A 57,274-nucleotide genomic window follows, 5' to 3' on the forward strand; every position below is an offset into this window, starting at 1 on the left:
ATGCCCGCGGCGAGCGCCGCGTTGCGCGCGTCGTTCCAGGCGACACGCGTGAGCGGATTGGCCGATTCCGCGATGTCGATCAGTTCGGGCAACGTGTACGCGTGGTTCGCGTCGAGCGCGGCGGCGGGTTCGATGCTCGACAGCGCAGCACTGCGGGGCAAGGTGTAGCCATCTTGCTTTGCCCTGGCATCGGTGATGTGCAGCGCCGGGCCGGGCACGATATTGCCCGTCGTGTCGGTCTGCGGCTGCCACGGACGGTCGGCGGCGGGGGGCGCGAGATCCAGCGAGGACGTCGCGCATCCGGCAAGTCCGGTCATCGAGAATGCAAGGGCCGATCCAGCGGCCAGTGCGATCGAACGCGGCGTCGGTTTAGGGGCGCGCATGGGTCGGCGTTTCACTGGGCGTGGCGATAGCGGGGATGCGTTCATAGCGTTGCGCGATGAGGTTGAGCAGCGCGTTGACGCCGGGATCTGTGATGGCTTCGGCAGGAGGGGGAGAAGGGCTCTCATGAGCGTCGGTGCCGGGCGCGAGTTGCCGCGCGAGCGCGTCGAGGCGCGCCTCGCCTGTGGCGCCCGCTTGGCCCGCGGCGAGAAAGAGCGGCGCTTCCAGCGCGCCCAGTTCGGCGAGCGCGCGTCGCCGGCTGGCGATCCATGCGGGCGCAGGGCGAACCCACGACGGCTCGTAATGAATCAGCCCCAGGTCCTGGCGCAGGCCGCCGTAGTCGGCCAGTGCGCCGGCGACGAGCGCGCGGCGCGTGGCGGCGTCGGTGGCGTGCGCGATGCGGGTCCATTGCGCGATCAGCTTCGTGAACGCTGCATCGATATGACCGGCGATGCTGACGGGCCAGACGCGCGTGAAGACCAGATAGACCGCGACATTGCCGATCAGAATGCCGATTGCGCGGTCGCGCGCGATTGTCAGGTCGAACGCGGGCGCCGCGCCCTGGATCACGCACAGAAAGAACGCGAACGCGATCTGCATACCCGCATAGGCGATGCGCGGCGACCCCATCGCGACCCATCCGGCCAGCCACGCACCCACGAAAACGAGCGCCATCAACTCGAAGCCGGTGGTCAGGATGGGCGTGACGAACACGATCGCCGCCGTGCCGAGCAACGCGCCAATCAGGCAACCCGTGATGCGCAGTGTGAGTTTTTCGACGGTTTCGGCGGTCGTGCTGAGCGACACCATGTAGCAGGTGATGAAGCAGGTATGGATGCCCTGCCAGTCGAGCTGCTGATAGAGCAGATAGCAGAACATCGCTGCCGCCGTGGTTTTGAGCGCATAGCGGATGTGATCGGGATTGGTGAACGCGTCCTCGTCGAAAAAGCCGCGACGGGCGGGGGCTTCTTGCGCAGGGGCAGGCGCTTGCGGTGGCGTCGCGAAATGCTCCAGCGCCGCGCGCAGGTCCGCGAGTACGACGGCGGCGAGCGGCGTGAGCTTCCTGTCATCGCAAACGGGCGTGGCGATGTCCACCGGATAGCCGCCCGCGTCGAGTATCGCGGCCATCTGCGTCAGCGTGTCGGCGAATTGTGCGGCGCTTTCGGCGGGCAGCCGGGCGGCAGGCTCGCTCGCGGCAAGGTCCGTCGCGACCAGGATCGCCGTCGTGGATGCAGCCGCCTGGCGCAGTGCGGTTGCGTCGGCGGGTTTCAGGCTGCCTTCGAGTGTCGCGAGCTTCAGCCACGTCATGATCTGATGATCGCCTTCGCGCAGGCAGGCCGCGAACGCGGCGCGCCCGGCGGCGTTCGCGGGGTCGGTCAAACACAGGGCCGCGAGTTTTAGGCGCTGCGCAAGCTTCACGCTCGCCAGCCGTCGCGGCGAAGGTCCGATCAGCAGATTGACGACAATCGCCAGGCCAATCGGAATCGCGACGAACAACCATGCGTACAACAGCCCGCGCGTGGCCGCTTCGCCGACGGGGGCAAGACCCAGTTCATCGAGCCCGAAGCCGACGATCATCGCCACGATCGCGCCGACCGGGCGCAACTTGCTCGCCGAGGTAACGAATAGTAATCCGAACGAAAGCAGCGCCATGCAGCCGACCCGCAGCGCGGGCACGTCGATGGAAAAGATCGCGAAGACCATTACGGTGCCGATGATCGCGGTGACGAGCAGCAGCAACGCGCAGGACATGAGGACGCTCGTGACGCGGTCCGGCCGGTTCAGGAAGAACACGATATAAGCCGATGTCGCGGCCTCGGGCGTGCCGTATGCGCTGGCCACGAGCACCGTGAGCGCGCAGATCAGCGCGATGCGCGTGACGATCGACGCGCGCCCCGGAAACGGTGCGAGCAGTTTCATGATCTCGCGCGGACGCGGCGCGCTGACGTCGCCAGCAAGGTCGCCGGCAACGTCGATTCGAGCGTCAGCGGCAGGACTGGCCATGGCGGACCTCGACGATCGCGCTTGCGCCGATACGCACCAGCTTCGCGGGCGGCGTCTCTATGCGCACACGTACAGGAAAGCGCTGCGAGACCCGCACCCAGTTCACCGACTGCTGCACATAGGGCAGGCTGTGCGGAATATTGACGCGGTCGGTGTCAGCGATGCCCGCGCCGATGCCGATGACCTTGCCGCTCATCGCCTGTTTTCGGTCGATCATCGAATACACGGTGGCGCAGTCGCCCACATCGATCGCGCCCAGCGCCGTCTCGCGGAAATTCGCCACGGCGAACCATTCGCCCGTGTGGATCAAGGTGAAGATGGACTGATTCGGCGCGACGGTTTCGCCCGCGAGAATCGACAGCCCCGTGACATAGCCTTCGAACGGCGCGCGCACGATCGTATCGTCCAGCGCGTGCTGGGCGAGCGCCAGCGCTGCTTCACGCGCGTGCAGGGAGGCGATCGCGTCGGCATCGTCGCCGATGGTCTGCGCCGAAGACCGCTGCTGCACTTTGGCCTGCTCGACCGATACGCTTGCGTCGCGCTGCGCGACGACCGCCTGATCGAACTGCTGGGCCGACACGTAGCCCTGCGCCGCGAGCGGGCGCAGCCGCTCGACGCTGCGTGTCGCGAGATCGTAGTTGTGCGTGGCGCGGCGGGTCTGGTCGGCAGCGAGCGTCGCGTTCGATGTTTCGCCGATCACCGAGCGCCGGCGCGTGGCCAGCGCCGCGCGCGCCACCTCGACTTCGGCCTGCGCCTGCTGGACCGCGAGCCGGTAAGGCACGGGATCGATTTCGAACAGCACGTCGCCCTTCGCGACATGCGCGTTCTCTTCGACCGGCACCCGCACGATGCGGCCGCCAACGGGCGAGGCGACATGCACGACATCGGCGTCGATGCTGGCATCGTCAGTCGAGGGATAGCGCGTCGAGCGATCATAGGCATACCAGAGCGCCGCCGCGCCAAGCAAGACAATCACGGCCGCGATCGCGCGGCCCTTCCAGGCGGGGGAGGTGGGTGAAGAGGGAGCGCCGGCCATTTTCATCTCAGAGCGCCCCCGTTCCCAACAGCCAGACGAGCACCCCGACGACGACGCCGATCGCCGTGCAGACGGACAACTGATAGGGCACCTCGCGGGCCCAGCCGGTCTTGACGAAGACGCGATGCGCCACCACCGCGCCCACGACGCCGGCCACGCCGCTGGTCAGCCAGAAGGGAAAGTACGCGCCGAATAGCGCAAAGGACGGCGCGCCGCGCGCAGCGCAGCCCGCAAGCGGCGCGGATGCCAGCAGTGAACAGGCGGTAGCGGTTCTGGGCCATGTACGTTGTTTCATCGCTTTCGTGACTGGAACAAGAACTGGATTCCCACTCGTCTGCCTTTGCCTGCAATTGGCCGGCAAGCCCAATGCGCGGGCTGGCGGCTTACAGGTCGCTTCGGCATGCTGTCTTGAGCGGCGAGGCGCTTCATCATAGCGCGGATTGCCGTGTGGCCTGGCTGGGGTGGTGCGCTTAAGGGGTAGCGGGTTGGGTTTGGCGCAGACCTGACTAGTTATTGAGCCGACAACGAATTCTGCGCCATCCAGCGCCGATATTCGCGCGTGCGCGCCGCCTCGCCAAGCTGTTGCAGAATCAGCGCACGCAACGGCGAAACTTTCGGATCGGTTGTTTTCCCGAGGCTCAATCTGCGCAACTGGAACTTCACGGCGGCCATATTGGCGAGAGACGCCAGCGGCTTGTTCTTCCATGTGATCGGCGACAGCGCCGGCGCGTTGTCCTTGCCGGCACGCCAGTCGCGCGGCAGATACGGATCGATGGCGAGCGCCGTGCCAATACCGACCATGTCCACCCCGCTCGCAACAACCTGATCGGCGACGGCCTGGCGGCGGATGCCGCCGGTGACCATCACAGGCATCGCTGCAATCGTACGGATATCGCGCGCGAATTCCGCAAAATAAGCTTCGCGGGCGAGGGTGCGGCCATCGCGGGCGTCGCCTTGCATCGCCGGGGCTTCGTAGCTTCCGCCGGACAATTCGACCAGATCGACAGCCAGTTCGTTGAGCAGTTTGACGACCTGACGGGCGTCATCCGCACTGAAGCCGCCACGCTGGAAATCGGCGGAATTCAGCTTGACCGCAACGGCAAATGTGGGAGAGACCACGGCACGCACCGCCTTGACGATTTCCAGCAGCAGGCGTGAGCGATTCTCAAGCGAGCCGCCCCATTCGTCCGTTCGCTGATTGGTGAGCGGCGAGAGAAACTGGCTGAGCAGATAGCCATGAGCCGCGTGAATCTCGACGCCCGTAAAGCCAGCCATTTCGCCCAGCCGCGCCGTTCGCGCGAAGCGTTGGATCACGTCTTCGATGACTTCGCGCGTCATCGCCTGGGGTGTGTTGAAATGCTTCGACATCTTGCCGAGCGCCAACGGAACCGCCGAAGGCGCCCATGTCGGCTGCCCGAGATTCGCGCGCATCTGGCGGCCCGGATGATTGATCTGCAGCCAGAATTGCGCGCCTTTCGCGCGGCCGATGCGCGCCCACTTCCTGAATGATTCGATATGCTGATCATTTTCTAGCACCACGCCGCCCGGTCCCGTCATGGCGCGGCTGTCGACCATCACGTTGCCGGTAATGAGCAGGCCGGAACCGCCTTCCGCCCACGCCTGATAAAGACGCATCAGTTGCGCCGAAGGGGCGTGGTTGGCGTCGGCCATGTTTTCTTCCATGGCGGCTTTGGCAATGCGGTTCTGAATGATCGAACCGTTGGGTAACGCGAGCTTGTCGAACACGTTCATGAGTTCACCTCGTTTGATCGTGTTCCGACTTTAAGGTTAAAGGTAACTTTAATGTCAATACCTTTTGTTTGTTCCTCGCCGGTCTTCATTTGAGCGCTTGACCTTAAAGTTGACTTTAAGCTTAGAGTGGCGTTCACATAGAGACAGGGGGGCAGCGAACATGGACAGGCTGTTTACGCAGGTCGAATTTGGGCCACACAAAGTCGAAGTGCCAGCAGGCGGTTACTACGATCGTTTCCGGATGAACCCAAACCTGGACGAGGTGGCGCGCGACCCGGCGGCGGGAAATATCGACTGGTTCCGCAGGATTCCGAAGCAGATGCTGGCGTCGAGAATCGGGCCGACCTGGGCGCCGAACTTTTACTATCGCACGAGCCAGGTTCAGCTACTTTTTCTTGCGCCGATGTCGCGACTGCGGGCAATGTTGCCGATGCCGCTCGAACCGCTGCGCGCGTTTCCCGGCTATGGACTGGTGGCGCTAACGTTCTTTTCATACGCCGTATGCGATAACGATCCCTATGACGAAGTCTCCATTGCTGTAGTGATCCGTCGGCCTGGCGCGCGCGGGTCACATACGCTGGAATTGCGCAATGCCATGCGCCGTCGGCATTTCTACGCGCATGTGCTAGCGCTGCCGGTCAGCACGGAAATCGCGCGCGTGCGCGGCGTGTATGGCTATCAGTTGCCCAAGTGGCTTGCGGCCATCGACGTAAGCATCGGAGCCGATGTGAACGCGCGTATTGCGGGTCCGAACGGCGTACCGGATTTAACCTTGAGCGCGCCGCTGCCGTCGCTGCGCGAAGTCTTGCCTCAATCGCAGATGGGCACGACCACGATGATCAATAGGGTCGATGGACAATGGCATCAGGCGGCGGTGCAGACCAATACGTTATCGTTCGCTCAACGCCTTTTTCCGCGTAACGTGACGCTGCTGCGTAACGGTGGTCCACTGAGCCAGTTACTCGACGGGCTGGGCGCGAAGACGGTTGTCCGTCTGGACGTGGTCAAGGACGCGCAGGTGGTGCTGAATTTGCCCACGCCGCTTCGGGGCTTTATTTAAGCATTGGATATGCCATCATCATCGTCTGACGATCGGCTTGTGGCAGGAGGTATCCGGAACATGAAAATTGGGGAATTGGCGCAGCGCACGGGTCTGGCTGCCTCGCGGATTCGCTTCTACGAAGATATCGGCTTGCTGAAAGCCGAACGCGAGCCGAACGGATATCGCAGCTATTCACCCGAGGCGGTGCTGGTGCTCGAGCTGATTGCCGCGGCACAGCAGGCCGGTTTCAGCCTCGACGAGATTCGCATACTGATGCCGCTCGATATGGAGCAATGGCAACACGGCACGTTGATCGAAACGCTGCGCGCCAAGGTGCAGGAAATCGAGGCGATGCAAACGCGGCTTGCGCAAAGCAAGGCTCATCTCGTCGCATTGCTGGCGGAGATCGACGCGAAACCCGCCGACATGGACTGCAGCGCCAATGCGAAGCGCGTGATGTCGCGCATACGGGCGGGGCAAGTGAAGGCGCCGACGCTCGTGCCAGCCGATGTCACGACACTGCGCAAAGCGAAGCGTCGTGCGGTCAAGCACGGCTAGTCGAAAGCGTTCGCTAAAACCAGGCTGCACATCGCGGCCCGGTTTGCGAACATCGACGGATTCGACGCGCTACAGCCAACCGTCCAGCGGGACGACGCAGGGCTTAGTGCCCGTGCGCCTCACGCAGCCCGGCATCGTGTTCGGGGCGTTGATCGCGCGTGCGGACGTGAAATGCCGCCGATACGATGTACAGGACGCCAGCGAATGGCCAGGAATAAGTCGCGAGGACGAAGGAGAGGAGGAAGGCGTTCTGGGCTGAGTATGCGTTGAGCGCCCAACAGAGGCACGCAACCGGTAACAGCAGCAGACACAACGCCGACCGATTCAGGAAAACGGCGACCTTTGCATTCTTGAGCTTTTCTGATTGCATGCCTGTCTCCATAGGGAATGGCACTGAGACATAGAGTCGCACACCCGGAATGGCGCGAATACTCAGTGAATTCCCTGACGGATGCCTAACTAAATGTGCGGCGATGCAGCAAGTCGAGGGTGAATGACGCGGTGCAAAATCAAATTGCCAGGTCCGTCCCTTCTTTGCTGATGATAAGGTTTCCGAATTAATAATTTGCTGCTTAATGCAGGGTTAATTGCTACCGCGCCGTGCCTAATGGTCATGTGTACCGGTATGGCATCAAGTTTGCCGAAATCTGATTATTCGGATTGCGAAGTATTTATCGGAGGTTTGCTTTCGCGTGCGACTTCGCGCTGCACCGCGATGCAGGAAACTTGACCGATACGACGACACTGAATATTTGTACGGGAGCAGACACTTCGCCTGGCGAATACATTATTTACACCCGGCAGTTTACTTTTCCATGGAATAAACTACACTCATCAGTCTACTTTTCCGCTGGAAGGCGCTTATGTCATCGATCCCTGATTTGCTCGGCCGCACTTTCGGTTTTACCGCCGCGCGTCGCTCGCGCGCCCTGTCGGGCGCCTCGCCGCAACACGACGGCGAGCGCTTTCGCAACGTGCAGCCGCGGCCGCAGGAAGGTCTGGTGAAGAGCCTCGGCATCATCTGGAGCGTGTTGTTCCGCAAGCCGCGGGGCACCGTGCCCGCCAGCGCGCTGCCCATTGCCGCGCTGAGCCGCGCGGACCTGGATGCCGCGCCCGATCGCAGCCTTTACCGTCTCGGCCACTCCACGCTGCTGTTCAAGCTGCGCGGCGAATACTGGCTTACCGATCCGGTGTTCGCCGAGCGCGCCTCGCCGTTCAAGCTGCTCGGCCCCAAGCGCTTTCACGCGCCGCCGATCGCCCTCGCGGACCTGCCGTCGCTGCGCGGCGTGATCCTTTCGCACGATCACTACGACCATCTGGATCGCGAAACGGTGCTCGCGCTTGCGGCGACGACGGGCGTATTTCTCACGCCGCTTGGCGTGGGCGACCGCTTGATCGAATGGGGTATCGACGCGAGCAAGGTGCGCCAGCTTGACTGGTGGCAGAGCGCCCAGATCGACGGCATCACGTTGACGGCGGCCCCTGCGCAGCACTTTTCGGGGCGCAGCCTGTTCGACGGTAACAGCACGCTTTGGGCATCGTGGGCGATCGCCGATGACGATCTGCGCATCTTCTTCAGCGGCGATACCGGTTATTCGGAACATTTCCGCATGATTGGCGAGCGCCTTGGGCCGTTCGATGTGACGTTGATGGAGACGGGCGCCTATGACCCGCAGTGGCCCTACGTGCACATGCAGCCCGAAGAGACGGTGCAGGCGCATCTCGATGTGCGTGGCCGCTGGATGGTGCCGATCCATAACGGTACCTTCGATCTCGCGTTGCATCGCTGGCAGGAGCCGTTCGAGCGCGTGATGGGGCTGGCGGCGGCGCACGGCGTGGCACTGGCGACGCCGCGCATGGGCGAACGATTCGATCTGGCCGCGCCACAGCGCGGCGAGCGCTGGTGGCGCGAAGCCGGGGAGACGCAGGTGACGCAAGTGGAAAAAGGGGGCCGTCGGCGGGGAGGATGGTGCCGGCAAGCAGACAGCGCGAGGTCCTGAAACCGCGTGTCGCGCGCGGGCGATGCGCGAGGATCGCCCAAAATCAAAGGGACACTCCCGCGCGCGCGACCACTCCACACCCGATCTGCGCATGGCAACCCAGGCGCGGTGCAAGGGACACGCATGCGCCGGTCGGAACGACTCGTCGAAACGCGCTGTAAGCGCAGAATCGCGAGCCTGCCGCCGGCTATGGCCCTCGGTGGAATTGTAGTGATGCGTATCCGCTACACCGGCGCAGGTTTTCGCGGCAGCCCGCCGGTGCGTGCCGCGCGGCCCCCCTGTGAGCCTGCGCAGCCTGCCGCACCTGGCGGGCCGCTCGCGCGTGGCTGACCGCGCGCGCCGGAGCGTCCCTCGTCTTTCCGCCCGGTATCGTTCGAATGCCGGGCGCCCGCCAACATAGCGGGTTTTTCCGCTGACGATTGACCGTGCGTCTCAAAACTCGTCGGGCCAGCCAGAAATATCCGCGCTCCGTCCGCGTCCAGACACGCATCACGGCGTATGCGTGTCATCCATGCAACACCCTGACAGCAGGCAACATAAAGCTTTCAAAAGCCAGATGGCTTTGCTACCATGCCGGCCTTATGTAATGAGAATACTTCTCATTAATATTCTGGAGCTGGAGACGCTCCATCCCTGGCCGAAATGAATCCTTCACAATCCGTACGCCGCACCGAGCGCTCGCGCCCCCGTCCCTTGCAGATTGCCGCCTGGCTCGCGTTCGCGGCTGCTGCGCAATCCGCTTTCGCCCAGTCCGCAACGACCGGCACCGCTGCCGCTTCGTCCTCCGCGAGCGGTACGGAGCAGTCGCTGCCCGCCGTCAAAGTCAGCGCGACGTCCTCCGACGATACGCCGCTGCATCTGACCACGCCGGTTTCGAGCGGCGCGCTCGGCACGCGTTCGCAGCTCGAAACGCCATTCTCGACGACCGTGGTGACGGGCGAGGATCTCGCCAATCGTCAGGCCAACAAGCTCGGCGACGTGTTCGCGGGCGACGCCTCGGTGACGGACAACAGCAATGCGTACAGCGCCTGGGCGACCTACATCACGATCCGCGGCCTGCCGATCGACTGGCAGAACGGCTTCAAGATCGACGGTAATCCGTTCATTTCATATGGCATCACGATGCCTTATGAAAACCTCGAACGTGTGGAACTGCTCAAGGGCGCGGGCGGCTTCATGTACGGCTTCGCGCAGCCCGGCGGCGTGGTCAACTACGTGACGAAGAAGCCGGGCAAGGACCCGGTGACGAGTTTCGATATCGGCTATCGCATGGATGGCGTGCTCAGCCAGCACGCCGATCTGAGCCGCCGCTTCGGCCCGGACGGCATGTTCGGCGCGCGCATCAACTACTCGCACGAAGCGGGCAAGACCTATAACGCGGGCGATATCAACCGCAATTCGGTGGCGCTCGCGCTCGACGGTCAACTCACGCGCGATCTCGACGTCTATTTCAACGCGATCTATCAGACCAGCCGTTCGAGCGGTCAGACGCCTGCCATCTATGTGTCCCCGACGTATGTCGGCACGAGCCTGCCCGCGACGATCAGCGGCGGTTCGAACCTGCTGAACAGCGCCGGGCAGCATCTGAACACCAATCTGCAGTTGTACACGGCGGGCGTGAAATACCAGATCGCGCCGGACTGGACGTTCAATACGTCGGCGAGTTATAGCAAGTCCGCGCGCGACCGCAACGAAAGCACGCTGACGCTGGCCAACCAGGCCGGCGACTACACCGATTCGCGCTGGAACGGCGACGAAGGCCATCAGGACATCTACTGGCAGGGCACCTTCGAAGGCAAGGTCAAGACCGGGCCGTTCACGCATCAACTCGTGTTCGGCGCATCGGTCCAGCATCAGACCAACGACTACAGCACGGCAGCGGGCACTGCGGGCGGCACGCTCGGCGCGGGCAATCTCTACGTGCAGAATCCGTACTTCTTCTACTCGGGCAGCGGCCTCGACAAGTACCGCGCGAGCGAGATCAACCAGAAGGCGCTGTTCCTGAGCGACACGATGCAGATCACGAGCCGCTGGTCGCTGCTGGCGGGCCTGCGTTACACGAACTACGATCAGGAAAGCTTCGCGGAGTCGGGCGCGACCACGGCGGCATACGGCAAGAACGGCGTCGTCACGCCGACCTTCGCGCTCATGTACAAGCTCGATCCGCTCACCACGGTCTACGCGAGCTATGTGGAATCGCTGGAGGCAGGGCAGGTCGTTTCGGATATCTACGCGAACGGCGGATCGGTACTGAACCCGCTGCGCTCGCGCCAGTACGAAGTGGGCATCAAGAGCGAGCACGAGCGCTGGAGCGCGAACGCCGCGCTGTTCCGTATCGAGCGCGGTGCGTCGTATGCGAACAGCCAGAACGTGCTGTTGCAGGATGGCGATTCGATCTACGAAGGCGTCGAGGCGGGCGGCAGCGTGCGTCTGGGCCGTAGCTGGCAGGTCGGGGGCGACATCATGCTGCTCGATACGTGGTACGCGAAGGGTCAGACCTATAACGGCAAGCGCGTGGCCGGTGCGCCGCAGTTCACGGCCGCCGCGCGCGTGAGCTACGACGTGCCGTTCGTGCCGGGCCTGCAGTTGGGCGCCGATGCGAAGTACACGGGCAACACGGCAGTGCGTCCGGCAGGGGATCTGGAGGCGGGCGGCTACATGCTCGTGAACCTGGGCGCGAACTATATGACGCGCATCGGCGGCCACGACGTCACGCTGCGCGCGGCCATCGACAACCTCACGAATCGTCGCTACTGGATGTTCCAGTACGACAGCTATATCGCGCCGGGCGATCCGCGCACGGTCAGCCTGAACGCGAAGATCGACTTCTGATCCGCACGGTGAGGCAGGAATAAACGGGCCGCCAGTGGTGCGCCCCGACCAATACACGGGGATGCGCGGCTGGCGGTCCGTCGCTATCGGTTGTCAGTTTTGCGCTATATGACTGGAATCCGCCGAACCCATACTACGGCGGTCAGAAAATAATATCGGCGAGACGGGCGATGAGAAAGCATGTAGACGGCGCGGCGGTCGCCATCATGGTGACGCTGTGTTTGATGTGGGCCACGCAGCAGGTGGCGATCAAGGCCGTGGCCGGCGACGTCACGCCGATGCTGCAGGTCGCGCTGCGCTCGGGCGGCGCGGCGGCGCTGGTCTGGCTGGTCAACCGCTTTGTGTTGCGCGAGCGCTGGCTGCCCGGCATCGCGTTGCGTTCAGGACTCGTGGTGGGCGCGCTGTTCGCGCTGGAATTCCTGTTCGTCGCCGAAGGGCTGCGCTGGACCAGCGCTTCGCATATCGCCGTGCTGCTCTATACGGCGCCGATGTTCGCCGCCATCGGCCTGCATCTGAAACTGCCCGATGAACGTCTGGGCGGCATCCAGTGGGGCGGCATCGGCCTGGCGTTCGTGGGCATCGCGATCGCGTTTCTCGGCCCGGCGCTCATGGGCGGCAGCGCGGTGCCCGGCCCGGACTGGATGCTCGGCGATTTCATGGGCCTGTGCGGCGGCGCCGCGTGGGGCATGACCACCGTGGCCGTGCGGACCACGCGGCTGAGCGATGCGCCTGCCACGCAGACGCTCTTCTGCCAGCTTGCGTGTGCTTTTGTGCTGCTGTTGCCGGTGGCTTTCCTCACCGGGCAGACGACTTTTCGCCTCACATCGTTTGCGCTTGCGAGTCTGGGTTTTCAGACGGTCGTGGTCACGTTCGCGAGTTATCTGGTCTGGTTCTGGATGCTGCGCCGCTACTATGCCGCGCGTCTGGGCGTGCTGTCGTTCATGACGCCGCTGTTCGGCGTGGCGCTGGGTGTGGCGCTGCTGCATGAGCATGTCGACGCGGCGTTCCTGGCCGGCTCGGCGCTCGTGCTGGCGGGCTTGTTGATCGTCAACGGCCAGGCCGTGATGCGGCAGGTTTTCATGCGCGGTGGACGCGCGCAAGGCGGCGCGCGCGTCTGAGCGCCGTGCACCCCAGCATTCGCAGCGCAGCGAGCGCAATGGCGTGAAGATTCACGGTGCGCTTTATCGCGAAGTTATGAAACTGCTCGATTTGTCTGAACTATATTCGGATGCCGAAGTATACGAAATGTAATCGGGTGGTTGCGCGTCGAGGTTACGTTCTATCGCATCAAAAAACGTAACGTCCGTTGCGTAACGCGCATTGGCTGGACGCGCCGACTCGGCACTTCGGTTCTTTGCATTCCGTTCGAATCGCCATAGCCAGCAAGGCGCATAGCGCTTTCTTTCATAGCTTTCCATGAGACTAAAAAGCGCGAATCGAATTTCGATTCGCGCTTTTTTACTGGCGCAGAACTTGCAAATCTGGTCCGACCGATCCAGCCATATACGGGCACGGCGCTACCGCGTCCCGCCCGGAAAAAAGACCAAGGCGACGCGAGACCACGCGGTATCGGCTATCCAGCAACCGTATAAAGCAAGGCCAATCAGCGGTTTCCCGGGGGCACTGATTACACCTTTGACCAATCAGGTCGCGATTTCATCGCGAAAGGACTAATCATGGCTCCCTTCAAACACACTCTTGTTGCATCGGCGAGCGCTCTTCTTTGGTGGTTGCTTGCTGCTTCGGCGCAAGCCGGAGACGCTACATCGACGGCACCGACGAGTTCCACGATTCAGAGCGGCGGCTGGCCGATCGCGGGCGGCTCCGGGCCGGGCTATGCCTGGGCGGAAGGCACGATCCCAGGCAGTACCAACGGATGGGGATACGCGGGTGGATCGGGCGCGAGTTCGGGGTCGCCGGGTTCGGGCGGCTTCGGGGATGGTGGTTATGGCGGTTATGGAGGTGGCTCCGGCGGTTGGGGGAATGGCGCAGGCGATGGCGGGCAGGGAGGATCGGGCGGCAGCGGAGGCTCGGGCGATGGTGGCCACGGTGGCTGGAGCGGTGGAGGCTCAGGTGACGGTGGCCATGGTGGTTCGGGTGGCACAGGCGGCTCGGGTGGCTCAGGCGGCTCGGGTGGTTCTGGCGATGGTGGCCACGGTGGCTGGAGCGATGGTGGCTCAGGTGACGGCGGCCATGGTGGTTCGGGCGGCGCAGGCGGTTCGGGCGGCACAGGCGGTTCGGGCGGCACAGGTGGCTCGGGTGGTTCAGGCGGTAGCGGAGGCTCGGGCGATGGTGGTCACGGCGGCTGGAGCGGTGGAGGCTCCGGTGACGGTGGCCATGGTGGTTCGGGCGGGTCGGGCGGCTCGGGTGGTTCAGGCGGTAGCGGAGGCTCGGGTGATGGTGGTCACGGCGGCTGGAGCGGTGGCGGCTCCGGTGACGGTGGCCATGGTGGCTCCGGTGGTTCAGGCGGCAGCGGCGGGTCGGGCGATGGTGGCCACGGCGGTTGGTCCGGCGGTGGCACAGGCGAAGGTGGTCATGGCGGAACCGGAAGCTCGGGCGGCACCGGCGGCCACCCAGGCGGCAGCGCGGGCAACCCCGGCAGCACAACAGGCGTCGGCGGCTCCGGCAATGGCAATCAGAGCAGCAGCGGCCTGCTGAGTCCGATCGCGAACCTCATCGTCAATGTCGGCGCCGTGAGCGTACCGATCGTGCCGATTACGATCGGCAACAACAGCGGCAGCGGCAATGGCAACGGTGTCGCGAATGGCTCGTCGGCGGGATCGAAAACCGGTTCGGGCGGCGCCAGCGGTTCGGGCGGCCACACCCCGGGCGGCTTGCTCGCGCCGGTGACGGCCTTGCTCGGCGGCGCGTCGGTGGTGCCGGTGAGCAGCGGTGGCTCGTCGGGTGGCGGCAGCGCCAGCCCGTCGCCGACCAACCTGCTCAGCGGCTTGACTGGCGCGTCGGGCGGCGGATCGTCCGGCGGATCAACCGGGAAGGGCGGCGGCAACAAGAGCGGCGGCTCCTCGACCTCGACGTCCAGCCCGGCCGCGCCGCTGACGAACATCGTCAGCACCTTGACAGGCGCCCTGGGCGGCGCAACGAGTGGAGGCAGCGGCGGTAACAGCAACAGCAGCAGCGGCGCCGCCTCACTGCTCTCGCCGGTGACGAACCTGCTCGGCGGCCTGACAGGCGGGCTGGGCGGCGGCACATCCTCGTCCACGCCCGGCTCGCACAAGCACTAACTCGCCTCCGGGCATCTTCTGGCGGTGAATGACGCCAAGCCGGACCCGAAGCGCATACGCCTTCTGGTCCGGCGTTTCCATTCGCGTCGCCAATCCCCACAACCTTGATCTAGATCATGTAATCCCCGCCGTCCGCCTGCTAAGTTCACCGCATCTCAAAAAGACAACACAAGCGGTACGGGGCGCACCATGCAACACCACACGCTGGACGTCGAAATCGGGCGCCTTCTATCCGGGCCACTGCTCGCCTGCGGTCCCGACGTGACGATCCGCGAAGCCGCACGACTGATGGCCGAGCATCGCTACAGCGCGATCGTCGTCACCGAGGCCGCACGGCCCGTCGGCATCTGGACCGAGCGCGACGCGCTCGCACTGGGCACTGAAGCCGCAGCCGCCACCCGGCCGATCGCCACAGCGATGAGCCAGCCGGTGCGCGCGCTGCCTGCGCACACGCCCGCACGCGAAGCCGCCGCGCTGTTCGCGCGCGAAGGCATCCGGCATTGCCTCGCCGTCGATGACGCGGGCCGTCCGCTCGGCCTCGTCACGCAGACCGATCTCGTCATGAGCCAGGGACCCGAGTGCTTCCTGCGCCTGCGCACGCTCGCCTGCGCGAAGCCGCCGCGTCCCCACTGCGTCGATGCCGATACGCCATTCGCCGCAGCGCTCGCCCAAATGCGCGAGCGCCGCCTGAGCGCGATCGTCGTGCGCGATGCGGACGGCGGCCTCGGCATCCTGACCGAACGCGACGTGGTACGAGCGGTCGCGCAGGGCGCGCTCGACCGGGTCAGCGCGGAAGTGGGCCGCTATGCGAGCCGCCCGCTGCGCTCGCTTGCGCACTCGCGCAGCCTTTACTCGGCGCGCCAGTATCTGATCGAGCATCGCATGCGCCACGTCGGCGTCCTGAGCGAGACGGGCGAACTTACCGGCCTGCTGGGTTTCGCCGATATCCTGCGCGATCTCGAACACGAATACGTACGCGAGCTGCAGGACGCGCTTCGCGAGCGCGACGATGCATTGCTTGCTTCCCGCGCGAGTCTGCGCCTCGCGGATCAGGTCGTGGAATCGACGCTCGACGGCGTGATGATCACCGATCTGTGCGGCAACATCGAGCGCATCAATCCGGCCTTCACACGCCTCACGGGCTATGCGGAGCATGAAGCGGTGGGACGCAATGCGAGCCTGCTGAACTCGGGCCGGCAGGGGGCGGCTTTCTACGCCATGCTGTGGCAAAGCATCGAAGCCACGGGCCATTGGAAAGGCGAGATCTGGAACCGCCGCAAGGACGGCACGATTTTCCTGGAATTCCTCACGATTTCCAGTATCCGCGACGCGCACGGCCGCTGCACGCACTACGCCGCGATCTTCTCGGACATCACGCAGCGCCGCGAAACCGAGGAGCGCCTGAGCTATCTCGCCACCCACGATGCGCTCACGGGCCTCGCCAATCGCACCTTGTTTACCGAGCGCATCGCACTGTCGCTCGCGCGCGCCCGCCGCTCCGGCAAGCGCGTGGCCGTGATGTTTCTCGACCTCGACCGCTTCAAGCTGATCAACGACACGATGGGCCACAGCGTCGGCGACGAGGCGCTCACGGTGATCGCGCGTCGCTTGCGCGATGCGGTGCGAGAGACCGATACGGTCGCACGCCTCGGTGGCGACGAATTCACGCTGCTGATCGAGGATATCGACGACATCCGCCATGTCGGCCGCACTGCGGAGATGCTGTTGGCGACCGTGGCCGCGCCGATCCGCGCCGCCGAGCAGACGCTCTTCGTCACGCCGAGCATCGGCATCAGCATGTTCCCTGATGACGCACAAAGCGCGAAGCAGCTGCTGATGCAGGCCGATCGTGCGATGTACGAGGCCAAGGACGCGGGCAAGAACAACTTCCAGTTTTTCGCCGCACCGATGACTTCGTGCGCGATGGAGCGTATCCAGCTCGAAACGCAATTGCATCGCGCGATCGCCGCGAATGAATTACTGCTGCATTACCAGCCCGAATTCGACGTGAAAACAGGCCGGTTTTCGAACGTGGAGGCGCTGGTGCGCTGGCAGCATCCCCAGCGCGGACTCGTGCCGCCCGATCAATTCATTCCGATTGCGGAGGAGTCCGCATTGATTGTGCCGATCGGCGCCTGGGTGCTGCGCGAGGCGTGCCGCCAGGCGCGTGTGTGGCTTGACGAGGGTTTCGATTTCGGGCGCATCTGCGTGAACCTGTCCGCACGTCAGTGCCTGCACGACGGCTTTTTGCCGCAACTGGCCACCATTCTTGCCGAAACCGGCCTGCCCGCAAGCCGCTTGCAACTCGAACTGGTCGAGAGCATGGCGATGACGTCGACCAACGGCGGCATCGAGGCGCTGTTGCTTGAACTGGCGGCGCGCGGCATCAGCCTCGCGATCGACGATTTCGGCACCGGCTATTCGTCGTTCCGCTATTTGCAGAAGCTGCCGGTGGATACGCTCAAGGTCGATCGCTCTTTTCTTGCGCAGATCGGCGACCCCGCGAGCGGCGATGGCTCCATCGTGCGCGCGATCGTGGCGATGGCGAAGTCGCTGGGCGTGTCGGTGGTGGCGGAAGGCGTGGAAACGCCGCGGCAATTCCAGTTTCTGCGCGAGATCGGCTGCGACCGCGCGCAAGGGTTTTTGCTCGCGCGGCCCGCGCCTTCCGCGAAAATGCCGCGCACGCTGCCCGTGTTCGAGAACGCCTGCGATTCGCATGCAATGACGAATGTTTCGTAATCCTGTTTATCTGGAGAGTGACGTGAACACTCACGATGAGATGCTGCTGCGATCGATGACGGCGCTCGTCAGTTCGCACGGCAAGGCCATTTCGCGTTTCGGCGCGAGCGTGGTCGTGATGAGCAAATTCGCCGAGGCCGTACTGCCGCAACTGTCGGCCGCGCAGATCGAATGCACCATCGAGGCGTTTCGCGTGCTGATGGACGATGCGCTCGACGTTGCGGACGACACCGACAAGACCGTGCTGCCGGGCGACTACCGCGCCACGCTGGTCGAACAGAGCAATATGTTGCTGAACCGGCTCGGCGGCAATGCTGCTGCGCCGCGTTGAAAGTGGAGACGTGATGCGCAATCTGACGATTCGAAACGGGCTGCTGGCGGTGCTTTGCACCTTCGCGGCAATGCTCGTGGTGGGCGCCGCGGTGGGCGTGCTGATGATCGGACGCGCCGACGACGCGGCCCATCGTGTGCACGAAGCCGCGCGCGCGTCCGCGCTCGCCGACGCCTTGGGTCGCGACGCGGCACAGGCGCAAGCGGCGCTCGCGCGTGCCTACGCCGCGCTCAAGGAGCAAGGCGATACGGCGGCGCGCGACGGCGCGCTGACCGAGGCGCGCAATCTGATCGCGCAGGCCTCGCATGAAGGCGACGCACTGCGCGCAGCCAGCAAGGCGCAGACCCACGCGCACAATGCGGCCGTGATCGAAACGCAGTCGACCCTCGCCGCGAGCCTGCAAAGCGCCGCCGAAGCGCTCGAACGGGGCGACACGGCAGCCTATGCGACGCTCGCGGGCGGCGACATCGCGCGTGCGGGCACACAACTGAACGCCGATATCGCCGCATTCCATACCGATGCGGACGCAACGGTTGACGCCACGCTCGCGCAAGGCGCGCGCGAGCACGATTGGGTCATGGCGATGGTGGCGATCGGCCTCGCCGGTGCGCTTGCGCTCGTCGTCGTGACGCATCTCGCGCTGCGCCGCCTCGTGACCGCGCCGCTCGCCGTCGCGGTCGAAGCGCTCAACCAGATCGCCGCCAACGATCTCGCGGTGCCCATCGCGCCGGGCGGGCGCAACGAAATCGGCCAGTTGCTCGACGCCATGCGCCGCATGCAGGACGGTCTGACGCAGACGGTGCGCAACGTGCGCACGTGCTGCGATGCGATCAACACGGGCGCGCGCGAAATCGCGGCGGGCAATCTCGATCTGTCGAGCCGCACCGAGCAGCAGTCCGCCTCGCTCGAACAGACGGCGGCGAGCACCGAGCAACTGACCGCCACGGTGCGCCAGAACGCCGACCACGCCAATCAGGCGAGCGCGCTGGCAGCGGGCGCCGCCGACGTCGCGCAGCGCGGCGGGCGCGTGGTGGAAGAGGCGGTGGAGACGATGGAGGCCATCACGCGCAGCTCGGACAAGATCGCCGATATCACCGGCATCATCGACGGCATCGCATTTCAGACCAATATCCTTGCGCTCAATGCCTCGGTCGAGGCGGCGCGCGCGGGCGAGCAGGGGCGCGGCTTCGCGGTCGTGGCGGGCGAGGTGCGGATGCTCGCGCAACGCAGCGCGGCGGCGGCGCGCGAGATCAAGTCGCTGATCGACGCATCGGTGAAGGATGTGCACGGCGGCCGGGCGCGCGTGAGCGAAGCGGGCGAGACGATGGCCGAAATCGTTCAGTCGATCGAGAAGGTCTCGGGCTTGATGAAAGAGATTGCGTCCGCAACGGTCGAGCAGAGCGCCGGCATCGAACAGGTCGAGCAGGCGGTGAGCCAGATGGATCAGGTCACGCAGCAGAATGCGGCGCTCGTGGAACAGGCCGCTGCTGCGGCTGGCTCGCTCGAACAGCAGGCGAGCCTGATGGCGGAGGCCGTTGCGACTTTCCGGCTGCGGCCGCCGGGCACGGTCGAGAAGATTCGCGAGACCTTGGGCGGCGAGGGCGCTGCGCTTAATGGATTTGTGCCCGGCGCGGCGGCTTTATAGCGCGATATCGACATAGCGCGGCGGTCGCTCCAGCGCCAGCCAGCGCTGTACCGTGGGGCGCTGCCACTGATGACGCGCGTAGTCGGCGAGCAGGGGCGGCACCGCATCGCCGTTTAGCACGAGGCGGTTGAGCATCAACGCGAGATCGACATCGGCGATACACCACGCGCCGAACAGATTCGGCTGGCCGTGGGACAAAAGCGCCTCGGATGCCGCAAAGAGTTTGCGCGCGGCGTCCTGCGCGGCGGGGGAAAGCGGCGCATCGACGGGGCCGTAGAACACCACCTCGGTCGAGCGCTCAACGCGGATCGGCACCAGATCGCTGCGCAGCCATGCCTGCACCTGGCGCGAACGCGCGCGCTTGCGCCGGTCTTCCGGGTAGAGCGCGGGCTCGGGAAAGGCCTCGTCGAGATACTCCGTGATCGCCGACGATTCGGACAGCGCGAAGCCGTCGTGAATCAGCGTGGGCACGCGTTGCGTGAGCGACGTCGCCGCGAAATCCGGCGCTCGGTTGGCCTGTTTGTCCAGATCGACGGTGTGCAGGGTGAAGGGCAGCGACTTCTCGTGCAGCGCGACGAACACGGACATCGCGTAAGGGCTGGCGTATTGCGCGTCGGCGTAGAGTTCGAGTTTCGGCTGGGACAAAACGGTCTCCGTTGGGCGTGGCGCGATCGGCCACGGCCGTTCATATTACGCCACGCTCTTCGACGGCGAGGAATCGTCTGCTGCCTGCACTTCCTGTGCACACTCTTCCATCACTTGCGCAAAAACGCGCTTGGCCGGGGTATCGAGATCGCGCCACGCGAGCCCGATGCCGGTGCGATGATCGCGCAGATCCAGCGGTCGCGCGACCACCTTGGGCGGCAGCGCCATGGCCGCATGTTGCGGAATCACGCCGATGCCAAGACCCGCCGAAATCAGCGCGAGCATGGTCGTGTACTCGCCCAGTTCCGCCGCGATTTCCAGCGAGACGCGTTGCTGGCGAAACGCCACCAGCATCTCGTCATACAGGCCCGGCGCGTAGCGGCGCGCCAGCACAAAGGCCGGATGGCCGCGCAGATCGGCGGGGCGGATCTGGGCCTTGCGCGCGAGCGTGTGATGCTCAGGCACGGCCACCACGAAGCGCTCTTCCATGACGACACGAATCTCCACGCCCGCGCCACTCACCGGCAGACGGATCAGGCCGAAATCGAGCTTGCCGTCGTGCAGCGCCGCGATCTGCACGGGTGTGGGCATGTCCTTGAGTTCGAGCGCGATCATCGGGTAGCGAGCGTGCATGCGCCGCATCAATTCGGGCAGCAGACGCGGCAACACCGACGAGACGAAGGCCACGCGCAGCGTGCCGATCTCACCGCGCGCCGAAAGACGCGCCGTCTGCTCTGCGCGCGCGGCCTGATGGAGCGTCGCGCGCGCCTCGGGCAGAAAGACCGCGCCGGTGTCGCTCAACGCCACGCGATGACGGTCGCGCTCGAACAGGCGCACGCCCAGGTCTGCTTCGAGCGCCTTGATCTGCATGCTCAGGGCGGGCTGCACGATGCACAGACGCTCGGCGGCGCGCCCGAAATGCAGTTCTTCCGCTAGCGCCACGAAGGCGCGCAAGTGTTTGAGTTCCATGGTGACGGTCGTGAATTTCGGCTCGGTTATCACGCTTCATGATAACAAGGTCACGAAAGACTATTGGCGCAAGCGCCCAGAATACGGTCAACTGCCGAGGAATACACCGAAGCCACGCGCAACGCGAGGCTGGCGGTAACGGGCTGTAGTCTGAAGCCGCCCGCCCGGCAGCCGCGCGACGCACACGACAATGACGAACGAGACACTCCGCCTGTTCGGCCTGCACGGCCGCCGCGCTCTGGTAACAGGCTCCGGGCGAGGCATTGGCCTTGCACTCGCCGGCGGCCTCGCGCGTGCCGGCGCCGCCCTGGTTATCAACGGACGCAATGAAGCGCAGGCCGCCGAAGTGGCCGCTCGTTTGCGCGACGAAGGTTTCGACGCCGATATCGCCGTGTTTGACGTTGCCGACGCCGACGCAGTCACGCGCTCCATTGATGCCGTCGAGGCGAACCTCGGCCCCATCGACATTCTTGTGAACAACGCCGGCATCCAGCGCCGCGCGCCACTCGACCAGTTCGCCGCGAGTGACTGGAACGCATTGATGCGCGTGAATCTGGATGGCGTTTTCCATGTTTCGCAGGCCGTCGCGCGCCATATGCTTGCGCGCAAACGCGGCAAGATCGTCAATATCAGTTCGGTGCAGAGCGCGCTGGCGCGGCCCACCATCGCGCCTTACGCCGCCTCGAAGGGCGCGCTGCGGATGCTCACACAAGGCATGTGCGCCGATTGGGCGCGCCACGGCATTCAGATCAATGCGCTGGCGCCGGGTTACTTCGCGACCGACCTCAACCGCGCGCTAGTGGACGATCCCGAGTTCAGCGAGTGGCTATGCAAGCGCACGCCCGCAGGCCGCTGGGGCCGCGTCGAAGAGTTGTGCGGGGCGGCCGTGTTTCTGGCTTCCGACGCGTCGAACTTCGTGAACGGGCAGACGCTTTTCGTGGACGGTGGACTCACGAGCGTGGTGTGACGCGACCCCGTAAATCAAGGATCAAATAATGAAGTCAACCTCAGGCACTCCTTCTACATCGCTGCGCGTGCTCGCGGGCCTCACGCTTGCGACGGCGTTCGGCGCGGCGGTCCATGCCGCGCAAGCGGCCGACTGGATCGTCTCCGGCAATGACGGCAAATATCAGCGCGTGGAAGGACGCGACACGTACCTGACGAATCCGCCGCCCGACACGCTCACGCTGCTCGACGCGAGCTATTTCCCGCCGCAGGTCAAGGCGACGGTGGAAGTCGAAAACGGCATTCAAGGGCCGCCGCAGGCCGTGGCCGTGACGCCGGACGGCGCGCTCGCTTTGGTGGCCGCGCCCACGCGTTACGACGAAGCGGCGAAGAAACTCGTCATGGACCCTTTCCTGCAAGTGGTCGATCTGCACGCCACGCCGCCTGCTGTCACGCGTGTCGATCTGGGTATGCATCCTCAAGGCATCGCGATCGATCGCAGCGGGCATCTGGCGCTCGTGACCGGCGTGGATGGCCGCGTGGCGGTGGTGCAGATCGATGGTAATAGCGCCAGGATCGTCGACTGGCTCAAGCTCGGCGAAAAGCGTCTTGCGGGCGTGAGCTTCACGCACGATGGCCGGCATGCGCTGGTGTCGCTGCGCGACGAGCAGGGCGTGGCCGTGCTGGACGTGAACGATGGTCACGTGAGCGACACGGGCGTGCGCCTTTCGTCGGGCGTGGCGCCGTACACCATCGACGTATCGAGCGACGGCAAATGGGCCGTGGTGAGCGACGTGGGCCTGGCGGGCCTGCCCAACTATGCCGGCAAACTGGCGGGCGACGCGGACGCCATCACGCTTATCGACGTCTCGCACGAGCCGTTCCGCGCGGTGCAGCATCTCACGGTGCCGTCGCTGCCCGAGGGCGTGGCCATTTCACCCGATGGCCGCTGGATCGGCGTGCAGGCGATGGACGGTTCGAACCTCACCCCGGACAACCCGGGCCGCCATGCGCGCGGCAAGGTCGTGCTGTTCGAGATCCGCAACGGCGTGGCGCATCAGGTTTCTGAAGCGCCGGGAGGCGAGGCCGCGCAAGGCATCGTCTTCACGGCGGACAGCAAATATCTGATCGTGCAGTTCAACGTCGAGCATCAGTTGGCGCTCTACGCGGTCAACGGCGGTCACTTGCGCGACACCGGCAGGCGTATCGAGATCAAGGGCGGCCCGTCCTCGTTGCGCACGACGCCGCGATAAATAAGCAAAAAAATAACAATCAAGATAACTAACTTCTAGCCATTCCGATTCTCATACTGTCGATCATGCCTCATTCGATACCTACGCTTTGCGGCTCGCTCGCGGGCCAGCCGTTCACCTTCAACGTCAAGGTGCACAACGCCGCCTATCGCGAACTGGGCCTCGACTACACCTTCGTGAGCTTTGGCGTCGAGGACGCGCCGCTGGCGGTCCAGGCCATCCGCACGCTCGGCATTCGCGGCATGAACGTGACGATGCCGCACAAGCAGGCCGTGATTCCCTATCTGGACGCGCTTGACGAGACGGCACGCGAGATCGGTGCGGTGAATACCATCGATAATCGATCGGGACAACTGACTGGTTACAACACCGATTGCGTGGGCGCGGTGCGCGCGCTCGAAGAAGTCACCACCTTGCCCGGCAAACGTATCGCCCTGCTGGGCGCGGGCGGCGCGGCACGCGCGATCGCGTGGGGCGCACGCCGGGCCGGTGCGAGCGTGACCGTGTTCAATCGCACGGCCGAACGCGGCCGCGCGTTGGCCGAGGATTTCGGGCTGCGCTTTGGCGGGGCGCTGGCGGACTTCGATCCGCACGCGTTCGACGGGGTGGTCAACGCAACGGCCGCGGGTTTTCGCGCGCCCGATGCGAGCCCGTTGACGCCGCATCAGCTCGCATCGCATCTCTTCGTGATGGACGCGGCGTTTTTGCCGGTGCGCACGCGCCTGATTCGCGACGCCGACGAAGCGGGCTGCGCGAGCGTCGACGGCACGCGCATGCTGCTGCATCAATTCTGCGGGCAGATCGAGCTTTATACCGATCAACCCGCACCGTTCGAAGCCATGCGTACGGCGCTGCTCGACGAGATCGAGCGCGTGACACGCAACGCCGCGTAGCCGGTTCACGTGTCCGGTAGCCCGCGTCAGACGGGCGCTGGAGGGGCAAGCCAATAACGGCGCCGCCTGCATGCACAGGAGTTGAAATGGAAGGAGACGACATGAAGCAGCAATCGATTGCCATTAGCGCCGCCGCGCCGCGTGCAGATGAACGCACCCGCGAACATACCGGCGCCGATGCCGCGCAGGCGAAGGTGACCTCGGCGGACCTCTACCGCGCAGCCTGGGCCGCCTCGATCGGCAGCGCGCTGGAGTACTACGACTTCGCGCTCTACAACCTGGCTTCCGCGCTGATCTTCGGCCCGTTGTTCTTTCCGTCGAGTGATCCCGCGCTGGGGCTGATCGCGAGCTTCGGCGCGTATTTCATCGGCTTCGCGATCCGGCCCGTGGGCGGCATCCTGTTCGGCGCGCTGGGCGATCGCTATGGGCGCAAGTTCGTGCTGATGGCCACCATCCTGCTGATGGGCGTGGCGAGCACGCTGATCGGCGTGCTGCCGACCTACGCGAGCGTGGGCATCTGGGCGCCGATCCTGCTGGTCGGCTGCCGCCTGCTGCAAGGCCTGGGCGCCGGCGCGGAGCAGGCTGGCGCCGCCGTGCTGATGGCCGAATTCGCGCCGCCCCGACGGCGCGGTTATTTCGCGGCGCTGCCGTTCATGGGCGTGCTGCTGGGCACCGTAATGGCTGCGGCCATCTACTTCGCCCTCGTGCGCGTCGAGGATCTCTCGCAGACGCAGCTCTGGCGCGTGCCTTTCCTGCTGAGCGCCGTCATCATCGCGGTGGCCGTATGGATCCGGCTGCGTCTGCGCGAATCGCCGTCATTCGCGCGGCTTGAGGCGCGCAAACAGATCAAGGAAAGCCCGCTGCGTCATCTGCTGCGCAGCTCGAAACCGACCGTGCTGAAGGTGATCGGCCTGCGTATGGCCGAGAACGGCGGATCGTCGATCTATCAGTCGCTTGCGATCAGCTATATCGCCACGGCGACGGGGCTAAAAGGGCAGATCGGGCCGCTCGCGCTGCTGTTCGCGGGGGCCTCCGGTGCGATCGTGATTCCACTGGCAGGACTGCTTAGCGATCGTATCGGGCGGGTGCATACGTACCGTATTTTCGCGGTCTATCAGCTGCTTCTGGCGTTTCCTACGTGGTGGGTGCTCAGTCTCGGCAACGCCACGGCCAGCATCGTCATGCTGTGCGTGACGCTCGCCGGTGTCTGGGGCATGTTCGCTACGCAAGGCGCGCTGCTGCCGGAACTGTTCGGCGCGCAGCATCGCTATGCAGGCGTGGCGGTGGGGCGGGAGTTGTCGGCGGTGGTGGCGGGCGGCATCGCTCCGCTCGTGGGGGCGTCGATCATCGCCTGGGCGACGACGCACTGGGGTGCGGGGCACGGCACCGTTCTCGCGTGGATTCCGCTCGCAAGTTATGTGGCAGTGCTAAGTCTGGTCGGCGTGGTGACGACATTCCATATCCCCGAAACACGCGGACGCAATCTCGACGATCTTAACGACGCCTGAAATTCGCGCTGGCGTTCCCATTACGTCGTACGACGGCGGCCATCGAGGCCGCCGTTTTTCATTTCTCACGTGCGCTCGCGCGTGTTCGATTCCCTTTCCATTCCGTCGAATCTGTCCCCTTAAAATTCTTCACGTGGAGATTTATTGCAAATTCTGCAATTCTGCTGTGCTTGACGATTCAATGGAACCGGTTCCATAATTCGCGCCACGTCGGGTCGTCGCACGTCCTCGGCCGTGAACGGCCCGGTCGGAGCGGATTCGCGCTCGATCGGGGTCTTGCTGGAGTAGCGCCACATGGCGTCGGGCCATGCGCGCAGAGCCGCGTAATCATTCAGAAAAATGCAAAAGATCAACCCGCAACACGCTGGCGATGCTGCCCGCGGCGCGCAGGAAGCACCTTCCAGCGTCAGGCGTCGCACCGTGCTCAAAACGCTAGTGGCAGCCCTCACGCACGCCGGCTTTCTCGCTGTGGCGCCACGCGCCTTCGCGGGCGCGCCGTTCACCGCCCAGGATTTCGTCGCGGTTTCTCAGGCACTCACCGGGCACCGGAATCTGGACGCGGGCATCGGCGCGCGGCTCTTCAGCGCGCTCAGCGGCGCCGACCGTGGCTTCGCGGCACGCGGCGCCGAACTGGCGAAGCGCATCCGGCCAGGCCAGACGCCGCAGCAACTGCTCGCGGCCGCCGACGAAGCGAATCTGCGCGACACCGCGCTCGCCATCGTCACGGCCTGGTACACGGGCACCGTGGGCCACGGCACGAAAGCCGTGATGGTGACCTACGCGAACGCGCTTATGTACGGCACGGTCGGCGACGGCATGAGTCCGCCCACCTACTGCGCGAACGGACCACTCTGGTGGATTGCGGAACCGCCGCCCGCCGACGTCACCTCGCCCGCCGTTGCCGCAGCCGCACGCCGCGCAAAAGCGCCAACACAAGCGCCAAAACAAGCGGCAACGCAAGCCGCAACACCCGCCCACCGATCCGCCTGAGAGTCCGCGCAGGGACTCGCCCCCACACATGAAAACACCCGTATTTGAAGCAAATGGCGATGTCACGGCCGATGTCGTGATCGTCGGTTCCGGCGTGGTCGGCGCGTTGATTGCCGATCAACTCGTGAGCGAAGGCCATTCCGTGCTGATGCTCGAAGCCGGCCTGCGCATCGAGCGCGCCCAGGCCGTCGAGAACTGGCGCAACATGCCGTTCGACAACCGCGTCGGCTCCGATTTTCAGGGCCTCTATCCGCAGGCCGAGCACGCGCCCGCGCCGCTGTACTTCCCGAAGAACGACTACGTGGGCCTGAGCGGGCCGGACGGCAACAGCTTCCAGCAGGGCTATCTGCGCACGGTGGGCGGCACGACCTGGCACTGGGCCGCCTCGTGCTGGCGTCATCTGCCGGTGGACTTCCGCATGCAATCGACTTATGGCGTAGGCCGCGACTGGCCGATCGCCTACGCGGAACTCGAGCCGTACTACTGCCGCGCCGAGGAAGAACTGGGTGTGGCCGGCCCGAACGATCCGTCGATGCAGTCGCCAACCGAGCGCAGCCGCCCCTATCCGATGGACATGGTCCCGTGGGGCCACGGCGACAAGCGTTTCGCCGAAATCGTCAATGCTCACGGCTATCACTCGATTCCGATTCCGCAGGCACGCAGCACGCGTCCGTGGAACGGCCGCCCGACTTGTTGCGGCAACAACAATTGCCAGCCGATCTGCCCGATCGGCGCGATGTACAACGGCATCCATCATGTCCAGCGCGCGGAGCACAAGGGCGCGCATGTGCTTGCGGAATCGGTGGTCTATCGCATCGACACCGATGCGAATAACCGCATCACGGCGGTGCACTGGTACGACAAGGCGCACAAGTCGCACAAGGCCAGCGGCAAGCGCTTCGTGCTGGCCTGTAACGGCATCGAAACGCCTCGCCTGCTGCTGCTCGCCGCCAACGAACGCAATCCCAACGGCATGGCGAACTCGTCGGATCAGGTGGGCCGCAACATGATGGACCACTCGGGCTTTCACTGCACCTTCCTCGCCAACGAACCAATGTGGCTGGGCCGTGGCCCTGCGCAAAGCAGCTGTATCGTCGGCCCGCGCGACGGCGACTTCCGTGGCCAGTACTCGGCGAACAAGATGATTCTCAACAACATCTCGCGCGTCGGACCGGCTACGCAGCAGGCGCTCAAGCTGGGACTCATTGGGCGCGAACTCGATGACGAAATCCGCCGCCGCGCGATCTATGGCGTCGATCTCTCGATCAGCCTGGAGCCGCTGCCCGATCCCAACAACCGGCTCACGCTGAGCAAGACGCGCATGGACCCGCATGGCCTTGCGTGTCCGGATATCCACTATGACGTGGGCGATTACGTGCGCAAGGGCGCCGAGGCGGCGCACAAGCAACTCGAACACATCGGCAGCCTGTTCAATGCGGTGGAATTCAACATCACGACCTCGCTCAACGCGAACAACCACATCATGGGCGGCACCATCATGGGTGCGAGCGCGAAGGACTCGGTCGTCGACGGCGACTGCCGCGCGCACGATCACGACAACCTCTGGCTGCCGGGCGGCGGCGCGATGCCATCGGCTTCGGTCGTGAACACGACGCTGTCGATGGCGGCGCTCGCCCTCAAGGCAGCCGATTCGATCTCGGCCAGCATGAAGGGATGAGTCATGAGGATTGCTGACCGAATTGCAGATCGCACGAAATCTGGATTTGCGGCGTTGCTGATGATGGGCGCGGCGCAGTTCGCATTCGCTCAGGTGCCGCGGACTATCGACGCCGATCCGGCGCTTGTCGCCAGGGGCCACCAGCTTGCCGTCGCGGCGGACTGCATGGCCTGCCACACCGCCGTCAACGGCGGCAAGCCATTCGCGGGCGGTTACGGCATCGCCTCGCCGATGGGCACGATCTATTCGAGCAACATCACGCCTTCAAAGAAGGCGGGCATTGGCAGCTATACGGAGGCGCAGTTCGCGCGCGCGTTGCGCGAGGGCGTGCGCGCGGACGGCGCGCATCTCTATCCGGCCATGCCCTATACCTCGTACACGGGCTTGAGCGACGACGACGTTCACGCGCTCTACGCCTACTTCATGCACGGCGTCGCTCCCGTGGACGAATCCGCCCCGCAAACGAAGCTGCCGTTTCCGTTCGGCGTGCGTGCGTCGATGGCGCTCTGGAACACGCTCTATCTGCGCGAGCGCCGCTTCGAACCCGATCCGAACCATGACGCGCAATGGAACCACGGCGCGTATCTGGCGAACGTGCTCGCGCACTGCAGCGCCTGCCATACGCCGCGCAACTTCATGATGGCCGAAGACGCGAAGCAGGATCTGGGCGGCGCGCAACTGGGACCGTGGTACGCGCCGAACATCACCTCGGATGCGGTGAGCGGGATCGGTGCGTGGAGCGACGCGGAACTCGTGAGCTACCTGAAAACGGGCCGCGCGCCCGGCAAGAATCAGGCAGCGGGACCGATGGCCGAAGCTGTGCAGAACAGCCTGCAATATCTCTCCGACGACGATCTCGCGGCGATCGTCGTGTATCTGCGCGGCACCAAGCCGATCCGCGATGCGCGCGAGACGAAGCCAGCGTTCGCGCACGGCGCATCGGCGAGCGTCGAGACTGGCCTGCGCGGCATGCAGCCGTCGAACGCCAACGGCACGCTGAGCACCGGCGCTGCGCTCTTCAGTGGCTATTGCGCCAGTTGCCATCGCGTGGACGGAACGGGCAGCCCGAGCCAGGCTTATCCATCGCTTTCGGCCAATACGGCGACCGGCTCGCTCAATCCGTCGAATCTCATCGCGGCGATGCTCTACGGCGTGGATCGTGAAGCGGGCGGTCAGCATGTGCTGATGCCGAATTTTGGCGAGGACTCCTACGTTCAGCCGCTTGGCGACGATCAGATCGCGTCGATTGCGAATTACGTGCTCGCGCAATACGGCAATGCCGATGTCCATGTCTCGGTTGAAGATGTCGTCGAAGCGCGCAATGGCGGTCCGCGTCCGCTGCTCGCGCGTCTTCAGCCGGTGATGGTGCCCGGCATCATCGTCGCGGCGTTGCTCGTCATCGGTCTGGTGGTCGCTTTCGTGCGACGTGCCCGCCGCCGTGCGCTGGCATCTGTTGCGACGATCAAGACCGAAAAAGTATGACCGCCTTTGAAACCGGCACGCGCAGACTCGCCACGCTTGCGGTATTCGGCGGCGCGGTCGCCTTTTCAGGGGCCGCCGCCGCGCAAGGCAGCATCACGCTGTCGGGCATCGTCGATGGTGGCTTCGGCTATAGCAGTAATGTGCGCGTCGCGCAGTCGGCGGGCGCGGCGGGAGCGCCCGCCGACTACGTGGGCCGCCCGAGCTATGGTTTCCAGAGCGGCACCTGGAATGGCGACCGCTGGCGCCTGATCGGCGCCGAGGACCTGGGCGCGGGCCGCAAGGCGCTGTTTTACTTTGAAAACGGCTTCAATCTGGGTACGGGCGCGGCGGGGCAGAGCGCTCGTCTGTTCGGTCGGCAATCGTGGATGGGCATCGCCGATGAACGACTCGGTACGCTTACGCTGGGACGCCAGTACGACGCCATTGTCGATATGGTCGGCGCGATCGGTCCCACCAGTTTCCTCACGGGCATGGCCGCGCATCCGGGCGATATCGACAACGTCGATAACAATGCGCGCATCAACAGCTCGATCAAGTACGCCAGTCCACGTCGTTATGGTCTGCAATTCGAGGCAGTTTATGGCTTTGGCGGTGAGGCGGGCAGCGTCGCGGCGCGCAACGCGTGGAGCGTCGGGCTGGCGTATCGCGAAGGCCCGCTCAATCTTGCCGCCGCATATTTGCATGCCAATAGCGATTCGGCGCAGGGCGCGTGGAACGGGATTTACGACGGCTACTATTCGTCGTCGATCAACGAAGGCTTTGCGTCTGCCGCGCGGCTCGATGTGTTCGCTGCTGCGATGACGTATCGCTATCGTGCGCTGACGGCCGGGCTCAACTGGAGTCACGCGCGCTACGACGCGGGCGCGGGGTCGTTGTTCGCGGGCAGCGCGATCTTCGATACGGTGCAGGCGACGTTGAGCTGGCAGGCAACGGCTGCGCTGCGCCTGGCGGGCGGTTACGGCTACACGCACCGCAGTTCGGTAAGCGATGCCGATAGCGCGCAGTATCACGAGTTCAATCTGTCCGTGTTCTACGCGCTGAGCAAACGCACGTGGCTCTATGGGCTCGTGGGCTATCAGCAGGCCAGTGGGGCCACGCTCGATGCCTGGGGCAATCCCGTGGCGGCGACCGCGTCACTGGGCGATGTATCGAACGGCGCGTCGTCGGCGAACGGGCGGCAGGTCGTGGCGCGGCTGGGTTTGAGGCAGTTGTTCTGAGTACGCCTTGCTGAACGCCTTGCCAAAGTTAGGGTCCCCCACCCATTGACGCCGCCTGGCGATTTTGCGATACAGAATATAATTCCGCCGACCAACCGCCCGCGGTGAACCGCGCATCCTATTCCTACTATCGCAATGTCTGATACTGCGCAGAAGCCGGCCCGAGCAAGCGCCCACAAGGAAGATCGCCATTTCGTCACCGCGCTTGCGCGCGGGCTAGACGTCCTCGCGTGCTTTCGCGGCGGCGACACGACCCTGACCAATCAGGAAATCGCCCAGCGCTGCAAGCTGCCGAGATCGACGGTTTCGCGGCTGACGATGACGCTGACCAGGCTGGGCTACCTCATCCATCTGGAAGACACCGGACGCTATCGCCTGGGCACGGCCTGTCTCGCGCTGGGCAGTTCGATGCTCGCCAGGCTCGACGTGCGCAAGCTCGCGCGGCCCATGATGCAGGAGCTTTCCGAGTTTTCAGGCGGCACGGTGTCGCTCGGCGTGCGCGACCGCCTGTCGATGTTGTATATCGAAAGCTGCCGCAGCACGGCGGCGTTGGCGCTCACGCTCGATGTGGGTTCGCGCATTCCGCTCGCCACTTCCGCGATCGGGCGTGCGTGGCTCGCCGCTGTGCCCGAGCGCGAGCGGGAGGACGTGATGGAACAGATTCGCGAACTCGACGACGTGGCGTGGCCCGGCGTTCGGCGCGGCATCGAGCAGGGCGTGAGCGATCATGCGGAACTGGGCGTGACCTGCTCGTTTGGCGAATGGCAGAAGGACGTGAACGGCATCGCACGCGCGTTCGAACCGGGCGGCGGCTTGCCCGTCATGGCGATCAATATAGGTGGACCTTCCTTTTCGCTTACACAGAAGTTTCTGCTCGACGAAGTGAAACCACGGTTGTTGCAGATGATCGCTCAACTCGAAGCGGCGATCGCGGGTCAATAAAGACGAAGGCGCGGCAGCTTGCTCGCGCCTTTTCATTTGCGAAAAATATTTCGGCATCCAAATTGAAATGGGTGGGATTCCCCTTTTTGAGCGGGGAATTCCGCGCGCCATATCATGCCGCGCGAATCGCGCCGGAAGAATCCTGGCGTTCAAGCCCCACCACTGGCCAGTGGGGTTTTTCCTGATCTGTTGAACCGAATCGGCGCTTTACACCGCCGCAGACTCCGCGTTAGCATTTCTGCAGTGCAGAATTCATGATTGCTTTGCAGAATGATCCGGAGGCATGTCGATTCCATGAGCATCGATCTCCAGTCGAGCTTCAGCGGGACGCGACCCGTCGCGCCCGCACACGCATTCGACGTCGCGCGCCTGCGCGCATGGATGCGCGAGCACGTTGACGGATTGACAGGCGAGTTGCGCGTCGAGCAATTCAAGGGTGGCCAGTCGAATCCCACCTTCCTGCTTGAGGCCGCCGGTGCGCGCTACGTGCTGCGCCGCAAGCCGCCGGGCGCGCTGCTGCCTTCGGCGCACGCGGTGGAGCGCGAATATCGCGTGATCCGCGCGCTCGCACAGACCGACGTGCCGGTTGCGAAAGCCTATGCGCTTTGCGAGGACGCCGATGTGATCGGCTCGCCGTTCTACCTCATGGAGTACGTGGAGGGCCGCATCTTTTGGGACGCCGCGCTGCCGGACATGACGCGCGAGGCGCGCGGCGCGATCTACGGCGAGATGAATCGCGTGATCGCCGCGCTGCATTCCGTCGATCCCGATGCCATTGGCCTGAGCGATTATGGGCGCGCGGGCAACTATATCGAGCGTCAGGTCACGCGCTGGACGCGCCAGTATCGCGCTGCGGAAACCGAACGTATCGAAGCCGCCGACCAGTTGATCGACTGGCTGCCGAAGCACATACCGCAAGGCGACGAGCGCCGCATCGTGCATGGCGATTATCGGCTGGATAACGTCATCTTCGATTCGCACGAGCCGCGCATTCTCGCCGTGCTCGACTGGGAGCTTTCGACGCTTGGCCATCCGCTTGTTGACTTCGCGTATCACTGCATGATCTGGCATATGCAGGCGGGCGCGCGGCGCGGGCTGATGGGCCTCGATATCGCGGCGCTCGGCATCCCCGACGAAAAGACCTATCTGCAGCGCTATCTGGAAACGGTTGCGCGGGCATCCAACTCGCCAGTCGCACAAGCGGACTGGGGGTACTACCTCGTTTTCAATATGTTCCGGCTGGTAGGCATCCTGCAAGGCGTGATGGCGCGCGCGTTGCAGGGCAACGCTTCCAACGCGCTCGCGCTCGAAACCGGGCGGCGCACGCGGCCGCTGGCGGAGCAGGCCTGGGCGCTCGCGCGCCAGGTCGACGCCATGCGCTAGCGCTGCGCGCACACCGGAAAGCACCTCAATTCAGGCTGATAATTCACGCGGACAAGGCTATGAACTTCGAACACTCGGGCAAGGTGAAGGAACTGCAGGCGCGTCTCACGGCGTTCATGGAACAGCATGTGTATCCGGCGGAGAAACAGTTCGCCGCGGAGATGGATGAGGCGCGGCGCGCTGGCAATCCGTGGCAGCCCGCGCCGGTGATGGAGCAACTCAAGGACAAGGCGCGCGCGGCCGATCTTTGGAATCTGTTCCTGCCCGCGCACGAGGGCCACGGCGGCCTCACGAACCTGGAATACGCGCCGCTGTGCGAAATCATGGGACGTTCCGCGATCGGCGCGGAGCCGTTCAATTGCTCGGCGCCCGACACGGGCAATATGGAAACCCTGCTGCGCTATGGCAGCGAAGCGCAAAAACGCGAGTGGCTCACGCCGCTGCTGGACGGCAAGATCCGCTCGGCCTTCGCGATGACGGAGCCTGCAGTGGCGTCCTCGGATGCGACCAATATCGAGGCGCGCATCGACCGCGACGGCGATCACTACGTCATCAATGCACGCAAATGGTGGACCTCGGGCGCAAATGATCCGCGCTGCAAGATCCTTGTTTTCATGGGTAAAACCGATCCCAATGGCGAGAACCGTCATCAGCGCCAGTCGATGGTGCTGGTGCCGCTCGACACGCCTGGCGTGACGGTGCTACGCCATCTGCCCGTGTTCGGTTACGACGATGCGCCGCATGGTCACGCCGAAGTGCTGTTCGAAAACGTGCGTGTGCCCGTGACGAATGTGCTGCTCGGCGAGGGGCGCGGCTTCGAGATCGCGCAGGGACGACTCGGGCCGGGCCGCATTCACCATTGTATGCGCCTGATCGGCCGGGCCGAACGCGCGCTCGAAGCGATGTGTCAACGCACGACGCAGCGCAGCGCCTTTGGCCGCAAGATTGCCGATCAGGGCGTGACGCGCGAACGCATCGCCAATGCGCGCATCCTGATCGATCAGGCGCGCTTTCTGGTGCTGCATGCCGCGTGGAAAATGGACGAGGTCGGCAACAAGGCGGCGCGCAAGGAAATCGCCATGATCAAGGTCGCGGCGCCCGCGATGGCGTGCCAGGTGATCGACTGGGCGATTCAGGCTCACGGCGGCGGCGGGGTGAGCGATGACTTCGGCCTCGCGCGGGCCTATGCGAGCGCACGCACGATCCGGCTCGCGGACGGCCCGGACGAGGTGCATCGCAACGCCATCGCCAAGATGGAACTCGCGGCCTACCTTTAAGCGGGAGTGCGAAACCATGAACGCTATTTCGAATCCCGCCGCGCCGTCGCAAGATGCCCCCTTCGCGAGCATCGGCGACCAGATCCGCAATTGGGCCGTTGAGCAGGGCGACCATCCCGCATTGATCTGTGAGGGCAAGAGTTACAGCTACGCCGATCTCGACGCGATGATCGACCAATGCGTGAGCGCGCTGCAACGCGACGGCCTCGTGCCTGAGGACGTCGTCGCGATCTGCGCGAACGCATCGCCCTGGTATGCGGCGGTGTTTCTGGGCGCGCTGCGTGCGGGCGCCGCGGTCGCGCCGCTTGCGCCGTCCGCGCATCCGGACAGCCTCGCGGGCATGATCGCGAATTCCGGCGCGCGCGTGCTGTTCCTCGATGCCGCTGTACGCGACGCGTTGCAAAGTGCGGACAGGCCGCCCACGGTACGTAGCGTGCGGCTGGACACGCAAGGCGACGCCGGAGACACCGGCGGTATCGACGCCTGGCTTGCTCCGCGTGGCACGGCGCCACGTCATGTCGAGATTCAGCCGCAATGGGCCTTCAACATCATTTATTCGTCGGGGACGACCGGCTTGCCCAAGGGCATCGTGCAGTCGCACGCCATGCGCTTCGCCTACGCGCAGCGCAGCGTCGAGCGCGGCTATGGGCCTGAGGCGGTCACGCTGATTTCGACGCCGCTCTATTCGAATACGACGCTCGTGAGCTTTTTCCCCACGCTTGCGCTGGGTGGCACCGTCGTGCTGATGCCGAAGTTCGAAACGAAGCGTTATCTGGAACTGGCGCAACAGCATCGGGCCACGCACACGATGCTCGTGCCGGTGCAGTATCAGCGCCTCATGGCCGAGCCGGATTTCGGCCGCTACGATCTATCGAGCTTTATTTCGAAGTCCTGTACGAGTGCGCCGTTCAGCGCGCGCGTGAAAGCGGACGTGGTGCGCCGCTGGCCCGGTAGTCTCACCGAGTTTTACGGCATGACCGAAGGCGGCGCGTCGTGCGAGCTTTGCGCCAACGACCACCCGGACAAACTCCATACCGTGGGCCGCGTGATGGCGGGCCACGAGATGCGCCTGATCGACGCTGCGGGCAATGAACTGCCGCCTGGGAGCATCGGCGAAATCGTGGGCCGTTCGCCGACGATGATGACGGGCTACTATCGTCAGCCCGACAAGACGGCAGAGGCCGAATGGCACGACCGCGACGGCCAGCGTTTCATTCGCACCGGCGATATTGGCCGCTTCGACGAAGACGGTTTTCTCGTGCTGATGGACCGCAAGAAGGACATGATCATCTCGGGCGGCTTCAACGTGTATCCGAGCGATCTCGAACAGGTGCTGCTTCAACATGCGGATATCGCGGAAGCGGCGGTCGTGGGCATCGCGTCGGAGCGTTGGGGCGAAACGCCGGTGGCTTTCGTGACGCTGCGCAGCGGCGCGGTCGTGGATGCCCATGCGCTCGTAAGCTGGGCCAACGAGCGGCTTGGCAAGATGCAGCGGCTTGCCGAAGTGGTGATCGCCGACGCGCTGCCGCGCAGTGCGATCGGCAAGGTTCTCAAGCGCGAGTTGCGCGAGGGCTTCAAGCCGTCTCGCGCGTATTGACGCGAGGCGCGCCGTCTGGCGCGCCTGTTCGATCGACGCTCAAGGCAGACCGGCGCGGGGTACATCCACCCGCGCGGTGCGGATGCGGCCTTCACGGCGCGCGCCGTTCTCCGGTCCGGTGCCGGGGGCCGTGCAGAGGAACAGCGTACGGCCATCGTCGCCGCCGAGCATACATGCATAGCACTGCTGATCGGTGATCGAAATCATCTCGACAATGCCGCGACCCTCCATCACGCGCAACACGCGATTGCCGCGTGCGTCCGCGACCCAGATCGCGCCTTCGGCGTCGAGGCAGATTCCGTCGGGATAGCTGCCCGCCAGATCGGCAAAGACGCGGCGGTGCGCGAGCGTGCCGTCGGGCGCGACATCGAAAGCGCTCAGGCGTTGGCCGAATGTTTCGGCCACGATCAAGGTGCGGCCATCGGGCGTGAGCGCCATGCCGTTGGGAAACTGCAACTCGCGCGCAGCCACGCGCACCGTGCCGTCGGGCGACACGCAGAGCAGGTCGGTCGCGCGCGGTGTTTCTCCCGCATACAGATCGAAGCCGAAATTGCCGATATACGCGCGCCCCATGGCATCGACGAGCATGTCGTTGCAGGGGCCGGGAACATGGCCGGACAGCGTCGCCAGTGTGGACGTCTCGCCGTCGCTGACGTGCAACAAGCGGCAATCGTGCATCGATACGGCCAGCATCGCGCCATCGGGGCGCCAGCCCAGACCGCTCGGGCACGCGTCCACGCGCGCGATAAGGTCGATGTGACCTTGCGCGTCCGCGCGCAGGATTTCATGGCGATAAAAGTCGGAGAACCAGAGCTGGCCCGCGTGCCAGCGCGGTGCCTCAGGAAAGCAAAGCCCGACGACGAAGTCGTCGAGCGTGGCGGTGAGTGTCGTCATGGAGCCTCGCGAATGAAATACGGGCCGCGCCTGCTACCCGGTTGCGGCCCGTTGCATCACATCAAAGGTCACTTCGCTGCGGCAATCGCCGTATCGGGCAGCGTTTTGATGCTGCCGCCCTCCACCACGGCGACGACGGCGTGCCCCATGGTGATGCCGCCGCGCGCATCGACACCGGAAAGCCCGTGCGGATTGTTCTGCGCCGAGAGCGATTTGAGCGCTTGATCGTAGGCCTTTCGGATCGCGGTCGCGTCGCTGGTTGTGCCCGCCACTTTCATCGCCTGCACGGTCGCCCAGACCGCCGTGTAATTGAGCGAGGCTTCCTGGCTCGGCAGGCGGCCGCCGTGCGTCTTCGAGAAGCGCGCGACGAAGGACTTCGCGTCGGGCGAAGGATCGTCGCCGATCGGCATCACGCCAATCGAGCCATCGAGCGCGCCATAGCCGCCCGCGATCTTCGCGACTTCGTCGAGCTTGGCCTGATCCATCACCACGAAGCCGCCCTTGAAGCCCAGCTCGCGCGCCTGGCGGATGATGAGGCCGGTCGGCTCCGAAGGACCGCCCACGAAGATGACCTTCGGCTTCGAAGCCAGCACGCGGCTTACGCCGCTGTAGAAGTCGGTGGAGCGGTTATACGACATCGGATTGTCCGCGACGATGGTGCCGCCCGCCGCCTGCCAGGCGGGTTTGAAAGAAGCGGTCCAGGCCTTGCCATAGTCGGTGTCGGTGTTCGCGATGGCGGCGTCCTTACCGAACTTGTCCATCTCGTACTTCACGAATGCAGGCGTATACGAGGTGAATTCAGGCGGAATGCGGATCGTGAGCGGATTGCCGCGCGCGGCTAGTTGCGGCACGCTGGTGTAGGCGAGCAGCAGCAGCTTTAGCTGCTGATTGATGGTCTGGACTGCGTAGCATCCACCCGAGTGCGGGACCAGTACGACGCTGGCGTTGTATTCCTGCGAAAGGCGGCGCGCGTTGATGGCGGTTTCGCTCGGGTTGTACTGGTCGTCCAGCGCCACGATATCGACCTTGATCTTCTTGCCGCCCACTACAAGGCCAGTCTGATTGATTTCGGCAACGGCCATCTGCATGCCTTCGAGCACTTCCTGGCCGTATTTCGCGGCGCCGCCGCTGAGCGGCCCGGAATAGCCGATGTGAACGGCGGCTTCCTGTGCCATCGCCGGAGCGGCCAGGGTCAGCGAGACAGCGAAGGTAGCGGCAAGCGCGAGAGACAGCTTCCTGACGATCATGAACGTATCCTCGAAGGAGTGGCGATGAAGTGAAGTACCGCTGGATCGAAACGTGGCAAAACGGGGCGAAAGGCGGCGTCAGCCGCCCACATAGGCGCGCCGCACGGCTTCGTTGCCGGCAAGGGTCTCGTAGGTGCCTTCGAGCACGATGCGGCCCGATTCCACGACATAGGCGCGATGCGCGATCTTGAGCGCGGCGTGCGCGTTCTGTTCGGCAAGCAGGACGGTGGTGCCCGCGCGATTGATGCGCTGGATCACCTCGAAGGTCTGCTTGACGACGAGGGGAGCCAGGCCAAGCGACGGCTCGTCGAGCAGCAGCACGCGCGGGCGGCTCATGAGCGCGCGGCCGATCGCGACCATCTGCTGCTGTCCGCCGCTCAGCGATCCGGCGGGATCGTCCTTGCGTCCAACCAGATCGGGAAAGAGCGCAAGCACCTCGTCCAGACGCTGGCGATTGCCTGCGCGGTCGCGCCGGTGCGCATACGCGCCGAGCATCAGGTTCTTGAGGACCGACATCGCCGGGAACAGCTTGCGCCCTTCGGGGCAATGGATCACGCCTGCGCGCACGACATCGGCGGGGCGCTTGCCGACCAGGTCGACGTTCTTCAGGCGGATTTGTCCTGCGCTCGCCCGCGTGAGCGCGCTGGCCGCGCGAAAGATCGAGCTCTTGCCCGCGCCGTTCGCACCCAGCAGCACGACCAGTTCGCCTTCGTCGGCGCGCAGCGTGATGCCGTGCAGCGCGCGGAAGCTGCCGTAATCGAGGCTTACGTCATTGAACGTCAGCATGTTCGCTCCCGAGATAGGCGTCGATCACCGCCTGGTTTCTGCGGATTTCAGCGGGCGTGCCCTCGGCGATTTTCTCGCCGTGATCCAGCACCATGATCTTGTCCGCGAGATTCATGATCATGCTCATCTTGTGTTCGACCAGACAGACCGTCATGCCGCGCCGGGCGATCTTGCGGATCAAGGTGGCGAGTCCATCGGTTTCTTCGGGGTTCACGCCGCCCGCGGGTTCGTCGAGCAGCAGCAGCGCGGGATCGGTTGCAAGCGCCAGGGCGATCGCCACGCGCTTGCGCTCTTCCTGCGTGATGCCGCCCGCAGGCCGCGCTTCCAGATGCGCGAGGCCCACGAAATCGAGCGCTTCGCGCGCCTTGTCCCGGCAGGTGCGTTCTTCGGCCTTGCAGCGCGAGGTGCGCAGCAAGGCGTCCCAGAGATTCGAGCGCGTGCGCAGCCGGTGGCCGACGATCAGGTTTTCCAGCACCGAGGCCGTTTCGAACAGCGCCGTGGACTGGAACGTGCGCGCCACGCCCAGCCGCGCCATCTGATCCGCCCTGAGGCCCGTCACGTCCTGGCCGCGCAGGCGGATCGTGCCCTCGCTCGGCCGATACATGCCGCTGATGAGGTTGAAGAAAGTGGTCTTGCCCGCGCCATTGGGACCGATGATGGCGTTCACGCGTCCTTCGTCGATCTGCGTGCTGACGTTCGTGACGGCCTTCAGGCCTCCGAACTGTCTGGAAAGCGAGATGATTTCAAGCATGTCCGTCTCCGCTCGAAGTGGCGCGGCGCGCGGCCGGTGCGGACACTGCGCGCAGTGCAATGCGGCTGTGCACGCTCTGGTAAAGCCCCACGAGGCCGCGCGGCAGGAAGATCAGCAGCGCGATCAGCAAGGGGCCGAACACCAGAAAGCGATAGTCCTGCATGAACTGCAACGACTGCGTGAGCCACGGCAACGCGATCGCGCCGAGCAGCGGCCCGACCAGCGTGCCGATGCCGCCCACCACCGCATACATGGTCATGTCGAAGGTGTGGCTGATGTTGGCGAGATCGGGGCCGAGAAAACGGACGAACCCTGCGTAGAGACCGCCCGCGATGCCCGCGTAGAACGTCGAGATCAAGAACGCCAGCATCTTGTTGCGCATGAGATCGATGCCCAGCGCCTGGGCGAGATGCTCGCTGTTGCGGATCGCCACGAAGGTGTGGCCCACGAGCGAATGCACGATGCGATGCATGAGCCACATGCCCGCCGCAAGAAAGGCGAAGGTGAGGTAGTAGAGCGCGCGCGGGCTTTCGAACGAGATCGGGCCGATATCGGGCGGCGCAGCGATGCCGATGATACCCACCACGCCGTGGGTGACGCTATCCCACTTCTCGATCACGAGAAAGATGATGTAGCCCACGCAGAGCGTGAAGATCGCGAAGTAGTTGCCCTTCAGGCGCAGCGACACGATGCCGACGAAGAAGCCCAGCACGACACTGAGCACGCCCGCGAGCGCAAAAGCCACCCAGAACGGCACCTGATAGTCGACGGTGAGGATCCCCACCGTATAGGCGCCGACCGCCATGAAGCCGCCGTGCGCGAGATTGAACTGGCCGGTGTAGCCGGTCAGCAGGTTCAGGCCGACCGTCGCGAGCGCGAAGATATAAGCCGTGGACATCACCGTCAGCGAATAGTCGTTGCGCACGAGAAACGGCAGGACGAGTCCGGCGGCAAACAGCGCGATCCAGCCGAGATGACGCGTCACAGGGGTATTCGAAGAATTCGTCATGATGCGCGCATCTCCCGCGAAAAGAGCCCCTGCGGGCGCAGCGACAGGATCGCCACGAGCAGCACGAAGGCGATCAGATCCTGATAGTCGGGCGAGACATAGAAGGCGCCGAAACTTTCCGCGAGGCCGATGATGAGACCGCCCACCACGGCGCCCGGCACACTGCCCATGCCGCCGAGAATAATGATGACGAATGCCTTGAGGATCACTAACTGACCCATCGCCGGATAGACCAGATTGATGGGCGCATAGAGCGCGGCGGCCACGGCGGCCAGCACGCCCGAGAGTGCGAAGGTCGCCATGCCCACCCGGCGCGGATCGATGCCCATGAGCGCCGCGCCTTCGCGGTTCTGCGCGACGGCGAGGATGGTCGAACCCGTTACCGTGTGATGCAGGAACAGTTGCAGCGCGAGCACAAGGCCGAACGCGGCGGCGATGATGAGCAGGCGCTGGATGGGCGCGATCACGCCGTTCCATTCGAGCACACCCGACCACGGCGGCGACATGCGATGGAAGTCAGTGCCCCAGAGCGCCTGCGCGGCGGCTTCGAGGAACAGCATGAGGCCGATGGCGGCGATCATCGGCGCGAGTTCGGGCGCGTTGCGCAGCGGATGAAAGACGAGGCGTTCGGCGAGCACGGCGAGCACGGCCACGCAAACGGCTGCGGCTGCCATCGCGCTCCAGTAGCCGAGGCCAAAGCGCGAGGTGAGATAGAACGCGGCGAAGGCGCCGACCATGTAGAACGCGCCGTGCGCGAAATTGGGCACGGCCATGATCCCATACACCAGCGTAAGGCCGAGCGCGACGAGGCTGTAAATGCCTCCGAGCGTCAAACCGTTGAGCACCTGCTGCAAAAACAGATCCACCGTGACCTCCCGAACGGGCCTTTCGCGTCGATCGCCGCGTTGCGGCGTGAAAGCGAAGGCCGGAGATTGAACTGCCGCGCGCCGGGGTTCCGGCGTAGTGGCAGGCGTTTCGATCATGCGGTTGCTGCGAGGACTGGCCGTGGGCATCAAAGTCTGGCCAGGGTCAATTTGGCAATGAATTCTGCAGTGCAGTCACCCTGGGGAAAATACCGGACGATCGTTCGCAAATTTGCGCAGCCGGGATTTTTTGCTGTTTTTCGGGGTTTTTGCAGTGCAGCGATCCAGTTTTCCGGGTGATTGACTGCCTTGACGTGGCTGCTTCATGTCGATAAGTTCTGCAATGCAGTCGTTAATTCCGCTAAACAGAATTGACTTTTCCATCCTCAACTCGAACGGAGGGCAGGGACGATGCGTTTCACTAACAAGGTCGCCATCGTGACCGGGGCGGCCAGCGGGATCGGCCGCGCGACGGCACAGCGGCTCTACGACGAGGGTGCGTCGGTCGCGCTCGTGGACCGGCAGGCGGGCGCGCTCGCGGACGTCGCGGCGGGTTTTGACGATGCCGCGCGTGTCTGGCACGGCGTCGTCGACGTAGCGCGCGAGGACGACGTGGCGAGCTGCGTCGCCGAGGTGCGCGCGCGCTTTGGCGAAATCGACGTGCTCTGCAACGTCGCGGGCATTGCCGGCGGCGATTATTCGATCGTCGCGGAAACGGACACGGCGGTCTGGCAGCAGATCCTCTCCGTCAATCTGATGGGCGTCGTGCACTTCAGCAAATGGGCCGCGCAGGCGATGATCACGCGTGGCCAGGGGGCGATCGTCAATGTGGCCTCCGTGGCGGGCGTGCGTTCGGGCGCGGGCGGAAATGCGTACAGTGCATCCAAGGCCGCCGTCATCAACCTCACGATGACGAGCGCCTGCGACCTCGCGCCTTCGCAGATCCGCGTGAACGCGGTGTGTCCCGGCCTCATCGAAACCGGCATGACAGCGCCGGTATTCGAACGCGCACGCGAGTTGAACAAGACCGACCGGCTAGGCTACCGCTGCGAGTTGCGCCGTCCGGGGCGCCCGCAGGAGGTGGCCGCGGTCATCGCCTTTCTCGCCAGCGACGACGCCAGCTACGTCACGGGCCAGGCGTTGCCGGTGGACGGCGGCAATACCGCCTCGTTGAATCTGCCCGGCATGAAGGTCTGAACGCATCGCTCACGCGGCCCGCTTGCAAGCGGGCCGCACGTCACTCGTGACCAGAACTCGTGATCAGAACATATGGCGGATGCCGAGGCTCGCGCCCACCGTCGAGCCGTTCACCTCGTAGAGCGCGTTGTTGATCGACAGACCCGTATCCATGCGGCCGTGGTTGTTCACGTAGCCCACCTGGCCGTAGATCGTCGTGCGCTTCGAAAGGAAGAACTGCACGCCGCCCGAGGTCATGAGCGAGTGGTTCGCGCCGTCGTTGCCGTCGCGCGTGTACCAGACGCCCGCGTTCACGTCGAGGTAGGGCGTGACGAAGTAGCTGAAGCCGCCCGAATAGACGCTGTTGTCGAACGAGCCAGCGACCTTGTAAAGCGCGTAGGAGGCCGAAATGGTCAGGCTGTTCTCGAAGCGATAGGTCGCGCCGAGCGTGCGGCCCACGAATTCGACGGTGCTCGGAATCGGCGTGGTGGCGGCGCTGCCGCCTGAATTGCCGTTGTAGAGCGCGCCGGTGAGCGTGAGGCCGCCCAGGTGGTAACGCAGGCTGGCGGAGTATTGTCGGCCAGCCTGGAAGTCGCCCGCCGAACCGCCCAGCGCAATCATGCCCGCTGCCTGAATGCCGGCGATTTCCGGCGAGGTATAGGTCAGCGAATTGCTGTTGAAGAGGCCGGTGACGTAGACGTTGTTCACATAGCTCACGAGACCGCTGCCGAAGTACGACATGCCGCGCGGGTCGGTGTCGTAGAGCGACAGGAAGAACGGCGAATACTGCAGACCCGCTTTCATCGAGCCGTAGGGGCTGTCGATTCCCACCCACGCCTGGCGGCCGAACATATTGCCGTTCGAATTGTTGAACGCGCCGTTGGCCACGCTGATCCCGCTTTCCAGCGTGAAGACCGCGCGCAGGCCGCCGCCCAGATCCTCGGCGCCGCGCATACCGAAACTCGAACCGGTCATGCCGCTGTCCGTGAACGAGAACTGATGACCCGCGTTCTGGCCCGTCGCCATATTCATCGTGTGGCTGGTGTAGAGCATCGAGGCATCGACGATGCCGTACAGCGTCACGCTGCTTTGTGCGTGCGCGGCGCTTGCCATACCCATCAGCCCCGTCGCTGCGACCCCGGTGGCAAGCAGTTTTTTGCGTAGCGTATTGCGTTTTGACATTTTGGAATCCTGATCGACTGGAATGGCTTGAAATGGGTTGGATCAGTGCACTTCTTGTCGCGGCGCGTCAGGGTGCGCGGACGCGGCGCATAAGCGTCATCCGTGCGGGTTGCCGGCCTTCAAACAGCGCCAGGCCGGCTTCGACGCGTCACGCGGACGTCGTTACGGGGATTGCTGCGGTAATACGGGAAGGACGTCTTGCCGGCGAGGCCAGTCAGGCGCGCAAGGGAAGTAGCGGCGCGCCGCATGTCGGATTCGGATCGCAAGTTCAGGCTGTTGCTCGTTCACCGATGACCTCTCCACATACCAGGTAGGGCTTGCAAGATTGTCCGAATTGTCTGCCAGACGGTGATTATTTTTGTACGGTCGTACGGAAACGTCACCCTGGGGGAAACGTGGGGGCGACACTCTAATTTTTATCGGGCGTATGGACAGGTGCTCGAATTGTCGTATGGGCGACAATCTTCGAGGGATGGGTAGGAAAGCGCGTCGTTTTGTGCTTTATGCGGCGGTCAATAAATGATTCGGAGTCCGTTTTAAATGAGGATCGGTCAGGACTTGAATGTGTTGCCCACCACCTCGGCAACGAAATCGATTACGGCGCGAATCGGCGGAGAGTGGCGCAGGTCGTCGTGCACGACGAGCCAGATGTCGCGCGAGAAAGCCTCGCCTGACCAGGGCAGCCGCTGGAGTGCCGGATCGGCGTCGCCCATGAACACGGGCAGGCCCGCCACGCCGATGCCCGTGCGCGCGACCGCCAGTTGCGTGGTGATGTCGCTCACTTCGCAAACAACAGGCCGCTCGCCCGCCGCCGCGCGTAGCCATTGCTCGTGAGGCATGCCCGCAAGACGCGCCTCATAGGCGATGAAGGCCCACTCGGCGGGCTGTGCCGCCTGCGCGTAGTCGCGGCTCGCGTAGAGCGCGAAAGGCATCGTGCCCAGCTTGCGCGTGGCGTTGCGCGGCTCGTCGGGGCGCGCGAGCCGCACGGCGAGGTCCGCTTCGCGCCGGCCGAGCGACACGCGCTGGGCTTCGCTCGCGATCGCCAGTTGGATGCCCGGATGCCGTTGCGAGAATGCGCGCAGCGTGCTCGCGAAGAAGTTGCTCGCGAGCACCGGCGGAACGCTGATCGTCACCTTGCCGCTCATCGGCGCCTGGACTGCGCGCGCGAGGCGCTCGACCGCGAAGGCCTCGGCCTCCATGCGCTGCGCCAGATCGGCGATCTGGCGGCCCGCCGCGGTCAACTGGCACGCGCGCGGCAGCCTGTCGACGAGGCGTAGCTTGAGCTCCGCTTCCAGCGCGCTCAGGCGGCGGCCCACCGTCGCATGATCGACCTTGAGCTGCCGCGCCGCGGCCGAAAGGCTGCCCGTTTGCGCCACGGCCACAAAGAAGCGCAGGTTTTCCCAGTCGAACATCGGTGCATTTTCTCCCATGATATGTGCGCAATTAGGGAATATTCGCACAGAACGAGACAGCTTACGCTGACGTTTTCCGATTCGAAGGCATCACGATGCAAACACCGTCTTCAATATCGAGGCCCGCGCGCGCCGGATTCGTGCAGGTGGCGGCGTGTCTGGGCTTCGTCGTGGTCTCGATCGACGTGAGTGTGGTCAACGTCGCGCTCGATGCGCTGCGCGGCGCCTTTCACGCCGACATCACCGGTCTGCAGTGGGTCGTCAACGCCTACGCGCTGGTGTTCGCCTCGGCGCTGTTGCTGGCGGGGGCGCTGGGCGACCGTTTCGGCGCGAAGCGCGTGTTCGTCGCGGGCTATGCGCTCTTCACGTGTGCGTCGGTTGGCTGCGGGCTGGCGCCGTCGCTGGCGGGGCTGATCGGCTGGCGCATCGCGCAAGGCGTGGGCGCCGCGCTGCTGGTGCCGAACTCGCTTTCGGTATTGCGCGAGGCTTTTCACGAGGCGGGTGCGCGCAGCCGCGCGGTCGGCTGGTGGGCAGCGGGCGGCGGCATCGCACTCGCCGCTGGGCCGGTGATCGGCGGTCTGCTGATTGCCGCGTTGGGCTGGCGCAGCATTTTTCTCATCAACGTGCCGGTCGGCGCGATCGGTCTCTGGATGACGATGCGCCATGCGCCGCCGTCGCCTGGCCACGCGGGGCGCAGCCTCGATCCGCTCGGCCAGGTGAGCGGCGCGCTGACGCTGGCCGCGCTCGCGTTCGCGTTGACCGAGGCGAGCAGCCTGTCGTGGCAAAGCCCGCTGATCTGGGGGGCGTTGTCGTTGAGCGTCGCGTCAGGCGCAGTCTTCGTGTGGCTGCAGGCGCGCAACCCCGCCGCGATGCTGCCGCTCGCGCTGTTTGCGAACCGCACGGTCAGCGGCACGACATTCATCGGCCTGATCGCGAACCTCGTCTTTTACGGCATCGTCTTCACGTTCAGCCTGTTGTTCCAGACGGTCTGGCATTTCACGCCCGAGCGCACCGGGCTGGCCTTTCTGCCGATGATGGCGGTGCTCGTGGTCATGAACATTGCAGCAGGGCGGCTGGTGAACCGCGTGGGCGCGCGCACGCTCACGATGGTGGGACTCGCGATCGCCATCGCGGGCTATCTGTCGATGCTGCCCGCGCTCGCCACGCACACGTATGGGTGGCTGATCGTGCCGATGCTGCTCGCGGGCGGCGGCATCGCGCTCGCGGTGCCGACCCTGACCAACGCGCTGCTGGCGGCGGTCAAGCGCGAGCAATCGGGCATTGCGTCGGGGCTGCTGAATGCCGCGCGCCAGGTGGGCGGAGTGATGGGCGTGGCGCTGTTCGGCTTCTTCGTGCGCCACACGCAAACCGCGTTGTTCATGCATGGGATGGTGCAGGCGCTGGTTGTGTCGGCAACGTTATTGGCCGTGGCGTCGGGCGTCGCATGGCGCACACTGGAGACACGCGCGCGTCAGCCGGCCGCTCATCACTGCATTGACCGGCGGCTCACACCGTAACGCTCAATTTGCCGCCCAGATCGCGCGTATGTAGCGAGCGGTCGGCGTGCGGTCTTGCCAGAAGGGAGAGTCGGCGGCCCGGCAAACATGCCTGCGCGCGCATAGACTACATGGACGCGCGGGTATGGGTTGAGCGCGCCGATCTGGCTATCTTTGTCTCCACGCAGCGACCTTCGCGCAGCAAGTGCGGAGACGCTACGACGATACCCACGATCCAGGAGACAAGAACATGACGCAAGCCCAGCTTGCCGCGCTCACGCGGCCACGTCAGCCCGCCATTCCCCGCCACTGCACCTTCGATCCCCGTGACTGGGAAATCCTGAGCCGCTATTGGCATCCCGTGGCGTTCGCGGCGGACGTGCAGGACAAGCCGCTCTCCGTCACGCTGCTCGACGAAGCGCTGGTTGTGTACCGCACGCAGGGCCGCATCGTCGCCGCGCGCGATGTCTGCCCGCATCGCGGCGCGCCGCTGAGCCAGGGCTGGGTCGAAAACGGTAATCTGGTATGTCCGTATCATGGGCTGGCGTACGAGGCGAGCGGCAAGTGCGTGCATATTCCTTCGCAGCCCGAAGGACCGATTCCTGAGCGCCTGTGCCTCACGACCTACGCCGCGCAGGAAGCGTATGGACTCGTGTGGGTGTCGCTGGGCGGCGGCGACGTGTCATTGCCGGACTTCCCGGCCTGGAACACCGAAGGCTATCAGCAGATCCTGCCGCCTTCGATCGATATCCGCGCCTCGGCGGGACGGCAGACCGAAGGCTTCATCGACGTGGCGCACTTTGCGTGGATTCATCACGACAGCTTCACCGATCGCCACAATCCCGTGGTGCCGCAATATTCCGTCGAACGCCGCCCGAACGGCCTGCGCGCCGAATACGTGAGCACGGTGAGCAATTTCCCGAAATCGATGCAGCATCGCGCGCCGGATGGCTTCGTATGGCGCCGCGTGTTCGAAGTCGATGTGCCGTTCTTCGCGCGCCTCACGGTGCATTTCCCGGAGAACGGGCGCCTTGCGATCCTCAACGCGGCGAGCCCCGTTTCGGCACGGCATACGCGCCTGTTCGTGCCGATCGCACGCAATTTCGATCAGGACCTGCCGCTCGACGATGTCTATGCGTTCAATCGCCAGGTGTTCGAAGAAGATCGCGCGATCGTCGAACTGCAATGTCCCGAGGATCTGCCGATCGACCGCTCGCAGGAAGCACCGATTCTCGCGGATCGTTCTTCAGGCGCGTATCGCCGCGCTCTGGGCGAGATCGGCCTGGGCCAGACCTACGTGCGTTGAGGTGAAGGGGAGCGCCAACATGAAAATCTGGGAATGCGTGATTTGCGGCTTTCGCTACGACGAAGCCGAAGGAATCCCCGAAGCGGGCATTGCGCCCGGCACGCGCTGGGAAGACGTGCCCGACGACTGGATGTGCCCCGACTGCGCGACGGGCAAGCATGACTTCGAAATGCAGGTGGTGGCATGAGCGCGACGACGCAAGTGAATGATAGTCAGGATCCCATCGTAATTGTCGGAACCGGGCTGGCGGGCTATACGCTCGCGCGCGAACTGCGCAAGCTCGATGGAGAGACGCCCATGCTGATCGTGAGCCGCGACGATGGCCGCTTTTATTCGAAGCCCGCGCTCTCGAACGCGCTGGCGACGCGCACCGAGCCACATGCACTCGCGCGTTTCGACGCCCAGGCCATGGCGCAGCAGTTGAGCGCACGCGTCTGGACGCATCGGCAAGTCGAGCGCATCGTGCCGCATGAACGCGCGATCGTCGTCGATGGGCAGCGCGTGCGTTATCGCGCGCTGGTGCTGGCGACCGGCGCGGACCCGCGCCGCGTGCAGGTCGAGGGCGATGGCGCAGCCGATGTGCTGTCGGTCAACGATCTCGGCGATTACGCGCATTTTCGCGAGCGTCTGGCCGCGTGCCGTTCGGTCGCGTTGCTGGGCGCGGGTTTGATCGGCTGCGAGTTCGCAAACGATCTGCTGGGAGCGGGCTATGCGGTGACGCTGATCGACCCCGCGCCCGCGCCGCTCGCGCGCCTGTTGCCCGTCGAGGCGGGTGAGGTTTTCGCGCGTGCCCTCGCGGCGGCGGGCGTGGATTTGCGCCTGGCGCGCGGCGTGCAGTCGATCGTCAGGCGCGAGCCGGGTTATCGGCTGGGCTTGAGCGATGGTGCGACGATCGATGCGGATCTGGTCGTCTCGGCTGTCGGTCTCGTGCCGCGCACGTCGCTGGCGGGCGCGGCCGGCTTGCGGATCGAAGGCGGCATCGCCACCGATGCGTGGTGCCGCACGAGCGCGCCCGACGTCTATGCGCTCGGCGATTGCGCGGCCATCGAAGGCCGCGTGCAACCCTACGTGCTGCCGATCATGCACGCGGCGCGCGCGCTTGCGCAGACACTCGCGGGCACACTCACGCGCGTGGCGTTTCCCGTGATGCCCATCGTCGTCAAGACGCCGGCAGTGCCCGCCGTGGTCGTGACGCCCGATGGCCCGCAAGGCCGCTGGACGGTCGAGGCGGGCACGCACGACAGCGCCCACGCGCTGCGCGCAATCTGCGCGGACGACGCGACGCAGCGCATGAGCGGCTTCGCGCTGCTTGGTGCGGCGATCGCCGACAAGGCCGCGTTGCTGAAGACGATGTCAACGGGCGCATGATTTAAATTAGTAAAGCTAATAATTTGTACGTATAGACCCTCTTCGGCAGGCAGCTTCGGCTGACCGACCCCTGTCGCGCTCGCGTGGCGACGCCCGCTCAACCCTGTCTGCGGGCCGTCGATACGAGGCGTTTCGCACCGCGAGCCACGCTTGCGATGCTTTTTTCGTTGGCGTGCCGTTTGCCTCAGCGAATCAATCCCTTCGCGACACCGGCCACGAGATGACGCAGCCACACCGCCGCCGTGCTGCGATGCGTGCGGTCGTGCCAGAGCTGGTAATAGGTGAGTGCGCGCGGCTCGCCGGGCAACGGCTCGATGCGCAGCGGCAGCAGGTTGCAGTAATGCGTCGCGAGCGCGCGCGTGGTCGTGAACAGCAGATTCGATCGCATCAGCACATAAGGGGCCATGCCGAAGTAGGGCAGCGTCGTCGTGACGTTGCGCGAGAGGCCGTTGCGCGCGAGTTCGGCGTCGATCGTGCCCAGCCCCGTGGCGTTGTGCGTCGTCACGGCCAGATGCTCGGCTTCTTCATAGATGGGCTGGCTTAGCGTGCCCGGCTTGACCGGATGCTGCGCGCGCATCAGGCACACCAGGTCGTCCTTGCAAAGCGGCTGCAGATGCAGATGTTCGGGTGGCGTGCGCCAGTTGCCGATCACGAGATCAAGCGTGCCGCTTTCCAGCCCATGTCCATAGCCGCCGTCGACCATCATCAGATGCTGAAATTCGATGCGCGCGCGTGGTGCCTGCGTATGAAACGCATCGACAATGGCGGGGAGAAAAAACACGTCGAGATAATCGGGCGAGCCGATCAAAAACGTGCGCCGCGTGGTGGCGGGATCGAACGCGGTAGTCGGATTGAGGATCGCGGCGATGCCCGCAAGCGCCTGCGCGGCCGGTTCGATCAGCGTGAGCGCGTGGCTGGTCGGCACCATGCGGCTGCCGCTGCGCACGAGCAGCGGATCGCCCGTCATCGCGCGCAAACGGCGCAGCGCGACGCTTACCGTGGGTTGCGACTGGCCGAGCAGTGCAGCGGTGCGCGAAACGCTGGCCTCGGTGACGAGCGTGTGGAGAACCTTGAGCAGATAGGAGTCGATGACTTCCCGGGACATGCGAACCGCCGATGTTGGAGACACTTGTTCTTGTTGTATACGTGTCGATATATCGGTTCGTCAAATCAGGGAAATCGCCTGGGAGGCGTGCGAAGCCCGGCTGCGCGGGCTTCATGAGGCGGCGGGCATGGTGGTTATGTTGCGCGACATATCATGTCGCGCCTGGTCTATCAAACCAGCAGGTCTTCATAAAACGCACCAAAGGCACGGGTCGGATGCGCGATCTGGATTTCGAGGATCCACAGCCCTGCCGAAGGCGCCGTATCCAGACTGCCGAGATCGCCGGCCTTGTAGATCGCGTGCGGGAAGTCGCTCACGCGATGGCCCTTGATGTCCACGTTCAGCCGCCAGCCGTGCGCCTGCGCGCGCGTGGCCGCGTACTCGTAAAGTGCCGCGCCGCTGCAGCCGGTGCTGCGCCAGTGCGCGGCCACCTCGTCGTAGACGAGCTTCGACGCGTCGGCGCAGGCCTGCATTTCGACATCGTCACCGGTCACGAAGGTCGCGCCCGCGTCGCCTTCGTGGCGGTCCCAGACCACGCCCAGATCGACGAAGAAGATGTCGTTCTCGCCCAGCGCGGGATCGCTCTGCGAGCGCTCCTTGAAGGTGCGCAGCGTGTTTTCGCCAAAGCGGATCAATACCGGATGCCAGATGCGGTCCATGCCCATCTGCTGGAGAATGGCCTTGCCTTGCGCGTTGGCCTCGGATTCGAACATGCCGGGCTTAATGGCCGCCGCGATGTTCTCGACCGCCTCCCAGGTCTTCACGCGCGCATGTTCCATCGCTGCGGCTGAAAACGGTGCGCCTACGGCTTCTCGGGTATCGCTGTTCACGTGTGGGACTCCATCGCGGGGTTATCGGTGTCAATATATTTTCGCGTATATAGCGAAACTTTGACAACGCCTTTGCAACGATGGACCTGGTTTTCAAGGCTGGCGGGTCTCGCGTATCGAAAGCGGATGCCACAGGCGCGCACCGCCTTCGATGCCGCGATCGTTTGGCACGGTCGCGACGTTGGGCGGCAGATCAAAGGTAAGCCGTTCTGCATTGCCGCCGCCGATCCAGAGCTTGTCGTAATGCACGAGCGATTCGAGAATGCCGATCACTTTTTGCACGCGCTGGTTCCAGCGTTTGTTGCCCGCCTTGCGGCGCGCGGCGTCACCGATATATTCGTCGTACGCGTGCTTCTTGCTGACCGGATGATGCGCGAGTTCCAGATGCGGCATCAGCTCGCCGTCGCGAAAGAGCGCCGTGCCCGCGCCCGTGCCGAGCGTCAGCACGAACTCCAGCCCGTGGCCCTCGATGGCGGCGAAGCCCTGCATCTCCGCGTCGTTGATCATGCGCACCAGGCCGATGCCCAGACGTTCGCCCAGCATCTGCGCGAGCGGCACATCGTTCCAGTCTTCCAGGCCGAGATGAGGCGCCGTTAGCACATGGTTGTTGCGCACGAAGCCGGGAAAGCCGATCGATACGCGGGTGGGCGAATATTGCTCGACCAGCGGGGCGACCAGCGTGTGCAGCGTGTCGACCAGCAGTGCGGGCGGGCAGGGATGCGGCGTTGCAACGCGAACGCGTTCGGTGCGCATCTGGCCTTGCGCATCGACGATCGCAGCTTTCAGACCTGTGCCGCCGATGTCGATGGCGAGAATGTTTTCGATCTTCGGCGCGGTGGCTTTTTTCGCGCTGCGCGTCGTGTTGCTCCGCGCGTTGCTCCGCGCATGGCTTTCCGTGCGGCTGGTGGTTTTCGTGCTTTTTTTAGCGCTCTTTTTCGTGATCACACGCTCCTCCGGGAGGGTCTTACTGCTTTTTGGGTTCCGCTGGCGTTAGCGTACGCCATGCACGGCCGTCCTGCGCGAGCAGTGCATCGGCTTGCACCGGTCCCGCGCTGCCCGACGCGTAACCATGCACCGGGACCGTCTCGCCGTCCTTCGGATGCAGCACCCCGTCCACGGCGGCCCACGTCGCTTCGATGCTGTCGGCGCGCTGGAACAGCGTCGCGTCGCCGAGCATGCAGTCGTACAGCAGCGTTTCGTAGCCGACATTGGCGTGCTGGGCGAAGAAGTCGTCGTAATCGAACGACGAACGCACCGCGCCGATTTCCATGACTGGCCCCGGCGTTTTCACATTGAAATCGAAGCTCGTGCCGTGCGAGGGATCGATGCGCAACGTCAGCACGTTGGGCGTCAGGGCATCGACGGGTGTGTCGCGAAAGAGGCGAAACGGCACGCTTTTGAGTTGCACGGAAATTTCCGTGCACCGCGCCGCGAGACGTTTGCCGGTGCGCAAATAGAACGGCACGCCCGCCCAGCGCCAGTTGTCGATGTACACGCGCGCGGCCGCATAGGTCTCGGTCTGGCTGTCTTTCGCGACATGCGGTTCATCGCGATATGCCGCGCCTTGCGGGCCCTTCCCATACTGGCCGAACACCACGTCTTGCGGCGTGAGCGGCTTGAGCGCGTCGAAGATTTCGGCTTTCTTGTCGCGGACCGCTTCGGCGTCGAACGAATTGGGCGGCTCCATCGCAATCATGCCGAGCAACTGGAACAGATGGTTCGGCAGCATGTCGCGGAATGCACCGGTTTGCTCGTAGAAACCGCCGCGCCCCTCCACGCCGATCACCTCCGCTGCCGTGATCTGCACGCTGTCGATATACTCGCGCCGCCAGATCGGCTCGAACAGCGCATTGGCGAAACGCACGGCCAGAATGCTCTGCACCGTGTCCTTGCCGAGAAAGTGGTCGATGCGATAGATCTGCGACTCCTGCGCGAAATCGAGCAGATCCCGGTTCAGATCGCGCGCGGACGCGAGGTCGGCGCCGAAGGGTTTTTCGATCACGATACGGCGAAAGGCAGCATCGTCGCCTTCGTCTTCTTCCAGCAGGCCTGCCTTGCCGAGTCCTTCGATGATCGGCTTGAAAAAGCGCGCGCCCACGGCCAGGTAGAAGACGACGTTAGCTTGCTTGCCTGCCCCATCGGTCAGTTCTTTGGCGAGTTGCTGATACAAGGCATCGTCTTCGAATTCGGCCGCCCGATAATCGAGGCGCTGGGCGACCCAGTTCCACGCGTTGTCGTCGAGTTTGCCCGCGTGGAAAGTGCTGGCCTTGTCGGCGGCGAACTGTTCGAGCGCGCTATGCAGATCGTCGCGCCATTGCTGTGTTTCGCGCTGGCCGTGATTGACGCCGACGATCCTCATGCCGTCGTCGAGCAGGCCATCGACGGCGAGGTTGTAGAGCGCGGGCATCAGGAGGCGTTTGGTGAGGTCGCCGCCCGCGCCGAAGATGACGAGCGTGCAGGCTGGCGCGCGATGCTTGCCAGCGGGCGCGGCGAAGGGCGCGGAGGCGTTGTGAGGATGGACGGGCACCTTGGCGCTCGCGCGCGCGGCGGGGGAAGCATCGGTCGGCGGGGTGATCGGCATGATTTCGCTGCGGCTATCCGGTTCGGGTGAAGGGTTGACCTGCGTTCTTCTATTGAGGTCAGCAAAATCGATACCTTGAATGACAACGCGAAGCGCCTCGGGGTTCCACGCGCGTGGGACGCATTCGTGTAGGCATTTTGTAAATGCGCGTAAGCCCAGATGCGTAAAACGCCTCGCAATGGTGCGCCGCAGTATGGTCCAGGCATCTGTTGACCAGGTTCACGGAGTTGTATCGCAAGCTGAGGTAGCCTGCGCTGAGCGCCCGCTTTTTTTGCGCCTCTTTTGCGCCTCTTTGGGGCCGAATCCAGTGGTAAGCAACGCAGTACAGCGACTGTTACCTTGAACCTTGACCAGATGGAGTGAACTACGATGGCAACGAAGCAAGCAACGCTCTATGTCCTGCAGGCCCGTCCTCCCGCGATTATCGCGCTGTGGCCGGACGGCTCGCACGAAGTAGTGCTGGCGAACCTCACGCGCACGCCCGACGGCATCAAGGTCGATGCCGAAAGCGAGGCGGTGTACTGGACCAACATGGGCACCGGCATTCACCTGATCGACGACGATCCGGCCTCGGGCGCGGTGCCGCCGAACGACGGCACGATCGAGCGCGCGAATCTCGACGGCAGCGGCCATGAGGTGCTGGTGGCATCGGGCCTTGCGGGCACGCCCAAGGAGCTCGTGCTCGACAAGGAAAGCGGCCACCTCTACTGGTGCGATCGCGAAGGTATGCGCGTGATGCGCGCGCGCCTGGACGGCAGCGAAGTGACGGAACTGGTGCGCACCGGCAATTTCCCCGCCGATACCGAAGACGCGACGCGCCATTGCGTGGGCATTGCGCTCGACAAGGCCAACGGCCACGTCTACTGGACCCAGAAGGGGCCGCCCGACGCCGGCGAGGGCCGTATCTTCCGCGCGGGCATCGACCTGCCCGCAGGCGCGCATCCCGCGCAACGGCCCGATATCGAATGCCTGCTGGCGGATCTGCCCGAGCCGATCGACCTCGATATCGACCATGCCAACGGCGTGCTCTACTGGACCGACCGCGGCGACGACGCACACGACGGCAATACGCTCAACCGCGCGCGCATCACGGCCGAGGGCCTGGTCGGGCGCGAGGTGCTGGCGCGCGAATTGAAGGAGGGCATTGGCGTGTCGCTGGACGCGCACGGACGCCGCGCGTTCGTGACCGATCTGGGCGGCAACGTGCGCGAGCTGAACATCGATACGAAGGAAGCGTCGCACTTCACGACGGTCGCGCATCTGGGCCCGCTCACGGGGATCGATTACATCGATAGCTGAGTGTTGCCGATCATCGCCGATGAGACTGCCCGGCGGCCGTATCGCGCCGGGACGCTCGCCCAGACGTTCGAGCGCCGGTATGGACAGCAAGGCGGAGAACGCGCGATTGCTCAGCGCGAAGGCGTTCCCGCTAGAATGACGAGGACGGACGGCGCAACGCCTATGGATATGACGCGCCGCTCCGCATTTCCTCACATGTCAGACTCATTCCCAGCGTGACGACCGCCACTCTCGACCAACTGCGCGCCGGGCAACTCGCCGGTGCGCGTCAGCTCAAACTTGCCTGCGGCTTGACCGAATTCCCGCGCGAGATTTTCGACCTTGCCGACACGCTGGAGGTGCTGGACCTGTCCGGCAACGCGCTGACCTCGCTGCCCGACGATCTGCCGCGCCTTGAACGTCTGCGCATTCTGTTCGCCTCGCAGAATCCCTTCACCGAATTGCCGCCGATGCTGGGCGAGTGCGCTTCGCTGAACATGGTCGGCTTTAAATCGAACCGTATCCGTCATGTCCCGGCGAGCGCGTTGCCGCCGCTGCTGCGCTGGCTGATTCTCACTGATAACGATGTCGATACGCTGCCGCCGGAACTCGGTGCGCGGCCGCATCTGCAGAAGCTGATGCTGGCGGGCAACCGTCTGCGCGCATTGCCCGAGACGATGGCCGCGTGCCACAAGCTCGAATTGCTGCGTATTTCTGCGAATCAATTCGACGCGTTGCCTGGCTGGCTGCTGGAATTGCCGCGGCTCTCGTGGCTGGCCTACGCGGGCAATCCGTTCAATGCGGCGCGCGAGCAGGCGGCCACGATGCCGCCGACTGTGCCCGATATCGACTGGCATACGCTCGCGCTCGGGCAGACCCTGGGCGAGGGCGCGTCGGGCGTGATCCATCGCGCGACGCGCCTGCTGAAGGACGGCCATCCCGCCGAGGCGCTCGCCGTCAAGCTGTTCAAGGGTGCGGTGACGAGCGACGGCCTGCCGGACCTCGAAATGGCTGCCTGCCTGCAGGCCGGGCTGCATCCCAATCTGATTCCCGTGCTCGGGCGGATCGCGGGGCATCCGCTGGGCGAGCATGGTCTCGCGATGGCGCTGATCGATCCCGCGTTCGGCAATCTGGCGGGTCCGCCGAGCCTCGATTCGTGTACGCGCGATGTCTATGCGGACGACGTGCGTTTCGACTGGCCGGTCGCGCTGGGCGTCGCGCGTGGTATTGCGTCAGCGGCGCAGCATCTGCATCGGCGCGGCATCATGCACGGCGATCTCTACGCGCACAACATTCTGCATGACGGGGCGGGACACGCGTTGCTGGGCGATTTTGGGGCGGCGTCGTTTCATGATGTCGACGATCGCGCGGCGGCAGCGGCATACGAGCGGATCGAGGTGCGGGCGTTTGGGTGTCTGCTGGAGGAACTCTCGCAGCGTGCGATTGTGGCTTCGGATGCTCGCCGCGCCGCACTCGCGATGCTGGTACACGATTGTCTTGGCGAACGCGTCGAAGCGCGTCCGTCTTTCGACGAGATTATCGGGCGGCTCGATGCGCTGATTTAAAGCGGGTTTGGGGCGGCGCGCGGCGAAATTCCGGCATCGTCGGCTGCGCCCCGTGCGCTTGCATCAATCTCTTGCCCGCCGAAC

Annotated in this window: 50 protein-coding genes (1 of these 50 cut by a window edge); 29 read left to right on the forward strand and 21 right to left on the reverse strand. The window is 64.7% G+C overall.

Annotated features, from left to right (window positions below):
- The 5 genes from B0G62_RS18030 to B0G62_RS18050 form a co-directional block, all read right to left on the reverse strand.
- Positions 1-383 carry the start of a TolC family protein gene (locus B0G62_RS18030; RefSeq protein WP_103705579.1) on the reverse strand. Its footprint begins 1,213 nt before the window's first position, so 383 of the gene's 1,596 nt are visible here — the first part of the coding sequence; the start codon lies at positions 381-383; its stop codon lies off the left edge, out of view.
- Positions 370-2,385 (reverse strand): FUSC family protein, encoded by a 2,016-nt coding sequence (locus B0G62_RS18035; protein WP_103705580.1) that lies wholly within the window; start codon positions 2,383-2,385, stop codon positions 370-372. Before B0G62_RS18035 ends, B0G62_RS18030 begins: the two co-directional genes overlap by 14 nt.
- Entirely contained in the window at positions 2,366-3,427 is a 1,062-nt protein-coding gene (gene mdtN, locus B0G62_RS18040; protein WP_103705581.1) for a multidrug transporter subunit MdtN, read from the reverse strand. The genes B0G62_RS18035 and mdtN overlap by 20 nt, the downstream gene beginning before the upstream one ends.
- 1 nt (position 3,428) lies before the next feature.
- Positions 3,429-3,716 (reverse strand): YtcA family lipoprotein, encoded by a 288-nt coding sequence (locus tag B0G62_RS18045; protein WP_103705582.1) that lies wholly within the window; start codon positions 3,714-3,716, stop codon positions 3,429-3,431.
- A 215-nt stretch (positions 3,717-3,931) separates the two neighbouring features.
- The gene (locus tag B0G62_RS18050; RefSeq protein WP_103705583.1) at positions 3,932-5,173 is read right to left on the reverse strand and encodes an NADH:flavin oxidoreductase/NADH oxidase family protein; all 1,242 of its coding nucleotides are present in this window, start codon (positions 5,171-5,173) and stop codon (positions 3,932-3,934) included.
- Between the two features lie 160 nt (positions 5,174-5,333).
- Here B0G62_RS18050 and B0G62_RS18055 point away from each other — a divergent pair, with 160 nt between their 5' ends.
- Together B0G62_RS18055 and B0G62_RS18060 are read left to right on the forward strand one after the other, a co-directional pair.
- Complete coding sequence (locus tag B0G62_RS18055) at positions 5,334-6,233, forward strand: acetoacetate decarboxylase (protein ID WP_103705584.1); 900 nt, start codon at positions 5,334-5,336, stop codon at positions 6,231-6,233.
- Positions 6,234-6,293: 60 nt separating this feature from the next.
- Positions 6,294-6,773, forward strand: coding sequence for a MerR family transcriptional regulator (locus B0G62_RS18060; RefSeq protein ID WP_103705585.1), 480 nt, complete (start codon positions 6,294-6,296; stop codon positions 6,771-6,773).
- Positions 6,774-6,876: 103 nt separating this feature from the next.
- On the opposite strand, the gene B0G62_RS18065 is transcribed toward B0G62_RS18060, so the two are convergent.
- The gene (locus B0G62_RS18065) at positions 6,877-7,143 is read right to left on the reverse strand and encodes a hypothetical protein (protein WP_103705586.1); all 267 of its coding nucleotides are present in this window, start codon (positions 7,141-7,143) and stop codon (positions 6,877-6,879) included.
- Between the two features lie 493 nt (positions 7,144-7,636).
- Between B0G62_RS18065 and B0G62_RS18070 the strand changes: the two genes are divergently transcribed.
- The 8 genes from B0G62_RS18070 to B0G62_RS18105 all read left to right on the forward strand — a co-directional run bounded on the left by B0G62_RS18070 (position 7,637) and on the right by B0G62_RS18105 (position 19,562).
- Positions 7,637-8,773: an MBL fold metallo-hydrolase gene (locus B0G62_RS18070; protein ID WP_103705587.1), complete on the forward strand. Its 1,137-nt coding sequence runs from the start codon at positions 7,637-7,639 to the stop codon at positions 8,771-8,773.
- A gap of 642 nt (positions 8,774-9,415) precedes the next feature.
- Positions 9,416-11,605, forward strand: coding sequence for a TonB-dependent siderophore receptor (locus tag B0G62_RS18075; RefSeq protein ID WP_181315605.1), 2,190 nt, complete (start codon positions 9,416-9,418; stop codon positions 11,603-11,605).
- Positions 11,606-11,775: 170 nt separating this feature from the next.
- Positions 11,776-12,723, forward strand: coding sequence for a DMT family transporter (locus B0G62_RS18080; RefSeq protein WP_103705589.1), 948 nt, complete (start codon positions 11,776-11,778; stop codon positions 12,721-12,723).
- An 865-nt stretch (positions 12,724-13,588) separates the two neighbouring features.
- Positions 13,589-14,263 carry a hypothetical protein gene (locus B0G62_RS31730; RefSeq protein WP_167401303.1) on the forward strand — a complete coding sequence of 225 codons (675 nt, stop codon included), beginning with the start codon at positions 13,589-13,591 and terminating at the stop codon, positions 14,261-14,263.
- A 35-nt stretch (positions 14,264-14,298) separates the two neighbouring features.
- Positions 14,299-14,847, forward strand: coding sequence for a hypothetical protein (locus B0G62_RS31350; RefSeq protein ID WP_146055322.1), 549 nt, complete (start codon positions 14,299-14,301; stop codon positions 14,845-14,847).
- Positions 14,848-15,036: 189 nt separating this feature from the next.
- The gene (locus tag B0G62_RS18095) at positions 15,037-17,586 is read left to right on the forward strand and encodes an EAL domain-containing protein (protein WP_103705591.1); all 2,550 of its coding nucleotides are present in this window, start codon (positions 15,037-15,039) and stop codon (positions 17,584-17,586) included.
- 22 nt (positions 17,587-17,608) lie between these two features.
- Positions 17,609-17,917 (forward strand): hypothetical protein, encoded by a 309-nt coding sequence (locus B0G62_RS18100; protein WP_144271070.1) that lies wholly within the window; start codon positions 17,609-17,611, stop codon positions 17,915-17,917.
- Between the two features lie 13 nt (positions 17,918-17,930).
- Positions 17,931-19,562: a methyl-accepting chemotaxis protein gene (locus B0G62_RS18105; RefSeq protein WP_103705638.1), complete on the forward strand. Its 1,632-nt coding sequence runs from the start codon at positions 17,931-17,933 to the stop codon at positions 19,560-19,562.
- On the opposite strand, the gene yfcF is transcribed toward B0G62_RS18105, so the two are convergent.
- The gene (gene yfcF / locus B0G62_RS18110; protein WP_103705593.1) at positions 19,557-20,207 is read right to left on the reverse strand and encodes a glutathione transferase; all 651 of its coding nucleotides are present in this window, start codon (positions 20,205-20,207) and stop codon (positions 19,557-19,559) included. The two genes, B0G62_RS18105 and yfcF, sit on opposite strands and share 6 nt — an antisense overlap.
- 45 nt (positions 20,208-20,252) lie before the next feature.
- Complete coding sequence (locus tag B0G62_RS18115) at positions 20,253-21,176, reverse strand: LysR family transcriptional regulator (protein ID WP_103705594.1); 924 nt, start codon at positions 21,174-21,176, stop codon at positions 20,253-20,255.
- A gap of 190 nt (positions 21,177-21,366) precedes the next feature.
- Here B0G62_RS18115 and B0G62_RS18120 point away from each other — a divergent pair, with 190 nt between their 5' ends.
- From B0G62_RS18120 to B0G62_RS18175, 12 genes are all read left to right on the forward strand, one after another.
- Positions 21,367-22,143: an SDR family oxidoreductase gene (locus B0G62_RS18120; protein WP_103705595.1), complete on the forward strand. Its 777-nt coding sequence runs from the start codon at positions 21,367-21,369 to the stop codon at positions 22,141-22,143.
- A 28-nt stretch (positions 22,144-22,171) separates the two neighbouring features.
- On the forward strand, positions 22,172-23,374 hold the full coding sequence (locus B0G62_RS18125; RefSeq protein ID WP_103705596.1) for a YncE family protein: 1,203 nt from the start codon (positions 22,172-22,174) through the stop codon (positions 23,372-23,374).
- A gap of 65 nt (positions 23,375-23,439) precedes the next feature.
- Positions 23,440-24,267, forward strand: a complete 828-nt coding sequence (locus B0G62_RS18130) for a shikimate dehydrogenase family protein (RefSeq protein WP_103705597.1) — start codon at positions 23,440-23,442, stop codon at positions 24,265-24,267.
- Between the two features lie 101 nt (positions 24,268-24,368).
- On the forward strand, positions 24,369-25,775 hold the full coding sequence (locus B0G62_RS18135) for an MFS transporter (protein WP_103705639.1): 1,407 nt from the start codon (positions 24,369-24,371) through the stop codon (positions 25,773-25,775).
- Positions 25,776-26,195: 420 nt separating this feature from the next.
- The gene (locus tag B0G62_RS18140; RefSeq protein WP_244193297.1) at positions 26,196-26,765 is read left to right on the forward strand and encodes a sugar dehydrogenase complex small subunit; all 570 of its coding nucleotides are present in this window, start codon (positions 26,196-26,198) and stop codon (positions 26,763-26,765) included.
- Positions 26,766-26,793: 28 nt separating this feature from the next.
- Positions 26,794-28,443, forward strand: a complete 1,650-nt coding sequence (locus B0G62_RS18145; RefSeq protein WP_103705599.1) for a GMC family oxidoreductase — start codon at positions 26,794-26,796, stop codon at positions 28,441-28,443.
- 60 nt (positions 28,444-28,503) lie between these two features.
- Positions 28,504-29,925 carry a c-type cytochrome gene (locus B0G62_RS18150; protein ID WP_167401305.1) on the forward strand — a complete coding sequence of 474 codons (1,422 nt, stop codon included), beginning with the start codon at positions 28,504-28,506 and terminating at the stop codon, positions 29,923-29,925.
- Positions 29,922-31,142, forward strand: coding sequence for a porin (locus B0G62_RS18155; RefSeq protein WP_103705601.1), 1,221 nt, complete (start codon positions 29,922-29,924; stop codon positions 31,140-31,142). Before B0G62_RS18150 ends, B0G62_RS18155 begins: the two co-directional genes overlap by 4 nt.
- 135 nt (positions 31,143-31,277) lie before the next feature.
- Complete coding sequence (locus tag B0G62_RS18160; protein ID WP_103705602.1) at positions 31,278-32,084, forward strand: IclR family transcriptional regulator; 807 nt, start codon at positions 31,278-31,280, stop codon at positions 32,082-32,084.
- A gap of 294 nt (positions 32,085-32,378) precedes the next feature.
- Entirely contained in the window at positions 32,379-33,467 is a 1,089-nt protein-coding gene (locus tag B0G62_RS18165) for a phosphotransferase (RefSeq protein WP_103705603.1), read from the forward strand.
- Positions 33,468-33,526: 59 nt separating this feature from the next.
- Positions 33,527-34,744 (forward strand): acyl-CoA dehydrogenase family protein, encoded by a 1,218-nt coding sequence (locus B0G62_RS18170; protein ID WP_103705604.1) that lies wholly within the window; start codon positions 33,527-33,529, stop codon positions 34,742-34,744.
- A gap of 16 nt (positions 34,745-34,760) precedes the next feature.
- Complete coding sequence (locus B0G62_RS18175) at positions 34,761-36,341, forward strand: class I adenylate-forming enzyme family protein (RefSeq protein WP_103705605.1); 1,581 nt, start codon at positions 34,761-34,763, stop codon at positions 36,339-36,341.
- 39 nt (positions 36,342-36,380) lie between these two features.
- Here the strand turns inward: B0G62_RS18175 and B0G62_RS18180 are convergent, their stop codons facing one another.
- The 7 genes from B0G62_RS18180 to B0G62_RS31355 form a co-directional block, all read right to left on the reverse strand.
- A complete protein-coding gene (locus B0G62_RS18180) occupies positions 36,381-37,235 on the reverse strand; it encodes an SMP-30/gluconolactonase/LRE family protein (RefSeq protein ID WP_103705606.1) in 855 nt (284 codons plus the stop codon).
- A 68-nt stretch (positions 37,236-37,303) separates the two neighbouring features.
- Positions 37,304-38,482 (reverse strand): ABC transporter substrate-binding protein, encoded by a 1,179-nt coding sequence (locus tag B0G62_RS18185; protein WP_103705607.1) that lies wholly within the window; start codon positions 38,480-38,482, stop codon positions 37,304-37,306.
- A gap of 78 nt (positions 38,483-38,560) precedes the next feature.
- Positions 38,561-39,268, reverse strand: coding sequence for an ABC transporter ATP-binding protein (locus tag B0G62_RS18190; RefSeq protein WP_103705608.1), 708 nt, complete (start codon positions 39,266-39,268; stop codon positions 38,561-38,563).
- Positions 39,252-40,019, reverse strand: a complete 768-nt coding sequence (locus B0G62_RS18195; RefSeq protein WP_103705609.1) for an ABC transporter ATP-binding protein — start codon at positions 40,017-40,019, stop codon at positions 39,252-39,254. The genes B0G62_RS18190 and B0G62_RS18195 overlap by 17 nt, the downstream gene beginning before the upstream one ends.
- Positions 40,012-41,028, reverse strand: coding sequence for a branched-chain amino acid ABC transporter permease (locus B0G62_RS18200; RefSeq protein WP_103705610.1), 1,017 nt, complete (start codon positions 41,026-41,028; stop codon positions 40,012-40,014). Before B0G62_RS18200 ends, B0G62_RS18195 begins: the two co-directional genes overlap by 8 nt.
- Entirely contained in the window at positions 41,025-41,894 is an 870-nt protein-coding gene (locus B0G62_RS18205; RefSeq protein ID WP_103705611.1) for a branched-chain amino acid ABC transporter permease, read from the reverse strand. The genes B0G62_RS18200 and B0G62_RS18205 overlap by 4 nt, the downstream gene beginning before the upstream one ends.
- A gap of 192 nt (positions 41,895-42,086) precedes the next feature.
- Complete coding sequence (locus B0G62_RS31355; RefSeq protein ID WP_146055323.1) at positions 42,087-42,275, reverse strand: hypothetical protein; 189 nt, start codon at positions 42,273-42,275, stop codon at positions 42,087-42,089.
- A gap of 27 nt (positions 42,276-42,302) precedes the next feature.
- Between B0G62_RS31355 and B0G62_RS18210 the strand changes: the two genes are divergently transcribed.
- Positions 42,303-43,088 (forward strand): SDR family NAD(P)-dependent oxidoreductase, encoded by a 786-nt coding sequence (locus tag B0G62_RS18210; protein WP_103705612.1) that lies wholly within the window; start codon positions 42,303-42,305, stop codon positions 43,086-43,088.
- A 63-nt stretch (positions 43,089-43,151) separates the two neighbouring features.
- Here B0G62_RS18210 and B0G62_RS18215 read toward each other — a convergent pair whose 3' ends face one another.
- Positions 43,152-44,249 (reverse strand): porin, encoded by a 1,098-nt coding sequence (locus tag B0G62_RS18215; RefSeq protein WP_103705613.1) that lies wholly within the window; start codon positions 44,247-44,249, stop codon positions 43,152-43,154.
- Between the two features lie 551 nt (positions 44,250-44,800).
- Positions 44,801-45,661 carry a LysR family transcriptional regulator gene (locus B0G62_RS18220; RefSeq protein ID WP_103705614.1) on the reverse strand — a complete coding sequence of 287 codons (861 nt, stop codon included), beginning with the start codon at positions 45,659-45,661 and terminating at the stop codon, positions 44,801-44,803.
- A gap of 95 nt (positions 45,662-45,756) precedes the next feature.
- Here B0G62_RS18220 and B0G62_RS18225 point away from each other — a divergent pair, with 95 nt between their 5' ends.
- The 4 genes from B0G62_RS18225 (at position 45,757) to B0G62_RS18240 (ending at position 49,831) form a co-directional block, all read left to right on the forward strand.
- Positions 45,757-47,178: an MFS transporter gene (locus tag B0G62_RS18225; RefSeq protein WP_103705615.1), complete on the forward strand. Its 1,422-nt coding sequence runs from the start codon at positions 45,757-45,759 to the stop codon at positions 47,176-47,178.
- 229 nt (positions 47,179-47,407) lie between these two features.
- Positions 47,408-48,463, forward strand: a complete 1,056-nt coding sequence (locus tag B0G62_RS18230; RefSeq protein WP_103705616.1) for an aromatic ring-hydroxylating oxygenase subunit alpha — start codon at positions 47,408-47,410, stop codon at positions 48,461-48,463.
- Between the two features lie 19 nt (positions 48,464-48,482).
- Positions 48,483-48,650 carry a rubredoxin gene (locus B0G62_RS18235; protein WP_103705617.1) on the forward strand — a complete coding sequence of 56 codons (168 nt, stop codon included), beginning with the start codon at positions 48,483-48,485 and terminating at the stop codon, positions 48,648-48,650.
- On the forward strand, positions 48,647-49,831 hold the full coding sequence (locus tag B0G62_RS18240) for an NAD(P)/FAD-dependent oxidoreductase (RefSeq protein ID WP_103705618.1): 1,185 nt from the start codon (positions 48,647-48,649) through the stop codon (positions 49,829-49,831). The genes B0G62_RS18235 and B0G62_RS18240 overlap by 4 nt, the downstream gene beginning before the upstream one ends.
- Before the next feature lie 184 nt (positions 49,832-50,015).
- On the opposite strand, the gene B0G62_RS18245 is transcribed toward B0G62_RS18240, so the two are convergent.
- The 4 genes from B0G62_RS18245 to zwf all read right to left on the reverse strand — a co-directional run bounded on the left by B0G62_RS18245 (position 50,016) and on the right by zwf (position 54,347).
- Positions 50,016-50,936 (reverse strand): LysR family transcriptional regulator, encoded by a 921-nt coding sequence (locus B0G62_RS18245; RefSeq protein WP_103705619.1) that lies wholly within the window; start codon positions 50,934-50,936, stop codon positions 50,016-50,018.
- A gap of 170 nt (positions 50,937-51,106) precedes the next feature.
- A complete protein-coding gene (locus B0G62_RS18250; protein ID WP_103705620.1) occupies positions 51,107-51,766 on the reverse strand; it encodes a M24 family metallopeptidase in 660 nt (219 codons plus the stop codon).
- A 93-nt stretch (positions 51,767-51,859) separates the two neighbouring features.
- Positions 51,860-52,591 carry an ROK family protein gene (locus B0G62_RS18255; RefSeq protein ID WP_103705640.1) on the reverse strand — a complete coding sequence of 244 codons (732 nt, stop codon included), beginning with the start codon at positions 52,589-52,591 and terminating at the stop codon, positions 51,860-51,862.
- A gap of 139 nt (positions 52,592-52,730) precedes the next feature.
- Positions 52,731-54,347: a glucose-6-phosphate dehydrogenase gene (gene zwf, locus B0G62_RS18260; RefSeq protein WP_103705621.1), complete on the reverse strand. Its 1,617-nt coding sequence runs from the start codon at positions 54,345-54,347 to the stop codon at positions 52,731-52,733.
- Between the two features lie 369 nt (positions 54,348-54,716).
- Here zwf and B0G62_RS18265 point away from each other — a divergent pair, with 369 nt between their 5' ends.
- Together B0G62_RS18265 and B0G62_RS18275 are read left to right on the forward strand one after the other, a co-directional pair.
- Positions 54,717-55,646: a YncE family protein gene (locus tag B0G62_RS18265; protein ID WP_103705622.1), complete on the forward strand. Its 930-nt coding sequence runs from the start codon at positions 54,717-54,719 to the stop codon at positions 55,644-55,646.
- Between the two features lie 215 nt (positions 55,647-55,861).
- Positions 55,862-57,190, forward strand: coding sequence for a leucine-rich repeat-containing protein kinase family protein (locus B0G62_RS18275; RefSeq protein ID WP_167401304.1), 1,329 nt, complete (start codon positions 55,862-55,864; stop codon positions 57,188-57,190).
- Positions 57,191-57,274 lie beyond the last annotated feature (84 nt).

It is taken from the genome of Paraburkholderia eburnea (assembly GCF_002917095.1).
Lineage (GTDB): Bacteria > Pseudomonadota > Gammaproteobacteria > Burkholderiales > Burkholderiaceae > Paraburkholderia > Paraburkholderia eburnea.

What these genes read in the sequence shown, in the direction of transcription:
- B0G62_RS18180 (WP_103705606.1), bottom strand. Translation starts at nt 37,235, where the DNA reads ATGACGACACTCACCGCCACGCTCGACGACTTCGTCGTCGGGCTTTGC.
- B0G62_RS18055 (WP_103705584.1), top strand. Translation starts at nt 5,334, where the DNA reads ATGGACAGGCTGTTTACGCAGGTCGAATTTGGGCCACACAAAGTCGAA.
- B0G62_RS18130 (WP_103705597.1), top strand. Translation starts at nt 23,440, where the DNA reads ATGCCTCATTCGATACCTACGCTTTGCGGCTCGCTCGCGGGCCAGCCG.
- B0G62_RS31730 (WP_167401303.1), top strand. Translation starts at nt 13,589, where the DNA reads ATGGCGCAGGCGATGGCGGGCAGGGAGGATCGGGCGGCAGCGGAGGCT.
- zwf (WP_103705621.1), bottom strand. Translation starts at nt 54,347, where the DNA reads ATGCCGATCACCCCGCCGACCGATGCTTCCCCCGCCGCGCGCGCGAGC.
- B0G62_RS18265 (WP_103705622.1), top strand. Translation starts at nt 54,717, where the DNA reads ATGGCAACGAAGCAAGCAACGCTCTATGTCCTGCAGGCCCGTCCTCCC.
- B0G62_RS18065 (WP_103705586.1), bottom strand. Translation starts at nt 7,143, where the DNA reads ATGCAATCAGAAAAGCTCAAGAATGCAAAGGTCGCCGTTTTCCTGAAT.
- B0G62_RS18095 (WP_103705591.1), top strand. Translation starts at nt 15,037, where the DNA reads ATGCAACACCACACGCTGGACGTCGAAATCGGGCGCCTTCTATCCGGG.
- mdtN (WP_103705581.1), bottom strand. Translation starts at nt 3,427, where the DNA reads ATGAAAATGGCCGGCGCTCCCTCTTCACCCACCTCCCCCGCCTGGAAG.
- B0G62_RS18120 (WP_103705595.1), top strand. Translation starts at nt 21,367, where the DNA reads ATGACGAACGAGACACTCCGCCTGTTCGGCCTGCACGGCCGCCGCGCT.
- B0G62_RS18215 (WP_103705613.1), bottom strand. Translation starts at nt 44,249, where the DNA reads ATGTCAAAACGCAATACGCTACGCAAAAAACTGCTTGCCACCGGGGTC.
- B0G62_RS18135 (WP_103705639.1), top strand. Translation starts at nt 24,369, where the DNA reads ATGAAGCAGCAATCGATTGCCATTAGCGCCGCCGCGCCGCGTGCAGAT.
- B0G62_RS18245 (WP_103705619.1), bottom strand. Translation starts at nt 50,936, where the DNA reads ATGTCCCGGGAAGTCATCGACTCCTATCTGCTCAAGGTTCTCCACACG.
- B0G62_RS18050 (WP_103705583.1), bottom strand. Translation starts at nt 5,173, where the DNA reads ATGAACGTGTTCGACAAGCTCGCGTTACCCAACGGTTCGATCATTCAG.
- B0G62_RS18170 (WP_103705604.1), top strand. Translation starts at nt 33,527, where the DNA reads ATGAACTTCGAACACTCGGGCAAGGTGAAGGAACTGCAGGCGCGTCTC.
- B0G62_RS18175 (WP_103705605.1), top strand. Translation starts at nt 34,761, where the DNA reads ATGAACGCTATTTCGAATCCCGCCGCGCCGTCGCAAGATGCCCCCTTC.
- B0G62_RS18240 (WP_103705618.1), top strand. Translation starts at nt 48,647, where the DNA reads ATGAGCGCGACGACGCAAGTGAATGATAGTCAGGATCCCATCGTAATT.
- B0G62_RS18035 (WP_103705580.1), bottom strand. Translation starts at nt 2,385, where the DNA reads ATGGCCAGTCCTGCCGCTGACGCTCGAATCGACGTTGCCGGCGACCTT.
- B0G62_RS18115 (WP_103705594.1), bottom strand. Translation starts at nt 21,176, where the DNA reads ATGGAACTCAAACACTTGCGCGCCTTCGTGGCGCTAGCGGAAGAACTG.
- B0G62_RS18105 (WP_103705638.1), top strand. Translation starts at nt 17,931, where the DNA reads ATGCGCAATCTGACGATTCGAAACGGGCTGCTGGCGGTGCTTTGCACC.
- B0G62_RS18165 (WP_103705603.1), top strand. Translation starts at nt 32,379, where the DNA reads ATGAGCATCGATCTCCAGTCGAGCTTCAGCGGGACGCGACCCGTCGCG.
- B0G62_RS18145 (WP_103705599.1), top strand. Translation starts at nt 26,794, where the DNA reads ATGAAAACACCCGTATTTGAAGCAAATGGCGATGTCACGGCCGATGTC.
- B0G62_RS18210 (WP_103705612.1), top strand. Translation starts at nt 42,303, where the DNA reads ATGCGTTTCACTAACAAGGTCGCCATCGTGACCGGGGCGGCCAGCGGG.
- B0G62_RS18075 (WP_181315605.1), top strand. Translation starts at nt 9,416, where the DNA reads ATGAATCCTTCACAATCCGTACGCCGCACCGAGCGCTCGCGCCCCCGT.
- B0G62_RS18125 (WP_103705596.1), top strand. Translation starts at nt 22,172, where the DNA reads ATGAAGTCAACCTCAGGCACTCCTTCTACATCGCTGCGCGTGCTCGCG.
- B0G62_RS18080 (WP_103705589.1), top strand. Translation starts at nt 11,776, where the DNA reads ATGAGAAAGCATGTAGACGGCGCGGCGGTCGCCATCATGGTGACGCTG.
- B0G62_RS18190 (WP_103705608.1), bottom strand. Translation starts at nt 39,268, where the DNA reads ATGCTGACGTTCAATGACGTAAGCCTCGATTACGGCAGCTTCCGCGCG.
- B0G62_RS18225 (WP_103705615.1), top strand. Translation starts at nt 45,757, where the DNA reads ATGCAAACACCGTCTTCAATATCGAGGCCCGCGCGCGCCGGATTCGTG.
- B0G62_RS18220 (WP_103705614.1), bottom strand. Translation starts at nt 45,661, where the DNA reads ATGTTCGACTGGGAAAACCTGCGCTTCTTTGTGGCCGTGGCGCAAACG.
- B0G62_RS18235 (WP_103705617.1), top strand. Translation starts at nt 48,483, where the DNA reads ATGAAAATCTGGGAATGCGTGATTTGCGGCTTTCGCTACGACGAAGCC.
- B0G62_RS18160 (WP_103705602.1), top strand. Translation starts at nt 31,278, where the DNA reads ATGTCTGATACTGCGCAGAAGCCGGCCCGAGCAAGCGCCCACAAGGAA.
- B0G62_RS18195 (WP_103705609.1), bottom strand. Translation starts at nt 40,019, where the DNA reads ATGCTTGAAATCATCTCGCTTTCCAGACAGTTCGGAGGCCTGAAGGCC.
- B0G62_RS18230 (WP_103705616.1), top strand. Translation starts at nt 47,408, where the DNA reads ATGACGCAAGCCCAGCTTGCCGCGCTCACGCGGCCACGTCAGCCCGCC.
- B0G62_RS18045 (WP_103705582.1), bottom strand. Translation starts at nt 3,716, where the DNA reads ATGAAACAACGTACATGGCCCAGAACCGCTACCGCCTGTTCACTGCTG.
- B0G62_RS18185 (WP_103705607.1), bottom strand. Translation starts at nt 38,482, where the DNA reads ATGATCGTCAGGAAGCTGTCTCTCGCGCTTGCCGCTACCTTCGCTGTC.
- B0G62_RS18060 (WP_103705585.1), top strand. Translation starts at nt 6,294, where the DNA reads ATGAAAATTGGGGAATTGGCGCAGCGCACGGGTCTGGCTGCCTCGCGG.
- B0G62_RS18200 (WP_103705610.1), bottom strand. Translation starts at nt 41,028, where the DNA reads ATGACGAATTCTTCGAATACCCCTGTGACGCGTCATCTCGGCTGGATC.
- B0G62_RS18150 (WP_167401305.1), top strand. Translation starts at nt 28,504, where the DNA reads ATGATGGGCGCGGCGCAGTTCGCATTCGCTCAGGTGCCGCGGACTATC.
- B0G62_RS18155 (WP_103705601.1), top strand. Translation starts at nt 29,922, where the DNA reads ATGACCGCCTTTGAAACCGGCACGCGCAGACTCGCCACGCTTGCGGTA.
- B0G62_RS18070 (WP_103705587.1), top strand. Translation starts at nt 7,637, where the DNA reads ATGTCATCGATCCCTGATTTGCTCGGCCGCACTTTCGGTTTTACCGCC.
- B0G62_RS31355 (WP_146055323.1), bottom strand. Translation starts at nt 42,275, where the DNA reads ATGGAAAAGTCAATTCTGTTTAGCGGAATTAACGACTGCATTGCAGAA.